The sequence below is a fragment of the Chitinimonas sp. JJ19 genome (assembly GCF_036961565.1).
In the GTDB taxonomy this organism is placed as follows: Bacteria; Pseudomonadota; Gammaproteobacteria; order Burkholderiales; family Chitinimonadaceae; genus Chitinimonas.
This window is the reverse complement of sequence record NZ_JBAMDD010000014.1, coordinates 54,910-111,030: the sequence shown is the minus strand read 5'-3', so window position 1 is coordinate 111,030 and position 56,121 is coordinate 54,910. Positions and strand designations below refer to the sequence as shown.

At 61.0% G+C, this 56,121-nt stretch carries 53 protein-coding genes, 2 tRNA genes and 1 pseudogene (1 of these 56 only partly in view); 29 read left to right on the top strand and 27 right to left on the bottom strand.

The genetic code is table 11. The features are described 5' to 3' along the window. Positions 1 to 466: 466 nt before the first annotated feature. A pseudogene (locus tag V7714_RS16410) lies at positions 467 to 1,036 on the bottom strand (FFLEELY motif protein); the annotation flags it as partial. Positions 1,037 to 1,386: 350 nt separating this feature from the next. Between V7714_RS16410 and V7714_RS16405 the strand changes: the two are divergent. Then, positions 1,387 to 1,827: a phasin family protein gene (locus tag V7714_RS16405; protein WP_284197654.1), complete on the top strand. Its 441-nt coding sequence runs from the start codon at positions 1,387 to 1,389 to the stop codon at positions 1,825 to 1,827. 198 nt (positions 1,828 to 2,025) lie between these two features. Continuing rightward, the gene (locus tag V7714_RS16400) at positions 2,026 to 3,267 is read left to right on the top strand and encodes a patatin-like phospholipase family protein (RefSeq protein ID WP_335710677.1); all 1,242 of its coding nucleotides are present in this window, start codon (positions 2,026 to 2,028) and stop codon (positions 3,265 to 3,267) included. A 63-nt stretch (positions 3,268 to 3,330) separates the two neighbouring features. Here the strand turns inward: V7714_RS16400 and V7714_RS16395 are convergent, their stop codons facing one another. Then, positions 3,331 to 3,966, bottom strand: coding sequence for a GntR family transcriptional regulator (locus V7714_RS16395; RefSeq protein ID WP_335710676.1), 636 nt, complete (start codon positions 3,964 to 3,966; stop codon positions 3,331 to 3,333). 632 nt (positions 3,967 to 4,598) lie between these two features. Here V7714_RS16395 and V7714_RS16390 point away from each other — a divergent pair. Then, positions 4,599 to 4,907, top strand: a complete 309-nt coding sequence (locus V7714_RS16390) for a helix-turn-helix domain-containing protein (RefSeq protein ID WP_290330849.1) — start codon at positions 4,599 to 4,601, stop codon at positions 4,905 to 4,907. A 68-nt stretch (positions 4,908 to 4,975) separates the two neighbouring features. Here V7714_RS16390 and V7714_RS16385 read toward each other — a convergent pair whose 3' ends face one another. Both V7714_RS16385 and V7714_RS16380 read right to left on the bottom strand, forming a co-directional pair. Further along, positions 4,976 to 5,848 (bottom strand): radical SAM protein, encoded by an 873-nt coding sequence (locus V7714_RS16385; RefSeq protein WP_335710675.1) that lies wholly within the window; start codon positions 5,846 to 5,848, stop codon positions 4,976 to 4,978. Continuing rightward, complete coding sequence (locus V7714_RS16380; RefSeq protein WP_335710674.1) at positions 5,849 to 6,301, bottom strand: universal stress protein; 453 nt, start codon at positions 6,299 to 6,301, stop codon at positions 5,849 to 5,851. It lies immediately after the preceding gene. A gap of 122 nt (positions 6,302 to 6,423) precedes the next feature. Between V7714_RS16380 and V7714_RS16375 the strand changes: the two genes are divergently transcribed. The 7 genes from V7714_RS16375 (at position 6,424) to V7714_RS16345 (ending at position 11,386) form a co-directional block, all read left to right on the top strand. Next, positions 6,424 to 6,864, top strand: coding sequence for an acyl-CoA thioesterase (locus tag V7714_RS16375; RefSeq protein WP_335710673.1), 441 nt, complete (start codon positions 6,424 to 6,426; stop codon positions 6,862 to 6,864). Between the two features lie 39 nt (positions 6,865 to 6,903). Beyond that, on the top strand, positions 6,904 to 7,320 hold the full coding sequence (locus V7714_RS16370) for a hypothetical protein (protein ID WP_284197661.1): 417 nt from the start codon (positions 6,904 to 6,906) through the stop codon (positions 7,318 to 7,320). Positions 7,321 to 7,437: 117 nt separating this feature from the next. Then, positions 7,438 to 8,289, top strand: a complete 852-nt coding sequence (locus tag V7714_RS16365; protein WP_335710672.1) for an AAA family ATPase — start codon at positions 7,438 to 7,440, stop codon at positions 8,287 to 8,289. Positions 8,290 to 8,293: 4 nt separating this feature from the next. Then, positions 8,294 to 9,007 (top strand): substrate-binding periplasmic protein, encoded by a 714-nt coding sequence (locus tag V7714_RS16360; RefSeq protein ID WP_335710671.1) that lies wholly within the window; start codon positions 8,294 to 8,296, stop codon positions 9,005 to 9,007. A 125-nt stretch (positions 9,008 to 9,132) separates the two neighbouring features. Next, positions 9,133 to 10,206: a DNA polymerase IV gene (gene dinB / locus V7714_RS16355; RefSeq protein ID WP_335710670.1), complete on the top strand. Its 1,074-nt coding sequence runs from the start codon at positions 9,133 to 9,135 to the stop codon at positions 10,204 to 10,206. Beyond that, positions 10,203 to 10,727: a DNA-deoxyinosine glycosylase gene (locus V7714_RS16350; protein WP_335710669.1), complete on the top strand. Its 525-nt coding sequence runs from the start codon at positions 10,203 to 10,205 to the stop codon at positions 10,725 to 10,727. The genes dinB and V7714_RS16350 overlap by 4 nt, the downstream gene beginning before the upstream one ends. 2 nt (positions 10,728 to 10,729) lie before the next feature. Beyond that, positions 10,730 to 11,386 carry a YdcF family protein gene (locus V7714_RS16345; RefSeq protein ID WP_335710668.1) on the top strand — a complete coding sequence of 219 codons (657 nt, stop codon included), beginning with the start codon at positions 10,730 to 10,732 and terminating at the stop codon, positions 11,384 to 11,386. Between the two features lie 25 nt (positions 11,387 to 11,411). On the opposite strand, the gene V7714_RS16340 is transcribed toward V7714_RS16345, so the two are convergent. Then, complete coding sequence (locus V7714_RS16340) at positions 11,412 to 11,579, bottom strand: hypothetical protein (protein ID WP_335710667.1); 168 nt, start codon at positions 11,577 to 11,579, stop codon at positions 11,412 to 11,414. Positions 11,580 to 11,775: 196 nt separating this feature from the next. Between V7714_RS16340 and V7714_RS16335 the strand changes: the two genes are divergently transcribed. After that, complete coding sequence (locus V7714_RS16335) at positions 11,776 to 13,221, top strand: aminotransferase-like domain-containing protein (protein WP_335710666.1); 1,446 nt, start codon at positions 11,776 to 11,778, stop codon at positions 13,219 to 13,221. Between the two features lie 87 nt (positions 13,222 to 13,308). Then, positions 13,309 to 13,470, top strand: a complete 162-nt coding sequence (locus tag V7714_RS16330) for a DUF3149 domain-containing protein (protein ID WP_335710665.1) — start codon at positions 13,309 to 13,311, stop codon at positions 13,468 to 13,470. Positions 13,471 to 13,558: 88 nt separating this feature from the next. Here V7714_RS16330 and ccoS read toward each other — a convergent pair whose 3' ends face one another. Next, the gene (ccoS, locus tag V7714_RS16325; RefSeq protein ID WP_335710664.1) at positions 13,559 to 13,738 is read right to left on the bottom strand and encodes a cbb3-type cytochrome oxidase assembly protein CcoS; all 180 of its coding nucleotides are present in this window, start codon (positions 13,736 to 13,738) and stop codon (positions 13,559 to 13,561) included. Positions 13,739 to 13,741: 3 nt separating this feature from the next. Further along, positions 13,742 to 16,216: a heavy metal translocating P-type ATPase gene (locus V7714_RS16320; protein WP_335710663.1), complete on the bottom strand. Its 2,475-nt coding sequence runs from the start codon at positions 16,214 to 16,216 to the stop codon at positions 13,742 to 13,744. An 80-nt stretch (positions 16,217 to 16,296) separates the two neighbouring features. Between V7714_RS16320 and V7714_RS16315 the strand changes: the two genes are divergently transcribed. Continuing rightward, on the top strand, positions 16,297 to 17,466 hold the full coding sequence (locus V7714_RS16315; protein WP_335710662.1) for an HD-GYP domain-containing protein: 1,170 nt from the start codon (positions 16,297 to 16,299) through the stop codon (positions 17,464 to 17,466). 236 nt (positions 17,467 to 17,702) lie between these two features. Here V7714_RS16315 and lysA read toward each other — a convergent pair whose 3' ends face one another. Beyond that, on the bottom strand, positions 17,703 to 18,941 hold the full coding sequence (lysA, locus tag V7714_RS16310) for a diaminopimelate decarboxylase (RefSeq protein ID WP_335710661.1): 1,239 nt from the start codon (positions 18,939 to 18,941) through the stop codon (positions 17,703 to 17,705). A 67-nt stretch (positions 18,942 to 19,008) separates the two neighbouring features. Between lysA and V7714_RS16305 the strand changes: the two genes are divergently transcribed. Further along, positions 19,009 to 19,962 carry a LysR family transcriptional regulator gene (locus V7714_RS16305; RefSeq protein ID WP_335710660.1) on the top strand — a complete coding sequence of 318 codons (954 nt, stop codon included), beginning with the start codon at positions 19,009 to 19,011 and terminating at the stop codon, positions 19,960 to 19,962. 15 nt (positions 19,963 to 19,977) lie between these two features. On the opposite strand, the gene V7714_RS16300 is transcribed toward V7714_RS16305, so the two are convergent. The 3 genes from V7714_RS16300 to mltF form a co-directional block, all read right to left on the bottom strand. Then, positions 19,978 to 20,874 (bottom strand): amino acid ABC transporter substrate-binding protein, encoded by an 897-nt coding sequence (locus tag V7714_RS16300; protein ID WP_335710659.1) that lies wholly within the window; start codon positions 20,872 to 20,874, stop codon positions 19,978 to 19,980. Between the two features lie 344 nt (positions 20,875 to 21,218). Further along, a complete protein-coding gene (locus V7714_RS16295; RefSeq protein WP_335710658.1) occupies positions 21,219 to 23,132 on the bottom strand; it encodes a jacalin-like lectin in 1,914 nt (637 codons plus the stop codon). Between the two features lie 450 nt (positions 23,133 to 23,582). Further along, positions 23,583 to 25,010, bottom strand: a complete 1,428-nt coding sequence (gene mltF, locus V7714_RS16290) for a membrane-bound lytic murein transglycosylase MltF (protein ID WP_335710657.1) — start codon at positions 25,008 to 25,010, stop codon at positions 23,583 to 23,585. A gap of 105 nt (positions 25,011 to 25,115) precedes the next feature. Between mltF and V7714_RS16285 the strand changes: the two genes are divergently transcribed. Both V7714_RS16285 and V7714_RS16280 read left to right on the top strand, forming a co-directional pair. After that, positions 25,116 to 25,205: transfer RNA gene (locus V7714_RS16285), tRNA-Ser, on the top strand. Positions 25,206 to 25,573: 368 nt separating this feature from the next. Next, a tRNA-Arg gene (locus tag V7714_RS16280) sits at positions 25,574 to 25,648 on the top strand. Positions 25,649 to 26,184: 536 nt separating this feature from the next. Here V7714_RS16280 and V7714_RS16275 read toward each other — a convergent pair. Beyond that, positions 26,185 to 26,550: a hypothetical protein gene (locus V7714_RS16275; protein WP_335710656.1), complete on the bottom strand. Its 366-nt coding sequence runs from the start codon at positions 26,548 to 26,550 to the stop codon at positions 26,185 to 26,187. 160 nt (positions 26,551 to 26,710) lie between these two features. Here V7714_RS16275 and V7714_RS16270 point away from each other — a divergent pair, with 160 nt between their 5' ends. From V7714_RS16270 to V7714_RS16260, 3 genes are all read left to right on the top strand, one after another. After that, entirely contained in the window at positions 26,711 to 27,355 is a 645-nt protein-coding gene (locus V7714_RS16270; RefSeq protein ID WP_335710655.1) for a YceH family protein, read from the top strand. A 202-nt stretch (positions 27,356 to 27,557) separates the two neighbouring features. Beyond that, positions 27,558 to 28,277, top strand: coding sequence for a GTP cyclohydrolase I (gene folE / locus V7714_RS16265; RefSeq protein WP_335710654.1), 720 nt, complete (start codon positions 27,558 to 27,560; stop codon positions 28,275 to 28,277). A gap of 10 nt (positions 28,278 to 28,287) precedes the next feature. After that, positions 28,288 to 28,710: a BLUF domain-containing protein gene (locus V7714_RS16260; protein WP_335710653.1), complete on the top strand. Its 423-nt coding sequence runs from the start codon at positions 28,288 to 28,290 to the stop codon at positions 28,708 to 28,710. 42 nt (positions 28,711 to 28,752) lie between these two features. Here V7714_RS16260 and V7714_RS16255 read toward each other — a convergent pair whose 3' ends face one another. Both V7714_RS16255 and V7714_RS16250 read right to left on the bottom strand, forming a co-directional pair. Next, positions 28,753 to 29,760, bottom strand: a complete 1,008-nt coding sequence (locus tag V7714_RS16255) for a nucleoid-associated protein (RefSeq protein ID WP_335710652.1) — start codon at positions 29,758 to 29,760, stop codon at positions 28,753 to 28,755. Between the two features lie 78 nt (positions 29,761 to 29,838). After that, on the bottom strand, positions 29,839 to 30,228 hold the full coding sequence (locus V7714_RS16250; RefSeq protein WP_335710651.1) for a DUF2185 domain-containing protein: 390 nt from the start codon (positions 30,226 to 30,228) through the stop codon (positions 29,839 to 29,841). A 128-nt stretch (positions 30,229 to 30,356) separates the two neighbouring features. Between V7714_RS16250 and V7714_RS16245 the strand changes: the two genes are divergently transcribed. After that, positions 30,357 to 30,707 carry a hypothetical protein gene (locus tag V7714_RS16245; protein ID WP_335710650.1) on the top strand — a complete coding sequence of 117 codons (351 nt, stop codon included), beginning with the start codon at positions 30,357 to 30,359 and terminating at the stop codon, positions 30,705 to 30,707. Between the two features lie 67 nt (positions 30,708 to 30,774). On the opposite strand, the gene V7714_RS16240 is transcribed toward V7714_RS16245, so the two are convergent. Beyond that, on the bottom strand, positions 30,775 to 31,185 hold the full coding sequence (locus tag V7714_RS16240) for a hypothetical protein (protein ID WP_284194422.1): 411 nt from the start codon (positions 31,183 to 31,185) through the stop codon (positions 30,775 to 30,777). 413 nt (positions 31,186 to 31,598) lie between these two features. Here V7714_RS16240 and V7714_RS16235 point away from each other — a divergent pair, with 413 nt between their 5' ends. Continuing rightward, positions 31,599 to 33,074: an inorganic phosphate transporter gene (locus V7714_RS16235; RefSeq protein WP_335710649.1), complete on the top strand. Its 1,476-nt coding sequence runs from the start codon at positions 31,599 to 31,601 to the stop codon at positions 33,072 to 33,074. Positions 33,075 to 33,315: 241 nt separating this feature from the next. Beyond that, on the top strand, positions 33,316 to 33,549 hold the full coding sequence (locus tag V7714_RS16230; protein WP_335710648.1) for a hypothetical protein: 234 nt from the start codon (positions 33,316 to 33,318) through the stop codon (positions 33,547 to 33,549). Between the two features lie 416 nt (positions 33,550 to 33,965). Here the strand turns inward: V7714_RS16230 and V7714_RS16225 are convergent, their stop codons facing one another. Together V7714_RS16225 and V7714_RS16220 are read right to left on the bottom strand one after the other, a co-directional pair. Then, on the bottom strand, positions 33,966 to 34,415 hold the full coding sequence (locus V7714_RS16225; protein WP_335710647.1) for a YiiD C-terminal domain-containing protein: 450 nt from the start codon (positions 34,413 to 34,415) through the stop codon (positions 33,966 to 33,968). Between the two features lie 313 nt (positions 34,416 to 34,728). Further along, positions 34,729 to 36,141, bottom strand: coding sequence for a DEAD/DEAH box helicase (locus V7714_RS16220; protein WP_335710646.1), 1,413 nt, complete (start codon positions 36,139 to 36,141; stop codon positions 34,729 to 34,731). 203 nt (positions 36,142 to 36,344) lie between these two features. Here V7714_RS16220 and prmB point away from each other — a divergent pair, with 203 nt between their 5' ends. Then, positions 36,345 to 37,250, top strand: coding sequence for a 50S ribosomal protein L3 N(5)-glutamine methyltransferase (prmB, locus tag V7714_RS16215; RefSeq protein ID WP_335710645.1), 906 nt, complete (start codon positions 36,345 to 36,347; stop codon positions 37,248 to 37,250). Between the two features lie 59 nt (positions 37,251 to 37,309). Here the strand turns inward: prmB and V7714_RS16210 are convergent, their stop codons facing one another. Next, on the bottom strand, positions 37,310 to 38,818 hold the full coding sequence (locus V7714_RS16210; RefSeq protein ID WP_335710644.1) for a mechanosensitive ion channel family protein: 1,509 nt from the start codon (positions 38,816 to 38,818) through the stop codon (positions 37,310 to 37,312). Positions 38,819 to 38,921: 103 nt separating this feature from the next. On the opposite strand from V7714_RS16210, the gene V7714_RS16205 reads away from it, so the two are divergent. After that, positions 38,922 to 40,166 carry an EAL and HDOD domain-containing protein gene (locus V7714_RS16205; RefSeq protein WP_335710643.1) on the top strand — a complete coding sequence of 415 codons (1,245 nt, stop codon included), beginning with the start codon at positions 38,922 to 38,924 and terminating at the stop codon, positions 40,164 to 40,166. A gap of 84 nt (positions 40,167 to 40,250) precedes the next feature. On the opposite strand, the gene V7714_RS16200 is transcribed toward V7714_RS16205, so the two are convergent. Beyond that, complete coding sequence (locus V7714_RS16200) at positions 40,251 to 41,435, bottom strand: branched-chain amino acid ABC transporter substrate-binding protein (protein WP_335710642.1); 1,185 nt, start codon at positions 41,433 to 41,435, stop codon at positions 40,251 to 40,253. Positions 41,436 to 41,636: 201 nt separating this feature from the next. On the opposite strand from V7714_RS16200, the gene V7714_RS16195 reads away from it, so the two are divergent. Continuing rightward, the gene (locus V7714_RS16195; RefSeq protein WP_335710641.1) at positions 41,637 to 42,452 is read left to right on the top strand and encodes a DUF429 domain-containing protein; all 816 of its coding nucleotides are present in this window, start codon (positions 41,637 to 41,639) and stop codon (positions 42,450 to 42,452) included. 77 nt (positions 42,453 to 42,529) lie between these two features. Here V7714_RS16195 and V7714_RS16190 read toward each other — a convergent pair whose 3' ends face one another. From V7714_RS16190 to V7714_RS16175, 4 genes are all read right to left on the bottom strand, one after another. Continuing rightward, entirely contained in the window at positions 42,530 to 42,889 is a 360-nt protein-coding gene (locus tag V7714_RS16190; RefSeq protein WP_335710640.1) for a hypothetical protein, read from the bottom strand. Positions 42,890 to 43,086: 197 nt separating this feature from the next. Beyond that, positions 43,087 to 43,836, bottom strand: a complete 750-nt coding sequence (gene cobA / locus V7714_RS16185; protein ID WP_335710639.1) for a uroporphyrinogen-III C-methyltransferase — start codon at positions 43,834 to 43,836, stop codon at positions 43,087 to 43,089. 3 nt (positions 43,837 to 43,839) lie between these two features. Then, the gene (locus tag V7714_RS16180) at positions 43,840 to 44,355 is read right to left on the bottom strand and encodes a DUF934 domain-containing protein (RefSeq protein WP_335710638.1); all 516 of its coding nucleotides are present in this window, start codon (positions 44,353 to 44,355) and stop codon (positions 43,840 to 43,842) included. Beyond that, complete coding sequence (locus V7714_RS16175; protein ID WP_335710637.1) at positions 44,348 to 46,015, bottom strand: nitrite/sulfite reductase; 1,668 nt, start codon at positions 46,013 to 46,015, stop codon at positions 44,348 to 44,350. Before V7714_RS16175 ends, V7714_RS16180 begins: the two co-directional genes overlap by 8 nt. Positions 46,016 to 46,291: 276 nt before the next feature. On the opposite strand from V7714_RS16175, the gene pepN reads away from it, so the two are divergent. From pepN to V7714_RS16160, 3 genes are all read left to right on the top strand, one after another. After that, positions 46,292 to 48,940, top strand: coding sequence for an aminopeptidase N (pepN, locus tag V7714_RS16170; protein WP_335710636.1), 2,649 nt, complete (start codon positions 46,292 to 46,294; stop codon positions 48,938 to 48,940). Positions 48,941 to 49,118: 178 nt separating this feature from the next. Next, the gene (locus V7714_RS16165; RefSeq protein WP_284194436.1) at positions 49,119 to 49,553 is read left to right on the top strand and encodes a response regulator; all 435 of its coding nucleotides are present in this window, start codon (positions 49,119 to 49,121) and stop codon (positions 49,551 to 49,553) included. Between the two features lie 15 nt (positions 49,554 to 49,568). Then, a complete protein-coding gene (locus V7714_RS16160; RefSeq protein WP_335710635.1) occupies positions 49,569 to 51,695 on the top strand; it encodes a putative bifunctional diguanylate cyclase/phosphodiesterase in 2,127 nt (708 codons plus the stop codon). 88 nt (positions 51,696 to 51,783) lie between these two features. On the opposite strand, the gene V7714_RS16155 is transcribed toward V7714_RS16160, so the two are convergent. The 4 genes from V7714_RS16155 to nadA form a co-directional block, all read right to left on the bottom strand. Then, positions 51,784 to 52,206 carry an Mpo1 family 2-hydroxy fatty acid dioxygenase gene (locus tag V7714_RS16155; protein ID WP_335710634.1) on the bottom strand — a complete coding sequence of 141 codons (423 nt, stop codon included), beginning with the start codon at positions 52,204 to 52,206 and terminating at the stop codon, positions 51,784 to 51,786. A gap of 69 nt (positions 52,207 to 52,275) precedes the next feature. Continuing rightward, a complete protein-coding gene (locus tag V7714_RS16150) occupies positions 52,276 to 52,992 on the bottom strand; it encodes a helix-turn-helix domain-containing protein (RefSeq protein ID WP_335710633.1) in 717 nt (238 codons plus the stop codon). Between the two features lie 38 nt (positions 52,993 to 53,030). After that, the gene (locus V7714_RS16145) at positions 53,031 to 54,242 is read right to left on the bottom strand and encodes a bifunctional nicotinamide-nucleotide adenylyltransferase/Nudix hydroxylase (RefSeq protein WP_335710632.1); all 1,212 of its coding nucleotides are present in this window, start codon (positions 54,240 to 54,242) and stop codon (positions 53,031 to 53,033) included. Positions 54,243 to 54,251: 9 nt separating this feature from the next. Then, a complete protein-coding gene (nadA, locus tag V7714_RS16140; protein ID WP_335710631.1) occupies positions 54,252 to 55,202 on the bottom strand; it encodes a quinolinate synthase NadA in 951 nt (316 codons plus the stop codon). Between the two features lie 213 nt (positions 55,203 to 55,415). Here nadA and V7714_RS16135 point away from each other — a divergent pair, with 213 nt between their 5' ends. Then, positions 55,416 to 56,121, top strand: the 5' portion of a protein-coding gene (locus V7714_RS16135) for a molybdopterin molybdotransferase MoeA (RefSeq protein WP_335710630.1). It continues 506 nt past the right edge of the window; only the first 706 of its 1,212 coding nucleotides appear in the window; its start codon is at positions 55,416 to 55,418; the stop codon falls past the right edge of the window.

The following is a 56,121-nucleotide window of genomic DNA, read 5'->3' as shown; positions in this document are numbered from 1 at the left end:
CCGTTTCGCTTCGTTTTTGTCTGCGTCAGCAGCAGAGAAGCGAACTATACGCACCCTCCCCGTACCCGTCAACACCTCCTCCGCAAAATTCCGCGACTTTCTGCGCCATATCGCCTAAGTCGCTGATCTGTAATATCTCCGCAACACCTACTTTTTTAACCCCGCCCCGCAAAACCCGCGCCAACTCGTGCGTGATGCAAGTGGATGGGCCACAAAAAATCAAAAGAAAACCCAAAAACCATGCAAAACGCCCCGCAAGCGGGGCGTTCGGCGGTGTGACGATCGAAATTTGCTATATAAGTTTAGTGAGCGCGCGAATAGCATGGGCAAGGCGTAAATGGCAATCTCAAACCCTGCAATCATCCGCAACAGCATGCCCTCAACAGAAGGGATCCTGATCGCGTGCGGCAATCCGCTCCAGTATTCGCGTTTCCCGCTCGCATATGGTCGCCAGAAATTCATCAGCCCCCTTCATATGCAGGAATGCAGCTACGCCGCGTTCCAGGAAGTCCTGCAGCTCACCTAAACCGGCCATATGCGCCGGCCCATGCGCCAACTTCAGCGCCAGCTGTACCAATGGCTTCTGCACCACCGCATCCAGCTCATGCCCCAGCTTATCCACTAGGTCAATCTGCTCGCGCCTGGCATCCAGGCCGCAGCGGCGGTACGCCTCGGCATAACTGGCGGCGTCAATGGTCGACAAGCCCATTTCGTCGAATAGCTGCACTGCCATTGCCGCATCCAACTCGTGGCTCAGTCGATTGAGGTGCAGCGCACTCTGTATCGCCGCCATCGCCCGCGCAGGCAGCAAGGCCCGCATCTTGCCAACAATGCGCTCGCCATCCTGGTCGCGCTTGGAGAAATCCCTGGGGCCGTAGAGATCGCTCAGGAAAAAAGCCGTCGCCTGAGCATAGCGCTCACTTCCCCGCAGGTCGGCATAGGTCACCGCCAGCCGATCTGCCTGCCAGCGTGCCAGCAGGTAACGAGGACGGCTCAGGCCGCTTTGGACTATCTCTTCATCAGATATGGCAAGCATGCTGTGGCAAAAAAGTGATTGGCAAAAATCCTACAGCGTGGTGCAAACGCATCGGCAGAAAGCCCGTTGCAGCAAGCGATTGCACCCAAAAGGGGCGGAACTACGACGTTGCGATGATACGACAGTGTGGTTTCGACACCAGACGCCAATAGAAAAAACCGATAAAAAACTGGCACTTAGCGCAACTACCTCGCGATAATTCATTCCAACACAGGTCGCCAAGCAAGCATTCTGGTGGTCGATTATAAGAGCCGCCGGCCAGAGCGGTGCTTGGGAGTAACGCAAGTTCGGCGCAACGCGCCCACCATTTCAAGTTTTTTGTTTTCCACTTTTAGAACTAGGAGTCCATCATGGCAAAGTCGCTGAAGAAAGCTACCGAAGAGAAACAATACGCCCACGTCATCCTCGAATCCGCCAACCAGATTTGGCTGGCCGGCTTGGGCGCTTTCGCCAAGGCCCAGGGTGAAGGCGTCAAGGCATTCGACGGCCTGGTCGAAGCCGGCAAGCAAGTTGAAGAAAAGAGCCGTAAGTCGGCTGAGGAGAAAGTTGTGGCCGTAACCAGCAAAGCTACCGAAACCTGGGACAAGCTGGAACAAGTGTTCCAAGACCGCGTTGCCCGCGCCCTGAATGCACTGGGCGTGCCCAGCAACAAGGATCTGGCCGACCTGAACAAGCGCATCGACGAACTGAACAAGAGCGTCAATGAGCTGCTCAAGAAGCAAGCCGCCAAGCCCGCTGCCAAGGCTGAAGAAGCCAAGCCGGAAGCCAAGGCCGCTGCTGCCAAGGCCTAATCTGGTCAATACAGCCTAGACGGGGCGGTGCGTTAAACGCCCGCCCCGTTTTGCTGGATTCTGCTGGAATGGATTTGTGCTCACCGCAGGGGCATTCCACCAGAACCTGGCATAGCGCAATGAGCATTGGTATCTACCCATAGTGGTTAACCAAGCAATTGCTCTACAATCCACGCCCCGCCTCCCCGGAGTAGCACCATGCCACGCGCCACGCGTAAACCCAGCAAGCCACAGATCGGCCTCAACCTGGCCGCAGGCGGCCCCTTAGGCGCCATCTATGAAGTAGGCGCCCTATGCGCCCTCGATGAGGCCCTGGTAGGCATGGACTTCACCGACCTGGATGTCTATGTCGGCGTCAGCGCAGGGGGATTTATCTCGGCAGCGCTGGCCAACGGCATCTCTCCAAGCGAGATGTACCGCATCTTCATCACCAATGATTCGCGTGATATTCCATTCGAGCCAGATCAGTTCCTGCGGCCCGCCTATCGCGAGTACTTCCGCCGGGCGATGGCCATACCCGAGCTGCTGCTGGATTCGTTCTGGGATTTCATCACCCATCCGCGTGAAGTCGGCCTGACCGGCGCATTCATGCAGCTGTCTCACGCCATACCTACCGGCCTGTTCGACAATAGCGAAATTGACCACTTCCTCAATCGCGTCTTTACCAGCGGTGGCCGCACCAACGATTTTCGCGCACTCAAGACCAAGCTCTATATCGTCGCCACCGACCTCGACACGGGCCGCTCGGTCAAATTCGGCGGCCGCGGTCACGATCACGTACCCATCTCCAAGGCTGTACAAGCCTCAGCCGCCCTGCCAGGTCTGTTTCCGCCGGTAGAGATCGACGGTGATCATTATGTAGATGGCGCCCTGAAGAAGACCCTGCACACCTCCATCAGTCTTGATGAAGCCGCCCAGTTGGTCATCTGCATCAACCCCATCGTGCCGTTCGATGCCCGCCTGGCGCCGCATGGGCATCCCAATACCCGAGATCGCCTGATGCGCGGCGGCTTGCCCGTCGTGCTATCGCAAACCTTCCGCTCCATCATCCATTCGCGCATGCGCGTTGGCATGCAGCGTTACGCCAATACCTATGAGGGTGCCGACGTCGTACTGTTCGAACCCAGCCACGGCGATGAAGAAATCTTCTTCTCCAACGTGTTCAGCTACTCCGACCGGGAGAACATGTGCGAGCACGCCTATCAGCACACCCGTGAGGATTTACGCCGCCGTGCCGACGAGCTGGAGCCCATCCTGGCCCGCCACGGTGTCAGCCTGAACCGGGAGGCCCTGGAAGAGGATCGCTGGCTATCGCGCAAGGCGCATACGCGCTACTGGCGCAAGTTCGACGACAAGCCAGAACCCGACACCTCCATCGACAAGCTCTATTACACCCTGGATCAGCTTGATCACTGGCTCAATGCCGAGAACGAGCACTGATCACCAAGTCCACGAAACAACAAAGCCGGCTATGCCGGCTTTGTTGTTCTATGCAGCAACCATTCAGTCTTCGAAGTTCGCCTCGATAAAACTGACATAGGCCGCATGCAGGCGCTGCATGTGCTGCTCCAGCAAGCCCACATCCCCAGCCCTCAACGCAGCGATATAGGTATGGCGCGATGGTGCATCTGCCGGGCGTTGACCATTAGTAATGCGCACGACCTCCGCATAATAGCGGGTAGCGCGCTTGAGGTTGGTCTGTATCATGTCCAGCAACAGCGGTCTGTTGGACTTGGACAGCAACACCGCATAGTAGTGATGCAGACGTTCCATGAAGAAACTGGCATCCAGACCACGCGGCGATTCCAGTTCATTGGTAATGGCTTCCAGGCTGGAAATCAGCGCCTCGTCCATCGTCGGCATGGCAATCTGGAAAGCCAGCGCCTCCAGTGCGTTGCGGATATCCGCAATGTCAGCAGCCTCGCCCTTGCGCATCCGCGCCACAATGGCACCACGGTAAGCGAAATACTCGACCAAGCCTTCCACCTGCAAGCGCTGCAAGGCCTCTCGCAGGGGAATGGGGCTGACACCGTAGCGATTGGCCAGCTCCACCTGCTTCAAGGGCTCGCCCGGAGCCAGGCCACCCCGAAAGATATCATCGCGGATTTCCTGAACTATCTTGTCAACCAGTGTGCTCATACCTTGTCGCTTCTGGCCCGGCAGGCCCGTTGCTGATCCATCAAAACCGTCGAGTCTAACAAACACGCCGGTAGTTGCACCCCGCAAAAACTAGGGGATAACCCTAATAAAGTCAGTCACTAAGGGAATATTAGATATATCATACCGTCGCGCAAAATTTTGCCCTCGTAGACTCGGTGCCGTAGCCCTAGCAGCAGCGGGAAAGCATCATCCTCGCCTCCCGGAACTTGCCTAGACAGGCGGTGTGATTAGTAACAAAAACCCGGGTAGGGCAATTTGCTGCCGAAATCATGCCTTAAGACTACCTTTCGAAAAATTTATCGTCCAATACAAAATTAGCATCACAGTGATAAATTTTACAAATGCTGTTGTTTGTAAAGGACAAACAGGTGGTTTTGATGTCAAAATGGCTGGCATAAGCAGCGTCGCATTGCAACATGCCTCGCGCATAGCGCAGAGTCGCAGTAAAATTGCATTGCGCTAGACTCAGGATGTATGCCGACTGCAGGGGGGCATGAACCAAGCAGCTAGTTTGGCGTCAGACTGGCATTTACAGCCAGCACCGGCATTCGACATATCGGCCAATGTGGCCGGCATGACAGACCGATATAACAGGATTGCGGACGACCGCCATGAAATTATTCGACAAGATGTTCAACCCCCGCGATGTGCGTCGCAAACTGGGCCTGAACCAACAAGAGTTCTGGACCAAGATCGGCGTTACACAAAGCGGTGGCTCCCGCTATGAGAGCGGCCGCAACATGCCCAAGCCCGTCAAGGAGCTGTTGCGTCTGGTACATGTGGAGCAAGTAGATTTGACCCGGGTTCGCCGCGAGGACTTCGAAATTATCGAGTATCTCAAGGAGAACCACCCGGATCTGTACAAAAGCCTGCAAAAAGCCGTCAAAGCGCGCCCAGAGGGTGAGCTCGAAGGCCAGTAAGCCTGACCTAGTATCCGAAAAGTAAAACGCGCACCTTGGGGTGCGCGTTTTGCATTTTCAACCCCAAGCTAGAGACTCAGTTTCACCGCCAGCCCCAAAGCTGCAATGCGGTCAGCGAAAGCCTGCATCCAGGCCTCTGGCAGGCGGCTCAAGCGCGGGGCTTCCGGCTGGGTAGAGGGTCTTGCCAGTCCATACAGCAGCACCCCCTCGGGTTTTGCGCCTTCCGCACATGCTGACTGCACAAGCTCAAGCCACGCCTGCTGCTCACTCTCTGAGGGTGGCAGCCCGTCCGTGGCAAACATGCAGGTCTGCAACCAGGTCGGACAATGCGCCGTGGCCGCCTTCAGATGGCGCACGACCTGTGCCTCGCTCAAGGCAATCTGGTTGACCTCGCTATATCCCGCCACCGGTGCCCGGTCAAACTTGAACCACACTTCTCCCCCCAATGCCGCCATGCGGGCCAGTGCCGCTTGCACAGCAGGCTTGTACATCTGGCTGCCATTGGTAATCAGCACCAGCTTGATCTGCCCCAGCAAACCAAAACGCCGCATGGCATCGCCGAGCAGATCCACCACCTCACCGAACTGTTTGCTGGAGGTCGGCTCACCATTGCCGGAGAGCGCCAGGTCATTCAGTCTGCGCGCCTCTTGCGGCACGCTACGCTGCATGAAATCGCCATGTACGATCTCTTCCAGCATCGCATCCAGCTCATCAGCCAGCTGCGCCAGATCCAGCACCGGTGCATTGCCGCGTACCAGCTCAGGTACCTGGCAATATACACAGCGCCAGTTGCAGGCATTGTTGGGATTAAGGTTGATGCCTACCGAGACGCCACCCGCACGGCGGGAAACCACTGGGTAGATGTACTTGAAGCCCAGTATGTCGCGACGATGATCAGTCACCGCCAGGGGCACGAGGGGTTTGAGGGTAGATTCAGACACTTATTTCTGGCGCTTGATGGGGAAAAGAAGAACCGGTACGGGCGCATGCCTGATCACCCCTTCCGCGACACTGCCCATCAGCAGATGATCGAGGCCAGTCCAGCCATGCGAACCCATGATGATGATATCAGCCTGCCAGCTCCTCGCGTCGCCGATCAGGGCGGTAGCAATCGAACCACCCCAGATTTCTATCATCGCCGTCTCGGTTTCCACGCCATTTTCCTGCAGCAAGGCATGTGCGCTCTCCAGCACCTTGCGGCCGTTCTCCCGCAGGTTGGTCTGCAATTCACCCACATCCACGAACTCAGCCCCTCCCCAGGTGAACTGCGCCAGATCGATCACATGCACCAAGCGGGTCTTGCCATGCTGTTCGCAGCAAAAGCGGGTGGTTTCCACCAAGGCCTGTCTTGACGTCTCACTATCGTCCACCGGTACCAGTATGCGTTGATACATGATGTCACCCCTCCACTCAGATGCAGCGCAGATACATCCATCCACTCACTATAGCCCTGCGGTTGCCGATAGACCGCAGCGAGGCTTACACTCGGCACAAGAACCTAGCAGATGATCGATAGATGGCCCGCGTAAAACTGGATCTGCCCGAGCATTTCCCCTATTCCACCCTGATCGAGATAGGCATAGGCCACATCAACTACGGTGGTCATCTGGGCAACGACTCCGCGCTCACGCTGGCCCACGAGGCAAGGCTGCGGTTTCTGCGATCGCTGGGCTTCAGCGAGTTGGACATAGCCGGTTACGGATTGATTCAAACCGATGCCGTACTGGTCTACAAGAACCAAGCATTCTGGGGCGAAACCCTGGTCGCCGAAGTCACCGCCGACGAATTCAGCAAGTATGGCTGTGACCTCTACTACCGCTTCCGCCAGCAATCCGATGGCCGTGAAGTACTCCATGCCAAGACAGGCGTGGTATTTTTCGATTACCAGAACAAAAAGCTGGCCGCCGTACCGGCCGAATTCCTGAACGCCCTGGGGCATTCCGTCCCGGCTGTTTGATCGCTGTTACAAAACCGAGAACGAGCAGGAGCACATGCGATGATGAAGAAATACCCCGCCAACAGCCCCGAATCCATGGCTCGCCTGCTGGTGATGCTGATGATGAGTGACGGCAATCTCGACCCGCGCGAGATTGATAGCCTGGAAACCCTGCATATCTACGAAGCACTCGATATCAGCCGCACCCGCTTTATCGAAGTGCTGCACGCCTACTGCAACGACCTCAGCGATGAGGCCGACGACGAGGGCCGTATCCAGCTGGTAGACCGCCAACGGGTAGATGATCTGCTCGACACCGTAACCGAACCCAAGAAGCAGCTGCTGGTCGCCACCCTGGCACTGGATATGGCCAAGGCCGACCGCTCGATCTCCGAACCGGAACTGGCCATCTATGCCCATATGCTGGATCGCTGGCACTTGTCGCTGGACGATATCGAAGCCGCTTACGCCAAGTAAGCAGCGCCTTGTAAGCGCGCCATGCAGGCAGAGTTGGCAGCCAGGCCGGCTCTGCCCGTAAAATCGCGGCATCTTACCGAACCTGCCCCGTGGCAGGTGCCCACACAGGATGCACGCATGAGTTCCGCCCCACGCTTTACCGGTACCGACAGCTATATCGCCACGCCAGACCTGATGCTGGCCGTCAATGCCGCCATTACCCTGCAACGCCCCTTGTTGATCAAGGGAGAGCCGGGTACCGGCAAGACCCTGCTGGCCGAAGAAATCGCCCGTAGCCTGAAAGCCCCGCTGATCAGCTGGCATATCAAGTCCACCACCAAGGCCCAACAAGGCCTTTACGAATACGACGCGGTATCGCGCCTGCGCGATGGCCAGCTGGGCGACCCACGGGTCAACGATATTGCCCATTACATTGTGCGCGGCAAACTGTGGGAAGCCTTCGAGAGCGGACAGCAAGCCGTGCTACTGATAGACGAGATCGACAAAGCCGACATCGAATTCCCCAACGATCTGCTGCGCGAGCTGGATCGCATGGCTTTCGATGTCTATGAAACCCGCCAGACCATCACCGCCCGGCATCGCCCCATCATCATCATCACCAGCAACAACGAGAAGGAACTACCAGACGCCTTCCTGCGCCGCTGTTTCTTCCACTACATCCGCTTCCCCGACAAGGACACCATGCGGCAGATCGTGGACGTGCACTTCCCGCAACTGCATCAGGAACTGCTGAGCGAAGCCATGGAACTGTTCTACGCCTTGCGCGACATGCCCGGCCTCAAGAAGAAGCCCTCGACCTCGGAATTGATAGACTGGCTCAAGCTGCTATTGGCAGACCAGGTGCCGCCCACGGCACTACGCGCAGGCAATGGGCTGCCACCGCTCTCCGGCGCCCTGCTCAAGAACGAACAGGACATCGGCCTGTTCGAGCGCCTGGTCAAGATGGTCAAGGCACGCACACAGGCCTGATACCATGCGTGCCTGGATAGCTGGCGCAACCTACCTGATGGCCTGCCAGGCTAGCGCCGCCAGCTATACCGTCGCTGTCGAGGATGTCGACTACTTCCCCATCTACAGTACGGCAAACGGACAGTACCGTGGCTACGCCCGCGAGCTGCTGGACCTGTTTGCACTACACAGCGGCCACCAGTTCACCTACCTGCCACTGCCGATCAAACGCATCACGCCCTACCATGTGCGTGATCGGGTCGATCTGGTGTATCCCGATCATCCGCGCTGGGGCAAGGCACAGAAGCAGGGCCGGCAGATCCACTACTCCGTGCCCACCCTGACCTTCCAGGATGTGATCCTGGTCCAACCTGCACGCCTGGGGCTACCCATGCAGACCTTGGGCATGGTGCGTGGCTTTACACCGTGGAAATACCTGGCCGAGGTCGAAGCCGGCCAGATCAAGGTGGAAGAGGCCCCGGGCCCGGCCAACCTGCTGCGCATGACCCTGCTGGGCCGCGTAGACGGCGCCAACATGGCCCTGCAGGTCGGGCGCTATCATCTGCAGCATATGGGCATCCAGCAGGCCCTGGTACCCGATCCCAAGCTCATGCCCATTCAGGACAGCCAGTACTACCTCTCCAGCATCCGCCACCCCAAACTGATTGCCGAATTCGATCGTTTTATCAAGACCGAGCACGCCACCATCAAGGCCCTGCAGCATAAGTACGGGTTTTGAGGGCCGGCAATGACGTCAAGTCATCGATGAGCGCCTCAGCCGGCACCGCAGCCCTTGGCCGGCAGCGCTGGCTCAGCGAGAATACGAACGTTCTCCAACTCGTCCAGGCAACAGGCACGTCGGCCATGACAGGCACCCAGCGTAAAATCATCCATATCGATTGCGACTGCTTCTACGCATCGGTGGAAACGCGCGACGACCCCAGCCTACGGGGCAAGCCCGTGGCCGTTGGTGGCAGGGCCGAGACGCGCGGGGTGATTGCCACCTGCAATTACGAAGCACGCCGCTTTGGCGTGCGCTCCGCCATGGCGACCAGCCAGGCAATCAAGCGTTGTCCAGGCTTGATATTGTTGCCACCCAGATTCGATGCCTACCGCGCAGCCTCACGCCAGATCCACACCATCTACCGCGATTTCACCGAGCTGATCGAGCCGCTGTCGCTGGATGAGGCCTATCTCGATGTCACCCAGGCTCCGCATTTCCAGAACAGCGCCACCCGCATGGCGCTTGCCATCCGCGATCGCATCCGTACTGAGGTCGGCATCACCGCCTCTGCCGGCATTGCCGCCAACAAGTTTATTGCCAAGGTCGCCAGTGACTGGAACAAGCCGGACGGCCAGTTCGTCGTCCGCCCGCATGAGGCCGACGCCTTCGTCGCCGCCCTGCCGGTAGGCAAGCTGTTCGGCGTCGGCAAGGTCACCGCCGCCAAACTCAATGAACTGGGTGCCCAAAGCTGTGCCGATCTGCGCGACTGGCCACTGGAAAAACTCACCCGCCATTTCGGACGTTTCGGTCAGCGCCTGTATGAACTCTGCCGCGGCCATGATGAGCGTCCCGTCAGCAACGACCAGCCCCGCAAATCCCTGTCGGTCGAAACCACCTACGTCCAGGACTTACGCGACCTTGAGGCCTGCCGCACCGAACTGCAGGCCCTGATTGCCGATTTCCGCGAGCGACTGGCCCGTGCCAAGGACGCTCCCTTGCCCTACAAGGCTTTCGTCAAGATACGCTTTGACGACTTCAGTCACACCACGGTCGAATGCATTTCCACCCACCCAACCGATGAGGTCTGGCAGGCACTGCTGGCAGAGGGTTGGGCACGGCAACGTAGACCGGTACGTTTATTGGGCGTCGGTGTACGCTTTGAAGAAGAAAAAGCCCTGCTGCGCCAGTTGGAATTATTCCAGAGCACACCATGAGCGAACGCAAACGCTGCCTGCCGCCGGTAGTCGATCACCACACCCGCCTGCTGATACTCGGCAGCCTGCCGGGAGAAGCCTCACTCAAGGCCAGCCGCTACTACGCCCATCCACAGAATCAATTCTGGCGCCTGATGGGTGCTGTGCTGGATGCGCCTCTGGCCACCATGCCGTACGATCAACGCTTGGCGACCTTGCTGCAGCACGGTGTGGGCTTATGGGATGTGATAGCCGAAGCCGAGCGCGCCGGCAGCCTGGATGCGGCCATACGCAAACACGCCCAGAACGACCTGACACACTTGCTGGCCAGCCTGCCTGCCGTGACCCAGATTGCCTTCAATGGCGGTACTGCTGCCAGGTTGGGGCAAAAGCAATTGGCCCAGCAAGGCATATCGCTACCCTGCCTGGCCTTGCCTTCCAGCAGTCCGGCCTACACCATGGCCTATGACCTCAAGCTGGCACAGTGGCAACAACTGGTCGGCTACCTGCCTCAGCTAGCCCCCCACCCCATCCCCTCCTAGCCATGCGCCTTTATCGCCAGTCATCCCGACTACGCCGCACTGCGTGGTTTGCCCTGCTACTCCTGCTGGCTTGGCCCATCACGCTCGGCGTCATGATTGCGAGCTATGCGCGTGTCAGCGACCCGCACCCCGCCGACGCCGCCATCGTGCTGGGTGCCGCCACCTGGGGCGAGCAGCCCTCGCCGGTGTTTCGCGAAAGGCTCAACCATGCCATCCACCTTTACCGGACTGGCCAGGTCGGTCTGATCGTCTTCACCGGCGGCCGTGGCAGCCAGGACGAACCACCCGAATCCATCGTTGGCAGCCAGTATGCACTGGCACAAGGCGTACCCTTGCATGCCATGGCCTGCGAGCAGTATTCCACCGTCACGCTGGAGAACCTCCAGGGCGTCAAGCAATGGGTGGCGCGGCGCCAGTTCAAACGGGTACTGCTGGTGAGCGATCCGCTACATATGCGCCGATCCATCAGCATGGCGCGCGATCTGGGGCTACCGGCCTACCCCTCGCCTACGCCAAGCACACGCTACACCAGCTTATCCAGCCAGTCAGGCTTTCTGCTGCGTGAAACCTACTACTACGGCGCCTACCTGCTCTACCGCCAGTTCACCCAGGCAGGTGAGCCTCCGTCTATCCCCGCCGACTCCTGCCTTGCCAGATAGAGGCGACAAGGGGCTACCAGTACGGCTACAGCGCGCCCACCCCCAACGCAGCCCGCCTACAGGCAAGCTGCTCCCCCAAGACAGCCGGCGTGCGCTCATCCGCATCAAACGGCCGCGTCTCGTCCGTCACCGTCGGTGGTGTATCGTCTTCCCTCAAACGGCCCAATGCATTGCCCAATCCACTTTGCTGCATGCTGCGCTCCTTGGCATGATCCAAGGCATCAGTCTAGGGAGGCTGCACTGTATCGGTAAGACGCAGAAGTTTCATTCTGAATAGATACAGAATACCTATATCCAGGCCTGTACCTACCCAGCTTCCCGCCAGCTGTACCGATACCCAGTCGCACATAGAATCTATGATGCGGACAGGCACAATGATGTAGACCTCGATGACCACACGCTACCAGACCCTGGCTGACGACCTGGCCAACCGCATCCACGCCGGTGTACTGCAACCGGGCAGCCGCGTGCCCTCGGTACGGCAACTATGCACCCTGCACACAGTCAGCCCCGCCACCGTCACCCATGCCCTGCATCTGCTGGAAGACGCCGGCCTGATCGAAGCACGCCCGCGCCTGGGCTTTTTCGTGCGCCAGCACAGCCGCCGCTTTGCCCCACCCAGCCAATGCGCCGAACCCGCGCTGCCCACTGCCATACAACTCGAAGGGCACCGCAAGCTGGTGATCGAGTTTACCGACGAGGTCGCCCACCCCTGGCTGGGTATGTCGGCCATTGCGGATGAGCTGTTCCCCCTGGCGCAAGTCAAGAAACTGCTGGTGCAGCAATTACAGCGCGATCCGCAAATACTCAACCGTGCCAGCTATGGCGGCGAGCCCAGCCTGCGCGAACAGCTTGCCCGGCGCTCACTGATACTCGGTTGCAACTTTCAACCCGACGAGATCATCGTCACCCATGGCGATACCGAGGCCACCGACCTCTGCCTGCGCCTGCTGACCAGGCCGGGCGACCTCGTTGCCATACAGACACCCGGCCCGCTGCGGGTGCTGGAGATGCTGGAAGGCCTGGGACTGCACGCGCTCGAGATACCGGCCCACCCCTGCGACGGCCTGTCTGTCGATGCACTGGCCCACGCCCTGCAACACAACAAACCCGCAGCCTGCATCATCAACGCCAACTTTCCCAGCCCCACCGGCAGCCGCATGCCAGAGAGCGAAAAGGCCAGGCTGGTCGAGCTGGCCCAACGTCATGCCATGCCGCTGATCGAAGTCGATACCTTTGGTGACCTCAACCACGGCGAACAGCGGCCCAGGCCCATCAAAGCCTACGATCGCCACGACAACGTGCTGTACTGCGGTGAACTCTCCACCCTGGTCAGCCCCGGTCTGGGCATAGGCTATATCGCCGCCGGCCGCCACCGGCTAACTCTGGCTGCCAGCCAGGTGGTACATGGCGAGCCCGTGCCTGCGCTTATCCAGCACACCATGGCAGCCCTGCTATCCGGTGGGCAGTTCGAACCCCATATGCGGCGCCTGCGCAGCCGGCTGGCCAGCCAGATGCAGGCCTATCGCAAAATGGTCATCGAGCACTTCCCGGGTGGTACGCGCATGGCCTGTGGTGATGGGGGCTTCATGCTGTGGCTGGAGTTGCCCGATAACCTCGATGCCGCCGAGCTGCAGCGCCGCGTGCTTGCCACCGGTCACACCTTCGCCCCAGGCGCCCTGTTCAGCCTGGGCAGCAGTTTTGCCAACTGCCTGCGGCTGAACGCTGGCTACCCGCTCAGCTGCCAGATCGAGGAAGGCATACGCATCATCGGCCGGCTGGCACATGCCATGCAGGCAGAACAGCACGGCGAAAAGACTTTGAACAGGCTCTAAACCGTGCAAGCTTGAGTTAGGTCAAAGCGTCAATTGCTGTGGCAGCGCCTAATAGGGGTGTCATCACGCCCCCTGGAGAGCTGCACCATGAGCAATGCCATCAAAGACCTACTGTCGAGCGACGTCGGCATCATGAGCGTGGCAGTCATCACGGCCATCATCGTCATGGGTAGCTATATCGCTTGGTTTGTCCGCAAACATGTGCGCGAAGAAGAAGCCGCCCAGGCAGCCAAGCAAGGGCGAAACTAAGCGCCATCATAAGCGCAAGTGGTAAGTACTGACGGTCTGCGCCAGGGCAACCCTGGCGCCAGAAGTCAGCGCAGCCAAGCCTGCCCAGCTAGTCGATGGCGTCGCCATCCTTGTCGGCAGAGGGTGGCTTGTCGTCATCATGCAGGATGCGATGGCCCGGCCCTTCCAGGTCGTCGAACTGGCCCGAACGGCTGGCCCACCAGAACAACAGGCCGCCGCCAGCCGCCACCAATACCGAGAGCGGGATAAGTAGATAAAGGCTATCCATGCCCTATTGTCCCCCCGCCTTGCCCTTGGCCGCCAGCCTCAGCGCATTGCACACCACCAGCAGCGAGCTTCCCGCCATACCCAGGCTAGCCAGCCACGGCGTTACCATGCCCGCCAAAGCAAAGGGCAGCGCCACCAGGTTATAACCCAGCGCCCAGGCCAGGTTCTGGCGGATGATGCGGCGGGTCTGCCTGGCCACCCGCAGGCCCTCGCCCAAGGCCGTCAACTTGCCTACCAGCACCAGGTCACCGGCCGCCTGCGCAGCCTCGGCGCCGCCGCCCACCGCCACCGAAACATTGGCGGCAGCCAGCACCGGCGCATCATTTACACCATCGCCCACCATGATCACCCGCCGGCCTTGCGCCTGTAGTGCCTGCACATAGGCCAGCTTGTCGGCAGGCAGTGCCGCCGCCTTCAACTGCGCTATCCCCAGTGTCTGCGCCACGGCTTGCGTCGGCCCCAGTGCGTCGCCACTGAGCACATGGGTGGTCAGCCCCTCGCACTGCGCCAGCAAGGCCGCAGCCTCCGGCCGTATGGCATCACCCATAGCAAAGCCTGCCAGCCACTGCGTGGTGCTTGCCAGCCAGACCACAGTATCCTTGTGGCGCCAGTCCTGCGCCTCCTCGGGCAGTGGCGCGCTGCAAAAGGTCGCCACAAAGTCGGCACGCCCCAGGCGATAGCGCTGGCCGCCCATGCTGGCTTCCACGCCACCACCGGGGTAGTTGGTGTAATCGCTGGCCACCAACCCCGTGGTATCGATGCCCTCACGCAAGGCATGCGCTATAGGGTGCTCCGAAGCGGCCTCCAGCAACGCAGCCAGGGCCCGCAAAGCTGACTCGTTGGACGCACTAGGATCGGCCACCAACAACTTCACCGCCTGCAACGTCGGCCGGCCATGGGTCAGGGTGCCGGTCTTGTCGAATACCACATCAGTCGCACTGGCCAAGGTCTCCAGTGCATGCCCGCGCGTAACCAGCAAGCCTGCCTGCGCCAGCCGCCCGGTGGCCGCCGTCAATGCCGCCGGGGTGGCCAGCGAAAGCGCACAGGGGCAGGAAATCACCAGCACGGCCACGGTAATGGGCAGCGCATGCAAGGGGTCATGCACATGCCACCAGAACCAACCAGCCGCCGCCACCAACAGTAGCGCCGCCACAAACCAGCCCGCCACCCGGTCGGCCAGCAAGGCCAGCTGCGGCTTCTCGGCCAACGCGCGGTCCAGCAGCCGGACTATCCCTGCCAGCTGCGTCTCCTGTCCTATGCGCTCCACCCGCACCACCAGCGGCGTACCGCCATTCACCGCGCCGCCGATAACCATTGCGCCTGGTTGCTTGGGCACCGCCCTCGCCTCGCCGGTCAGCAAGGCCTCGTCCGCCTCGCCCTCGCCCTCCAGTACCTGTGCATCAGCCGGGTAGCGCTCGCCGGGCTTCACCAACAACACATCGCCTACCGCCAGCCGGGCCACCGGCACCGCTTCCACATCGCGCCCTGCCGGCCAGCCGGCCAACCTATGGGCAAATGCCGGCAATAGCTTGATCAACGATTCCGCTGCCTCCCCCGCCTTGCGCCGGGCCATGCCCTCCAGAAAGCGGCCACCCAGCAGCAGGAAGACAAACATGGACACCGAATCGAAATAGACCTCGCCCTGCCGCGTGACCGTGGCCCAGCAACTGGCGATAAAGGCCGCCCAGACCCCCAGCACCACCGGCGCATCCATACCCAGCCGGCCACGCTTCAGATCGCGCCAGGCACCCTGGTGAAACGCCTGGCAGGCATATAGCACCACCGGCAGGGTCAGCAGCAGGCTGGCCCACTGCATCAGGTTCAGCCAGGTCGGGCCTATCTCACCCGGCTCCGCCAGATAGACCGGCACGGCATACATCATCACCTGCATCATCGACAGCCCGGCTATCCACAGCCTGGCTATCGCCCCCTTGCGCTCCTTCTGCCGCAGTGCCTCCTGCCGGCCAGGGTCATAGGGATGGGCGCGGTAACCGATATCTGCCACCGCCAGCAATATCTGCGACAGCTGCACCCGGCTGTTATCCCAGCAAACACGAGCACGATGGGTGGTGTAGTTGACACTGGCCTCCAGCACCCCAGGCAGGCTCAGCAGATGCCGCTCATTCAGCCAGATGCAGGCGGCGCAGCTTATGCCCTCCAGTATCAGCGCCGCCTCGCGCCTGTCGCCCGGTTCAAGCTTCACAAAGCTGGCCTGCAGCTCAGGGCTATCGTATAGCCGCAGCTGCGCCAGCAGCTCGTCGGGCAGGGGCGCGGCCCTGTCGGCTGGCTTCTCACGCTGCTCGTAATAGCTGGCCAGGCCGCTTTGCAATATGGTCTGCGCCACCGCCTGGCAGCCTGTGCAACAGGTTGTACGCTGGAGCTGCCCATACGTCACAGGGTAGCGTGGCGGCAACCGGTCGGCCTCGGCCACGGGTTCGCCACAGTGAAAACAGAATTCAGACTGGTTATCTTGCTGCATAGGCCGATATTCTACCGGCAGGCAGCCACTCGCCCGGCCTATGATTGGTTGAGGCAGGTCAAATAAAACAGGGATCATCGATGGAATTCGAGCGGGTAACCTCCAACGACCTCGTCGCTGGCGACCGAACGCTATGGAATATGTATGAGGAATCAGGCAAGTTGCTGATCCCCAAGGGCAAGATCATCAGCAACGAAAGTCTGCTGAACCGCCTGATCGCCATGGGCCTGTTCGCCGACCGCGAAGAACTGCTCAAAAGCCGCGAGGAATGGCGCGCCGCCAAAATGCGCCAGGTACAGCAGTCGAACAAGCCGCCCTCCACCGTAGGTACGCTCATGGCAGCCCGCCGCAAGCTCGACGCCATGGTGGCACAGCTGGATCGCAGCATTCAGGGCAAATGGCTCAGCGACAAGGTAGGTGAGCTGGCCGACGAGATCGTCGCCGCCTGCGATGCCGATGGCGATGTGGCCATCGCCATGATACTGCTCCGGCAGGAGGGCAAGTACGCCATACGCCATATGGTCAATGTCGCCATCGTCACCGCCCTGGTCTGCCGCTCGCTGGAGAAACCCGCCCCCGCCATGCGCTCCATCGTGGCCGGCGCCTTGACCATGAACATAGGCATGATCGAATTTCAGGATCAGCTCAAGGAACAAACCACCCCGCTCAGCCCAGCACAGCGGGGCAGGCTGGAACGCCACCCTATGATGGGGGCCGACATGCTGCGAGAAGGCGGCGTCAGCGATCCCATCTGGCTCGCCGTGGTGGAGCAACATCATGAATCCATCGACGGCAGCGGCTACCCTGGCGGCCTATGGGAGGACCAGGTCAGCGAAGGCGCCCGCATCGTGGCCCTGGCCGACCTGTTCTGTGCCCGGGTCACTCCCCGCTCCTACCGCCCCGCCGTGGCCTCCAACGTTGCCCTCAAGGGCATTTTGCTGGAGCGCGGCAAATCGCTGGATCAGACCATCGCCTCCCACTTCATCAAAACCCTGGGCATCTTCCCCCCAGGCATGCTGGTGCGCCTGGCCAACGGTGAAATCGGTGTCGTGACCCGTGCCGGCGGCAAGGTCAACACTCCGCAGGTAAAGAGCATACTGAGTGCCGACGGCCACAAGCTGGGGCTGGCCGTCGCCCGTGATACCGGGGTAGACCAGTTCGCCATCAAGGAAACGGTCGATCCCAAGCAGTTGTCGGCCTATGTGAACATGGAAGCCATCTGGGGCAGTGCGGCGGCCTATCGCGGTTGAGAGCCTAGTGCTACTTGCTAGCACCCTTGGGTTCAATAGGTATGGCTCAGGCACCCGGGTAACCCGGGTGCTCACCATCGCGGCATCTCAAGCACCGGCTCTCCCCTGATTGATCCCCACCCCTACCCCCGCCCGCCGGCGGGGAACCTCGCTGCGCTCGAGGCGCCTGGTATTACTTGCAAGCATCCGTGGATTCAATAGGTATGGCTCTTATTACTGCCCGCCCGCTGGCCCGTTTACACCGCTTCCAGCGCCAGCAATTCGTCCAGTGTCTGCCGCCGCCGTATCAGGCGGTCGGTATCGCCGTCCACCAGCACCTCGGCAATCAGGGGCCGTGAGTTGTAGTTGGACGACATGCTGGCGCCGTAGGCACCAGTATCGTGTATGACCAGCAGGTCGCCCACCCTGGCCCGTGGCAGCAAGCGTGGCAGTACCACCCCACCATCGCCCTGGGTAAACACATCGCCCGATTCGCATAGCGGCCCGGCTACCACGCACTCGCCCAGGGGGCGCTCAGCCGCATCTGCCGCGATGACGCTCATGCCGTGATAGCTGCCGTACATGGCCGGCCGCATCAATTCGTTAAAGCCCGCATCCACCAGCACAAAATGGTTGGCCCCCGCCTGCTTGGTGGCGCGCACCTCGGTCAGCAGGCAACCCGACTCCGCCACCAGATAACGGCCAGGCTCGATCTCCAATACCAAACCATGGCCCAGGATGCGTTCGGCCTCGCGCCGGGCAGCATCCCACAGGCCAAAGTAATGCCCGGTATCCACCCTGGGCTCGCCATCCTGATACGGAATCGACAGACCACCACCGGTAGAGATGGCATGCAGATCATACCCAGCTGCCTGGGTTTGCCGCACCAGCCCCACCATGGCCCCGCACACCTCGCTCAGGTGGGCATAATCCACGCCCGAGCCAATATGCATGTGCAAGCCCACCAGTTGCAGGCCATTGCTGCGCACCGCTGCCAGCGCCGTCAGCAGCTCGGTATGCCAGATACCATGCTTGCTCTGCTCGCCGCCGGTATTGGTCTTATTGCTGTGGCCATGGCCAAAGCCAGGATTGATGCGCAGCCAGACCTTGTGTCCCGGCGAGGCGGCGCCCAGTTGGTGCAGCATGTCGATGGAACCTGCATTTACCGTCACGCCATGCTCCACCACCGTGGCCAGGGTCGCCCTATCCAGCAGATCGGCGGTAAACACCACGCCAGGGGTATCGCCACCGGTACTGTAGCCCGCTGCCAGCGCCCGCAATATCTCGCCGCGCGATACCGCATCCACTTGCACACCCTGCTCGCGCATCAGCCGCAGGATATGCGTGTTGGAGCAGGCCTTCTGGGCAAAGCGCACCACATCAAAGCACTTCAGTTCAGCAATGCGCTGGCGTATCAGGGCTGCGTCGTAAACCCACAAAGGGGCGCCATAGGTTTGGGCTAGTGCGGCAAGGCGCTGGGCAGGCAAAGAGGGCATGGCAGGTTACCGGTAAGGGATTGCTGCCATGGTGCGCTCGCGCTAGCATGCCGTCCAATGCACATTTTTGCCGCAATCATTCACCCTGGATATGCCTGAGCCTATCTCCCACCGGCTGATCGAGATTTTCCGCACCGTCATGAGCACCGGTAACGTGACCGAGGCGGCACGGCTCATGCACAGCTCCCAGCCCACGCTCAGCCGCGAGCTGGCCAGGCTGGAAGACATCCTGGGCTATGCCCTGTTCAGCCGCAGCAAAGGCCGCCTGCAAGCCACAGCCCAGGCACTGGCCTTGTATGCCGAGATACAGCGCAGTTACCAGGGTCTGGATCAGGTCATCAGCACGGCCCGGCAACTGGGCCGGGGCGAGCAAGGCCAGCTCAGCATATTGAGCCTGCCGGCACTCACCCATGCCCTGCTACCTGCCGCCTGCGCCCGGTTTCTGGCATCGCATCCCGGCGTGCAGCTCTCCATCACCCCGCAAGAGTCGCCTTTGCTGGAAGCCTGGCTCAGCGGCCAGCGCTTCGACCTGGGACTGACCGAGCACCACGACACCCCGCCAGGCACACATGCCCAGCCCTTGCTGGTGGCTGATGAGGTCTGCGTCCTGCCCGCCGGCCATCCATTGCAGCACAAGCCTGTCCTGACACCGGCCGACTTCGCTGGGCAGGCCTATATCAGTCTGTCGGCCCAAGACCCCTACCGCGTATTGCTGGACCAGGTTTTTTCAGACCAGGGCATCGCCCGCCAGCAAAGGGTGGAAACCCACAGCGCCGTCGCCATCTGCGCCATGGTGAGCGAAGGCATAGGCCTCTCCATCATCAACCCCCTCACCGCCCTGGCCTTTGCCAGCGAACGCCTGCAATTGCGCCGCTTCAGCATCTCCATTCCCTACCGGCTAGGCTTGGTCCTGCCCGAGCACAGGCCGGCCACCCCGCTGCTGCCCCGCTTTGTCGCCGCGTTGGCGCAAAGCGCAGACGATATCCAGACCAAGCTGGCCCAGGCGGTGTGCCCGCAATAAGCGAAACAGCCCGGATTACGGTCGCTCCCGCAGCTCCACCGCCAGATCGTCCCACCACCCCGCCACGCCCAATGGTGTCTCCGGCGACAAAGTGGGGTTGGGTATGCGTATTACCCGCCGCCCATGCAAAGACAGATCGCGCAGCACCAGGCGCTTGTAGTCCTGGTAGCGGCGCTCGAACTGGCCACTCCGTATCAAACGCTCCAGGCCATGTTCTATGCGCCTTGCCACTTTCTCTCCCGCTGGCGTGCGGGGCACAAAGAAGTAACGCGGTAGCGGGTAATACAGCATCAATTCCCGCTCTATCGCCAGGTTGGGCAAGGCTTTACGCTGCACCGCCAGCTCATCGGCAATCTCGTTTACCCCGCGAGAGAACAGATCAAAGCGGCCTACATCGAGCATGCGGAACAAACCCGCATAACCCTCCCCCTCCACCACCTGCAGGCCGGCTGCGCGCAGTATCCGCACATCCACCCAAGTACGGTCCTGCCCTATGCCTAAGCGCGCCAGATCATTCAGGTTGCGTACCCCCGCCACACGCGCCTGGCTATCGCTGCGTATCAGGAACAAACGATAGCCGGTCAACCCCTTGTCCAGCGGTATGCGTATGGGCCTGAGCTGGCTCTCCAACTCGGGCGAGGTGGTACGGACAATGATGTTGACCAGACCATCGGGCGTCGCCACCTCGCGGGCGGCCCGCGAGGCATTCATGCTCTCGGGCGAACTGGTAATCACATAAGGGCCATACTTGCCCGCATTGGTCGCCAAAACAGCGGCCAGCAGCTCCCAATAGTACTCATAGCGCTTGTCACCTGGCGTCTGCCCTGGCGGGTAGACCAGGCGCAGGGGGGCGGCCATCGCATTCATGGCATTAAGGCATAGCAGAGCAATCAGGAGAACACGCCAAAGCATGGAGAAATTCCAACCGGTTTCCACCTGTGTGGCCGGAGATCAGCGGCAGCATCGCTACCGCCAGGAGGCCCTCTCCAGCAGCCTCTGTTCCCAACCCAAGCACAGCGGAAGTGCCAACTACGACGCAGCATGCAACTTGATATGCAAGGAGAAATGCTTCACCAACGAGGTTACTGGAAGCGCCCACGCGTGACGCTGCAAAAAGTCAGACAGCACCCACATCATAGCTGCTGAAAACAGCATGCTGCAGGCCACAGGTGACAACCATGTCAGCGCCACCCAAAAAAATGGCGGGAAACCGCTGCACACGGCCTCCCGCCCACCTCACAGATCACAGCGCAGGCTTACTTGTAGATCACGCCCAGTCTGTCCACAAACTTGCCAGACCGGCCATAGAAGCCCGCAATGTCTTCCACCCGTACTTCCTGGCAACTGCCTTTGCGCTCACCGCCCTCTATGCTGCGGCCCTTGCTGCTGGTGAACTTGACGTAGTCCACATGTTTGCCCTCCGAGCACAACGTAGCCTGGGTCAAGCGCTCGCCTGCACGGATATCCAGCCACAGCGTCTTGCTGCTGCCGCCATCGCCACCGTAGGTCACCATATCGCCATTGTTGTAGACCACGCTGATCTGGTCCAACCGGCGGCCGGTACGGATGAAGATCTGGTTAAGCTGCTTGGGTACATGCACCTCCATATCGAAAGACTCACCGCCATTGCCGCCCACCGCACTGGCATACAGTCCACCACGGCTACGCCAATTGCCTTCCTCCCGCGCATCGTTATAGGCCACCCATGCGGTTCCCCTACCGGCTGCTGCCTTGGCGGCCAGCAAGCGCTGGTAGTCGCGCCAACTGCCGGGATAAGCAAACACATAGCTGCTGTTCATCGCCTGGCAAGCCTCCTGCCCTTGCGTCCACGGCCCGGTCGTTTGCGTCACAAACCATTCACCCGCGCTGTTCTTGCAGGCAAAGGCCTGGTTCTCGGCGCAGCTGGCGTCATTGAGCCTGCCGCTGCCCCAGGAGGCGGCACAGTGCTCGGTGCCACCCATATTGTCCGGCTGGCGCTCATCCCACAGATACAGATCGCGGCTCCACTGCCCTTCCTTGGCCAGATCGCTGTAGCCTAGCCAGACTTCCGTCGCCCCCTTGGCTGCGTTCAAAGACTTGTTCTCTGTCGCATTGGCAGGTGTGCCAAACTTGAAGCCATCACCGAACTCACGCGCACAGGTTTCCGGCCCATAGCGCCAGGCACCAGCGGCCTGGGTGATCTTCCAGTTCTTGCTGTCATCGCGGCAGGCATACCGCGCCGACGCGGTGCACACATAGTCATTCCACCGGCCACTGGCCGCACTGATGGCGCAATGCTCGTTATTGCCGGCATTGTTCGGCTCCCCTTCTGCCCAGCTCCACACCGCAGCGCGTAAACGGCCATCGCTGGGGCTAAGGTAGTCGAGATTCACTGTATTGATGCCCTCGGCCAGATACCGGGCGATATCGCTGCCCGAGTAATACACCCGCTTACCCGCCGCCAGCGAAGCCTTGGTCATGTCCTCCGCCCTGCGGCCTATGCCACCGAGGCCCTTGAAGGCGAACGTATCGTAGCCATAGTCATCGCAGTCGCGGCGCTGGTCGTCGTAAACAATCACCTGCTTACCCGCCGCCAGCACCTGCGCCTTGGTCAAATCGTCCGGAATATTCATGCAGCTCTTGGGCCGGTAAAGATACCCACCGATATAGTGCTTCACCATATCGCGCAATTCATCCTGATGCGTATTCAAATACCCCTCTATATACAGTATCAATACCTGGTCTTTTGCCTCGTCGCTCTTGAGCCACTTCTCAATATCCTGCAAATCTTCCGACAAATATTTATCAAACATGCTGCAGCCTGCATGGTTCGATTCGCCATGGCAAAGCAACAGTTCATCACGATAGGTCGTGGTACTGACCATCTTGGTGGTCCAGTGCACATCCAGCTCAATATAACGTGCGCCCAGGCGCAACTGATCGTAAACCGAATAAGACTGTTGCGGATCCAGATAGCGGTACGCCGTGGTATCCACGCTGGAATTAAAACTATTGTGGGTGCCTATCATGCTGTTTTCTGACAGCGGCGTATCCAAGTCCAGCAAGCGCTGTTGCTTCCAGGCCTTGCCCTCAAAGCTGTTCTGAAAGTCATCCACCGCCCCAGCCTGCGCCGCAAGCGGTGCCAGACAGGCAGCGGCCAATGCCATGGTATTGATTTTCCAATTCCTCATATTTCCTTCTCCCTATTGTGAGTAAAGACAAACCCAGGCAAGCCCTTGGGCAATACAGCCTCAAGGCCGCTGGTTTATCAAAATGCACAATCGATTCCCTAATAAGCGCACAACACCGTCTTGCAACAAAAGCAAAGTGTCTGGCAGCGCCCTAAGAGCCGCTAACAAAACCCAGCGTAGCGGTTCTGGCTAGGCGCGCGCAGCAGACAGTACGTAGGTATTGCAAGCTCGTGCAGCCAGAAGGGCTTTGGTAGTAGCGCTAAAAATGAATGATTCGTGCAGCCACCACTATAAGGATCGGCAACCATAGGCTGAATACGCAAAATTGCGTATTTGGCAGGGCATCCTGCAAACCCACCCAGCAACATATCGTCCCGTCAAAACACCAAGGGCCAGCCATACGGCCAGCCCCTGTCATGCCACACCACGTCACCACAAAACGCAGCCCGGTTATTTCGCCGCCGCATCTATCCCCAGCCGCACCCCTTCCGGGTTGGCCACCGTAACCTGTTCATCAAACGGCGGAAACATCGTCTGTACCGGTTTCTCAAAGCGCACCAAGATGTCGTAATAGCTGCGCACGTTCTCAACGAAGATGACGGTTTCACCACCTCGGGCAAAGCCATACTTCAGCGTGCTGAAATACTCATAGTTGCGCAGCAGCGGTATCACCGTCTTCAGGTCCGTCCAGCTGTTCGGGTTCTTGCCCAGGCGCTGTGCCAGCACCCGGGCATCCTCCAGGTGCGCCACCCCAATGTTGTAGCTGGCCAGCGCCAGCCAGGCCCGGTCGGGTTCCGGTATCCGTGGCGACAAGCGCTCGCGCAGCATATTGATGTACTTGGCCCCCCCCATGATGCTCTGCTTGGCATCCAGCCGGTTTTCCACCCCCAGCCGGTCAGCCGTATCCGTGGTCAGCATCATCATGCCCCGCACGCCATAGGCACTGGTGGCAAACGGGTCCCAGTGCGATTCCTGATAGCTCAGTGCCGCCAGCATCCGCCAATCCAGCCCGTAGCGCGCCTCCGCCTCGATAAACAGAGGGCGGAACTTGGGCAGCACGGTATTGCGCCGGCTCAGAAAGGTGGTCGCATCAATTGGCTGCAAACGGTTCGCATGGCCGTAATAGCGGTCTATCAGGCGCGCCAGCGTGCCATCCTTCTGTATCCTGGCAAAATACACCTTCAAGCGATCCACAAAGGGTGCCGGCGCATCCGCAGGCCAAGCCCAAGCCACTGGCAAGGCATCACCTACCTCGAACGCCACCCCCACCCCAGGGTGGAAGTTCTGCGCCACCTCCGCCCCCTTGCCATCCACGATAGCGTAATCGATCAGGCCGTTCTCCACCTTGTCGATCAACTCCTCCGTGTCCTGATACTGCGCCTCGTTCCAGGCCAGTTGCGGATACTTGAGCTGCAGCTCCCGCATGGTGGGTGCAAACAGGCTGGCCACCATCAAAATACCCTTGCCCAGATCACCCAGACCACGAGGCTTGCGATCCTCGGTGCGATACACCAACACCGGCCGGTGGCCAAAATAGGCCGGGCCAAACCGCACCCCCTCCGCCTGATGCCGCGCCATCCCCACCCCAAGGTGCGCCTCGTGCGCCGCCACCCGCATGGGCATCTCGGCCACCCGGGGCGACACCACGAACTTCACCTTCACCCCCAGCTCATCCGCCAAGCCCTTCACCAGGTCGTAATCCAACCCGGCATACTTGCCCTCGGCATCCACATAAAAGCTGGTCGCACCGTTACGTATCAGCACCACCATCTCGCCCGTCTCGCTCAAAGGCGCCACAGGCTTGATCTCGGTCTCGACCGGCGCAGGGGTACACCCCACCAGCAAGCCCAGTGCTATCCACCACAGTTGGCGCAGCATGCGCATGTCATCCCCTTGTCCATTCCGCGATTGTGCCACGACCAGGCAAAAAACATATGGGTTGACAAGCCGCCAGCGAATAGACACAATGCGCGCCTTCGAGCCGGAGAGGTGGCAGAGTGGTCGAATGTACCTGACTCGAAATCAGGCGATGCGGCAACGTATCCGTGGGTTCGAATCCCACCCTCTCCGCCAAGTACAGCAAGGCCCAGCATGTTCTACATGCTGGGCCTTTTGCTTGGTATGTTCGCGCCGCACACAGAGCGCTGCTTCGCAGATGACCATGCTGCGCCCCGCTTACCCTGCTTGGCCGCAGGACGCCGAGCTTGCTAAGCGTCGCTCACACACCTCTGCCTAGCGATTCTGCTAAGCGCGTGAAAGCAAGCGCGCACAGAAGTGCAGTACACGGATACGGCAAGCTCGCACAACAACGCCAGAGGGGATTTATTGCCGGCGCCTGGCTGCCATCGCGATGCCGCAGAACCCTAATGCTGCCGCCCACAGCCCGCCTCGCACATGCTAGCTGCACCTGACCGCACTTTCCGCTAGAATGCCGCCCGCGCGCTCTTGTAGTTAAATGGATATAACGGCCCCCTCCTAAGGGGCAGTTACAGGTTCGATTCCTGTCGAGAGCGCCAGTCTCGGCAGCACCTCTCTCAGCCCCCTCAATTACACTCGCCATCGTTGCCTAGCATCAGAACCCGCAGCACCAGCGCAATAGTGCCGCACAGTTTGGCAAGCACGTTGTTCTCTTGGCTGGTCGGTTCTCTTGCATGCACGGGGAACACACCAACACTTACTGCATGGGCAACCTGCCCTCCGGTTCATCCCTGCACGCGCTGAGAACATGGTGCCGGTCGCCCAGCAGCACACTAGCCCGAATAATTCACGGGGGGTAGGAGTCGGCGGAGGCCAAAAGGCATGCAGAATAACATTTCCACGCCATGCTCTACGTTACTCCGCCGATGCCAGATTGCACCTCAATTGTTAGCCCGTTTCCAGCGCTTGGCCGCTGCCAAATCGAGGTCAGCTTTGAGGGCGGCGACAAGCTGGCTTCCGATCTGCACGCAAACGCCGAAGTGGCCTATACGGCGACGGGACAGAACATGCGAGCTAGGACCACCAACAAACCCCTACCAAGCGGCCCGTAATCCCCCCAACGCACAATGCGCGCCTAGTAGCGCCAATGGCAGAGAAACAGGTAGGCGACGGTAATCTGCATGGTCACCACCAGCGCACCACTGGCTACCATGCCGGTGAGCCCCGCCAGCAGGCTGGATGCCAGCGGTAGCATCACACCGGTATGGCCCAGTTGCTCGATCAGGAAGATGCCGCCCAGCAACAGGAAAAAGATCACCGACCACTTGATGATATAGGCCGGCAGGTACACCCGGTGCTCGCGGTTATAGCGATAGGCCGCAGCCTGCTCCAGCAGGTTGCCCTTGCTGACATCCTTGAACATCCAGAAGGGCCAGAAGTAGAGATAGAGCAAGGCGCTCAGCGAAGTGCTCTCTTCTGCATCGCAAGTGGTAGTGGCCATGGCCGTGTCCTCAGAAAGGGCGAGGTGTTTTCTATCAACATGGCTCACGCCGGCATGGTTTGCATGGCCGTTCGGCGGAAAGCCGCAATCTGCCAAACGAGCGCTGATATTGCTGCGCCAGCTTGGCATAATGATGGGCTCTGCCTTTACTGGATGCCCCATGCCTGCCCTGACCGAACTGTCGCTACTGGAAACCCGCGTGCTGGGTGTGCTGGTGGAAAAACAGCGTACCGTGCCCGATACCTATCCGCTTTCGCTGAACGCACTCACCGCAGGATGCAACCAGAAGACCAGCCGTGATCCGGTACTGGACGCCAGCGAGGCCGATGTGGCCGAAGCCATCGTCAATCTCAAGCGGCAGAGCCTGGTGATGGAAAGCAGCGGCGGCCGCGTCACCCGCTACGCGCACAACTTCGAGCGGGGAATAGGCGTGCCCACCCAGGCGGCAGCCCTGCTGGCGATACTGATGCTGCGGGGGCCACAAACCGCTGGTGAGTTGCGCATCAATTGCGAGCGCCTGCACAAGTTTGCCGATATCGGCACGGTAGAGGCCTTTCTGCAGGAGCTGGCCGAACGTGCCGAAGGCCCCTTGGTCACCGAGCTCCCCCGTCAGCCGGGTGCCCGCGAAAACCGCTGGGCCCACCTGCTATCGGGCCAGCCCGGTGCAGAGCAGTTGGCAGCCCCTATTGCCAGCGGCAATACTGCAAGCAGCAATGGCTTGGAAGCCCGCGTCAGCCGGCTGGAAGACGAGGTCGCCCAGTTGCGTACAACACTTGCGCAACTGCATGCAGCGCTGGGCAACTGATTAGACCCTTGTTTGTATAGTACAATAGTAGTCACTAACTAAAACCAGCATAGCGGCAATGGCTAGGCGTGTGAGCGATGACCGTACTTGGTTACGGCAAGCTCGCACAACAACGCCAACAGGGTTTTGCTAGTGGCACTAAACAAGAGCAGATTCGCCTAGCGCCACCCAAGTACAGCAGGCAAACCAAGAGGAAAACCGCGTGAGCAAAGACGCCCCCAAGACTCCGGTCTTCACCGAATACACCCCTGTCTCCAGCCGCATACGCGAGCGCCTGCGCAATGCGCAGCAGCGTTTTCACGCCAATGACAATATCGCCGCCTATATCGAGCCTGGCGAACTGGAAGCCCTGCTGGACGAAGTGGCCGGCAAGATGAAGGGGGTGCTGGAGAGCCTGGTGATCGACACCGAGAGCGACCACAACACCCAGGACACCGCCCGCCGGGTCGCCAAGATGTACCTGAACGAGGTCTTCAAGGGACGTTACGTGGCGCAGCCACCGGTGACCGAATTCCCCAATGTGGAGCACCTGAACGAGCTGATGATTGTTGGACCGATCACCGTACGCAGCGCCTGCTCCCACCATTTCTGCCCCATCATCGGCAAGCTGTGGATAGGGGTGATGCCCAACCAGCATTCCAACCTGATCGGCCTGTCCAAATACGCCCGGCTGGCGGAGTGGATCATGACCCGGCCGCAGATACAGGAAGAAGCGGTCACCCAGGTGGCCGACCTGCTACAGGACAAGATGAACCCGGATGGCCTCGCCATCGTGATGGAAGCCGACCACTTCTGCATGACTTGGCGCGGCGTGAAGGACATGGATTCCAAGATGATCAACAGCGTAATGCGTGGCTCCTTCCTCAAGGACCCCAACCTGCGCCGCGAATTCCTGGCCCTGCTCAATAACAAGCGTCCCTGAGGTAACCACCATGCTCGTCCGCCTGCTCTACGCCAGCCGTGCTTCCCAACCGCTTACGCCGGAGATGACTGAATCCATATTGGCCAAATCACGCACCCACAATAACGACAGTGGCGTGACCGGCATACTCTGCTTTAGCGGTGACATTTTCATGCAGGTGCTGGAGGGTGGCCGCCAGCCGGTCTCCGATCTCTACAACGCCATCATCAGGGACAAGCGGCATCATGACGTGGTTCTGCTGGATTTCGAAGAAATCACCGAACGCCGTTTTTCGGGCTGGACCATGGGCCAAGTCAACCTCGCCAAGGTCAACCCTTGCACCCTGCTCAAGTACTCCGAGAAGCCCAGCCTCGACCCCTTCAGCGTCAGCGGCAAGGTTTCGCTGGCCCTGCTGGAAGAGCTGATCGCCACGGCCGCCATCGTCGGGCGCTGAGCGAAGAGCAACCGGAATCAAGGCACTGCCGGCCAGCAGTGCCTATTCCTCCAGCAGCGCGCGCTTGAGCTGCTCGGGAATATCATAGAGCACCAAGGTATCGGTCTTCTTGTCGTAGATCACGGCACCCGAGCGCAGGCTGCTACGGTCGAATTCTATCTTCCACTTGGGTGCATTGGCCTTGAAGCGCACCAGGGGCTTGATGGCCCGTCGATCCGGCACAAAGCCACTGGCCAGCTCCAGCGCCTCGCCACCCAGGGTATCGCGCAAACGTTCGGGGGCGTCTGGCCAAACCTGCTGCGCGATCACATCCAGGCTGACCGGCTCACTCTGCCCACCCAGCTCATCCAGGTAACCGTGGGCCCGCTCCATCAACTGGTCGCGTACCGTAGGTTCAAGCTTCTGCGCATCGGCAAACTGGTTCAGGCCCAGCACCAGCTTCTGGGTCTCCTTCAAGGCGATAACCACATCGTTGCAGCCCAGAAACAGCTTGAAGTACTGGGCCACGTCGCCGCGCCCTTTCAGAAAACTGATATAGCGCTCCGCCCCGCGTAGCCAGGCTGTCATGTCCACCCGCCCTGCCACCCGTACGTTGGCAAGGTCCAGATGGATATTGTCGACAATCTCCAGCCCGTCGGTAATGGCCGAGCCTACCGCCTCAGTGATCAGCACCACCAGCAGGCAGTCCGAGATACTGTTGTTGATGCGGGCAATCAGGACATACCCCCCGCTTGCCAGTTGTTCCTGGTCTGCCCGCACCTGCAGGTGCTGCATCATCAGGTGCGAAAGGCCGACAAAATCGAGGCTGTGCTCCACCACATGCTGGCGCACGAAACGCGCCATGGGGAAGTTGTCTTCATCATCCTCAAAACGCCCATAGCCCTTGCCCGGTCGCTCGGCATAGTGCTGGCAGAGGTGATCAACCAGGCGCTGCACCGATTCCGTCACTGGCACGGTCGCATGGCGCAAGGCCACACTGGCAGGGCCGTGGGGCTCCTTGTTGAGCTTGTGGACGATCAGGTCAGTGATGGTGTGCTGGAGTAGGGTCATGCGGGCGGCTCAGTTCTGTAGCGAGCCGCATTTTCGCATGCGCCGGCCTGGGCCGGCAGCACGATGCGCGTAAGGGGGCTATTCGCTCACATCATAGAAAGTATCGCCCTCATCACCTTTGTCGAAAGCGGCGCCGGCCGGCGAAGCCAGCAAGGGGATGATGGTCTCGTCGTAGTTAGCGATCACGTTGACATCGAGCAGGCTGAAATTCTTGGGATTATCGATATAGGCATCGCTCTCATTGCCGGCAAAAAAACGCCAGCCGCTGTCGTGCTCATCCTCCGGCTCATCACGGTACATATAGCCAACCGGGTATCCCTCTACCGTAATCATGTCCGTCACCATGGCCAGGCCATAGCCCACTGCGAGGTCACGGATTTGGCTCTTGTCCAGCTTGTAGTGCTTCATGGCATAGGCCTTTCCTGTTGTATCCAGGCTCAGGATACGCAAGCGGCGCGACCGCGTCATGCCCCCACAGGCAATCGCGCTAAAGTTTTCCAGCCAGTTTCCGATAAGTCACTCAGCAGGCAGCACTTTATCGCTGCACAGTATGGGCCGGCACAACCGGTTATCAACAGGCAAAGGAGCGCGACGTGTTGGTGGTGCGCAAAATAGGCGAAGGCAGCAATATGCAGGAGCGGGTGCAAAGCCACTATGGCCGCAGCATCGCCGCCAGCGAACTGCCGCCCGCCACGGCCGCAGACCATCCTTCACGCCAACCAGCCCTGCAGGCTGCCACCAACCCAGGCTGGCAGGCCGCCCTGGCCGATGCCATGGCCCGCACCGGCGCCCTGGCCGAAGTGCAGGCCGCCCTGCGTGAGCAGGAGCGCCTGCTGGCCGAGCGCGAACGCCAGCTGGCCCAGCGCGAACAAGCCATGCAGCCACGCCAAGCCCAGGCAGACGAGCTATTCGGCTGGCGCACCATGCTCTACGGCACGGGACGCTGATCGACGCTAGCCCAGCAGCAAAAAGGCCAGTCCATCAAACTGGCCTTTTTGCTGACCACCCATCCCCTCAGCGGCGCGCATTCCAGATCGCAAACATCACCACCGCCACCACCGGCAGCCACAAGGGCGAGAAAGCCAGCAACACTGCCCCCAGCGCAACGGCCACGGCCAGCACCGCCACCACGGTCGCGCCCGCCACCACCACCAGGGCAGCCACAATGGCGAAGGCCACCGCCAGGGCACCCACGATGACACCCAGCACCCCCAGCGAGACCGCAGCCACGCCCCCCAGGGGCTCTCCGTTGATATCCATGCTGAATTGGGTATTGCCGCTCGCCCCCAAGGCCAGTATGGCCGCGCTCAATACCACACACAGCAGCGCCAGCAACATCACCAGGCGCATCTTGCCGCGCTTCTTGGCAGGTGGCACGCTGGCTGCATCGGCATCGTTATCAAACTGCATGGTTGCTGCGCTCATCTTGTTCTCCTGATCTTGTCCCCAGACTGGCCTAGCCGGCCGGTCTCCATGCCCCAGAGATTAGGCCCGGCCGGCAGCCGTAACGAGCGGGTCACGACACGGCGCAGGATTCGCAGGATGAAATACCGCCAGACCGGACAGGCGTAGGGGCCCATGCCACCCAGATGGGCTGCAGCGAGGGCCGCGAGCCCCTCAAACGTACTGATCAGCCAACATGGCGCCACTGCTAGCGGCCGTAGGGATATGGACTAGTCACGCCCCATGCATCAGGAACCGGCCTCCCCCTGCGCCCCAACCAAGCCCGTCGGCGCCCCCTGTCCCACGCTCCCGCGGTGCCCGCTTTGAGTATGCTAAGCGGAACAAGGCCATACCTGCGATAATTCGGCCCGTCATCAAATTGTCACCAAATAGTCATGTTCGATTTCTTTACAGGGCTGGATTTCTGGGTAGCCGCTAGCCTGGTACTCGCCTTCGCCTTCGTGATGGCCTTTGAGTTCATCAATGGCTTCCACGACACAGCCAACGCCGTCGCCACCGTCATCTATACCAAGGCCATGCCGCCCAAGCAGGCGGTGGTCATGTCCGGCATCTTCAACTTCCTTGGCGTGCTGCTGGGCGGTGTGGGCGTGGCCTATGCCATCGTGCACCTGCTGCCGGTAGACCTGCTGATCAATGTGAACACCGGCCAGGGTCTCGCCATGGTGTTCTCGCTGCTGAGCGCCGCCATCATCTGGAACCTGGGCACCTGGTACTTCGGCATCCCGGCATCCAGCTCGCATACACTGATCGGTTCCTTGCTGGGCGTCGGCATGGCCAACGCCCTGATCTCGGGCATCCCCTTGGCCGAGGGCATTAACTGGAAGAAGGCCATAGATATCGCCATCTCGCTGGTGCTGTCACCGACTGCCGGCTTTCTCCTGGCAGCGCTCCTGCTGCTAGGCTTCCTGAAATTCCTGCCTCGATCCAAGATGCACAAGACGCCCGACACCCGCAAGATGGTGGACGGCAAGAAGCATCCTCCGTTCTGGAGCCGCCTCACCCTGGTGCTGTCGGCTATGGGCGTCAGTTTTGTACACGGCTCCAACGATGGCCAGAAAGGCATCGGCCTGATGATGCTGGTACTGATCGGCATCGTCCCGGCACACTTCTCGCTGGACGTGGGCAGTACCAAGTATGAGATAGAACGTACCCGCGAAGCCGCCGTCTACCTGCAGAAGTTCTACCAGGCCAATGAAACCCGGCTGACCCAGCGTATCAGCGCCGGCCAGGTCAATGGCAGCGAAATGCCGGCCAAGTTCAAGTGCGAACCCGCCGCCACCCAGCAGACCATAGGCAGCCTGCTGACCATCATCGGCACAGTGCGCAGCTATGACGAGCTGGCCCCAGAGACCCGTTCGCAGGTTCGCCGCTACCTACTGTGCCTGGACGATACTGCCAAGAAGATCTCCAAGCTGCCCGGCCTCAGCAGTGACGAAAAGAACGATCTGGCCAAGCTGCGCAAGGATCTGACCACCACCACCGAGTACGCCCCTGTCTGGGTTATCGTGGCAGTCGCCCTGGCTCTGGGCATAGGCACCATGGTGGGCTGGAAGCGCGTGGTTGAAACAGTGGGTGAGAAGATCGGTCGCCAGGGCATGACCTATGCCCAGGGTATGAGCGCCCAGATCATCGCCGTGATTGCTATCGGCATGGCCAATGTGTTCAGCCTGCCCGTCTCTACCACCCATGTGCTGTCATCCGGGGTGGCTGGCACCATGGTGGCGAACCGCTCCGGCCTGCAAGGCGGCACGGTGCGCAACATCCTGATCGCCTGGGTGCTGACGCTGCCTGTGTCCATCTGCCTGTCGGCCGGTTTGTTCTGGCTGGCTACCACCTTGTTCGTCAAGTAATACGCACTACCGTGTGACGAAGAGCCCACCGTACGCGGTGGGCTTTTTCTTGGCCTCCGGCACTTCTGGTACCTGGCCATGCAAACCCGTCATGCTCGCTTTCGCGACTAAGCCGGTAGCCTTACCCGCTCCATATTTGCACAGCAACATCAGCAGGGTTTTGCTCGTGGCACACGGTCGGCTATCCTGGGCTCGCTCGCGCCCGTGCGCCCAACTTGATCCCATTCATACGAGTACAACGATGCCACAGGTTATCAATAGACGCAGCGAAGAACTCCCACCGCCCCCGGCTACCAATAGCACGGCGACCGGTGACGGCAGCGATCCGGCCAGCCCAGCGCCGGTAGCCGAGCAACAATTGGATATGCTGATCGGTGCCATGGCAGGATTTGCGCCGATGTCCATGGGCAATCTTGCCGCCTCCAGCGCCGAGCTGGAGCGCGCGGCTATAGTGATGGCGGTCTCGCAGCCCTAAAGTAAGCATGGGCCGCACATCGCAGCCCTTTGAGTAATAGACATACCCCGCAAAGCAGAAAGAAGCAGCGTACTGGGTAACTTTGAACCGTCCCGGCTTAGACCGGGGCTTCACTGATCCTGTATTCCCCACGCATGTGGGGGATGAACCGGTTCACGGGCCATTTCTAGATTTTGCTCAGTTGGCACATGGCGCCGCCATCGATCTTTCGAAAGGGAGTTGGGCAGAAAGCCCACGATGGCGGCGCCAATTCGGGCATCGCTTCCCTTGCAAGCAGTTGCAAGGAGAAAACAAGCCCTAGCCATGAAATAGGACTGTGCTATCTGCTAGAAGTGCCGCTGAAGTTATCTGTACAAGTACCACACCAGACCGGGCTCGCCACGACGCCGGTTATCTTGTTGGCCAGCCCCTGCTCATTACCCAGCCCTGCGTGCCACGTATTCGCCCTCATAGCGGGCCACCAGCGCGCCATTGCAGTGCAGCACCACACCTACTGCCAGGCGTGCCAGCCCCTTGCGGGCGTACATGCGCTGGAAGCGTTCCAGTTCGGCCGTATCGGGCAGTTGCGCTTCGGCAGAAAAATCTGCGGTAATAGGCAATAGGTAGTGGGTTTCGCCCCGCTGCACCATGATATCGACCGGCTCGGTCACGCCTGCCCTATCCAGCTGCCGCTGGGTCTCCACCCAGCCTGCCAGTGTAGCGAGCGCTGCCACGCTGCCGCCAAAGCCGGTGCCCTTGTCGTTGACATTGGGCGCCAGCGGTACGTGCAGTTGCTGGCGGCCATCAGCGAGCGGCGTGACGTTCACCTGCATGGCGGTGGCCAGGGGGATGGAGCTGTGCAGCAGGGCGTGCCAATCTCGAATCATGGGGTGGGGGCCAAGAAGGTCTTTATCCACACGTAGTCTACCCGCTGCCAGCCGCCAGAAAAACCAGGGGCGCCATTTCGGCGCCCCAGTTGGGTACAACAGGCTTAGAGCGTGTTCACGATCTTTTCACCCCGTCGCTGGACCGGAAAAGGGTCAGGTACAAGGCGGGCGACGCAGGCAATAACCGGTTATTACCAAGGAGTCCAACGCAGTACACGACCCTTTTCCGGTCCAGCCCTACGGGTTCCGGTTCGGTTCCGGGCATTGCCGGCAGCGACCGGAACGACGGGGCGAAAAGATCGTGAACAGGCTCTTACTTCTGCACAGCGTAGCGCGGTGGCAACAGCAGTGCCGGCAGTTCGCGCACCACATTGGGCCCGCGATGGAAGTGGGTATGGCCTACGCCACCCACACGTCCACCCAGTGCAGCAGGGGTTTCGCGGTTGCGGCCTTCTACCAGCGGCGTTTCTATCTGCATGATATCGCTGCGGCGCCCCCCTTCGCGCGGCGTGCGCGGCTCGCGCTCGGCCCTGGGCTCGCGGCTTTCGCGGTATTCCCGCGGTGGCCGCTCACGCGTTTCGCTGGCGGAAAACTGGCCGGGAACGGGGGTGACTTCCATGGCCTTGTTGGTCAGCTTGCGTATCAGCACGGCCGATTTTTCTTCGTCCGGCCCGACCAGCGAGATGGCAATGCCGCTGGCGCCCGCACGGCCGGTACGGCCAATACGGTGGACATAGTCTTCCGGGTTGGTCGGCATTTCAAAGTTCACCACAAAGGGCAACTCCGAGATATCCAGGCCACGGGCGGCCACATCGGTCGCCACCAGGACGCGCAGGGTGCCTTCCTTGAAGGCGGCCATGGTTTCCAGCCGCGATTGCTGGGTGCGGTCGCCGTGGATGGCTTCGCAGTTGAAGCCATCGCGCTTCAGCTCGCGTGCCAAACGCTCGGCCATCAACTTGGTGCGGGTAAAGACGATCACCTGCCCCATATTGTGATGGCGTATCAGGTGAGCAAGCACACGGCGCTTCTTCTCGGGCTCGACGGCATGCAGATGCTGCTCTACCGATTCATTGGCGGCATTGCGGCGCGCCACCTCGATGAATTCGGGCTGGCGCATGAAGTCTTCCGACAGCTTCTTGATCTCGGGCGCAAAGGTGGCCGAGAACAGCAGCGTCTGCCGGCGTGCCGGCAGCAAGCTCAGTATGCGGCGGATATCCAGGATAAAGCCCATATCCAGCATGCGGTCGGCTTCGTCCAGCACCAGCATCTCAACCTGCGACAGATCGATGGACTTGCCCTGCACATGATCGAGCAGACGACCGGGCGTGGCCACCACGATCTCGGAACCACGGCGCAGCGATTCGGTCTGTGGCTTCATATCCACGCCGCCGAACACGGCGGTGGCACGCAGCGGCAGATACTTGGCATAGGTGGTGACGCTCTCGAACACCTGGTCGCACAGCTCGCGGGTGGGCGTGAGTATCAAAGCGCGTACCGGGTGCCGGGCCGGCGATGCGCTGGTATTGGCGTAGGGCTGCAGTTTGTGCAGCAGGGGCAGCGTAAAGGCTGCCGTCTTGCCGGTACCCGTCTGGGCGCCCGCCATCACGTCGCGGCCACTCAGCACCACAGGAATGGCACGGGCCTGCACCGGCGTAGGGTCGGTATAGCCGGAATCGAGTACGGCGCGAAGAATCTCGGCATGTAAGCCGAGGGTGTCGAAAGACATTGCGGATAAATCTCCAATGACAAAAGCGGGTGGCCGAATGCTTCGGACGCCCGTGAGGGCTGAACTATACGCCTGTCATGGCCGCAATGAAACCGCTAAGCCACGCATTTCAAAGGAAAATCCGACCTGGGTAGCCGGTTTGCCGCGATCTGTTGCCTGGGCTCGCGTAGAATGCGGCTTTTACGCTACTGCAAAGCCCGCCCATGTACGACGCCGCCCGCGCCCATCTGCACACCGTTAGAGACCTGCTGCGCTTTGCCGTATCGCGCTTTCAGGAGGCCGAGCTGTTCTTTGGTCACGGCAATGCCACGGCCTGGGATGAGGCGGCCTACCTGACCCTGCATACCCTGCACCTGCCCCTGCACCAGCTCGATCCCTATCTGGATGCCCGCCTGCTGCCGACGGAGATAGACGCCGTACTGCAGCAGATCGAGGCACGCGTCACCACCCGCAAACCGGCGGCCTACCTCACCCAGGAGGCTTGGCTGGGCGATTACCGCTTCTATGTGGATGAACGGGTCATCGTGCCACGCTCCTTTATAGCGGAGTTGCTGCCCCACGCGCTGGAACCGTGGATCGAATATCCCGAGCTGGTCCACCGTGCCCTGGATCTCTGCACCGGCTCCGGCTGCCTGGCCATCCTGCTGGCCGAGCACTACCCCGATGCCGAGGTGGATGGCGTGGACCTGTCCACCGAGGCGCTGGAGGTGGCCGCCATCAATGTCGAGCAGTATGGCCTGCAAGACCGCGTGCGCCTGCTTGAATCCGACCTGTTCACGGCCGTCGAGGGCGATACATACGACTTGATCGTCTCCAACCCACCCTATGTCGATGCCCCATCGGTAGCAGCCTTGCCCGATGAATACCTGCATGAGCCCGAGTTGGCGCTGGGCAGCGGCGAAGACGGCCTGGACGCCACCCGCGCCATCATCGAAAACGCCAGCCACCTGCTCAACCCGCACGGCGTGCTGGTGGTGGAGATGGGCCACAATCGCGAAGCGCTGGAGCCGCAGTACCCGGCACTGGCGTTCCACTGGCTGCCCACCAGCAGCGGCGATGGTTTTGTCTTTCTGCTGACGCGCGAGCAACTGGTCGAAGCTGGGTTCTGATTCCGGCCCCAATAGCGCCCTGGCCGTTGGCGTGCAGGTGCAGCAGCACGCCGATACGGCTACAGGCCAAAGAACCGCCGTATCCGGTCCAGCACCTCGGCCTGATGCGGCACCACCGGCACGGTGGCAAGGTCGCGGGCATGTAGCTGGTTCTCTGCCAGTCGCTCCGCCAGTATTCGCGACAAGGCATCGGCCAGTGCTGGCCGCGCAGTCAGTATGGCCTCAAAGCCAGCGCGGTCCAGCCGATAGCATTCCACATAGGTCGCCGCCACCACCGTAGCCGTACGCGGCGCCCCCGTCATCAGGCCCATTTCGCCAAAGAACCCGCCCGCCTTGAGGTGGCCCAGCAAATCCGCTCCCGGCGCCTGGTAGTTGCGCCAGACGTCCACCTCGCCCAGGGTCAGGATATACAGCCAATGCGCCACGGCTCCCTGCCGGCTGATCACGTCGCCACTCTCGAAGGGCGCAAACCGCAGTTGCTCTGCCAGGTGCCGGCGCTCTTCGTCGGTAAAGTCGTTGAACAGCGAAACGCATTCCAACGCCCGCAAACGCCGGCTGATATCAGTCTCCTGCCGCTGCGCCGCCGTCTTGTCGTTGTCCTTGGTCATCAGCACGTTATGGCTGGGGCTGGCCAACGGTATGCCATGGCGCACCAGGGCTGTGATCAGATGCGCCCGGACTTGCGAATCGGTTGGGTCATCCAAGGCAAAATCGGTCATCCAGTAACGCATGGCATAACGTGCAATCCCGTCCCTGGCTTCCATCAGCACTGCGCTGGGCGGCGGCTCGCTCGATACTCCGGCGATATGCGCATCCTGCACCGCCTGCTGCATCAGGGCGATCACCATGCTGGGGGGATGGTCCCAGGCGATATCCAGCCACACCCAACGGCGCCACTCCAGACCATGGCCATTAAAGCGCTTGCCTATCACCTGGAAGCTGTTCTTCATCAGCCAGGCATTGGGTATCACCACCGTCTCGCCATTGCGGGTTTCGATCAGGGTGGAGCGCCATCCCACCTGCAAGACCTTGCCGGAGTAGTCATGCAGCTTTACCCACTGTCCCAGTTGCAGCGAGTCATCCAGTTGCAGGGCGATACCTGACAGGATATTGCCCAGGGTGTCCTGCATGGCAAAGGCCACCACCGCCGTGATCACTGCCGAGGTTGTTACCAGTTGCGACAGGTCCAGCCCGGCATAGCGCAACCGCACCAGCCCCCAGGCCAGGTAGCCCAGCATCACCAGCACGTCTTCCAGTATCCGCGGCGGCTCTACGCCCAGCGCCCTCAGTAGCAGGCGGAACAAGGCCAGGCCGAACAGGCGGATGATGATCATCCCCAGCAGGATGGTGAATATCTCGCGCAGCACCGCCCCGCCCTGCGGAAAACCCATGCCGGCCAGGCCGCTGCTCAGCCACAGGCCCATCGCCCCCAGCATCAGGTAAAGCAGCGTCAATCCCACATTGCGCCGCTCGTCCGGCCGAAAGCGGTACAGCGCCAGGAGCAGGCCCGAGCAGATAACAAAGAGGTAAGGCCATTCCTGGCGGGCGAGTTGTTCGAGCGTAAGCATGTTTGCGACAAGCAGGTGTTCTGTCTTCAGGATAGGCTATGCAATGACCCGGCGAGTACGGCGTAATTTGCTAGGATGAAATGACACCCGCCAAACAGATGCCATGCCAGCCCCCCAATTCTTTCTCGGACGTCAGCCCATAGTCGGTCGCCAGCGCGAACTGGTGGCCTATGAGTTGTTGTTCCGTACCAGCCACGAAAACAGCGCCAGCGTAGAAGATGACGTCGTCGCCAGTGCCGCTGTGATGCAACACGCGTTTTCCGGCCTGGGCCTGCAATCGGTGCTGGAAGACAAACTGGGCTTTATCAACCTGTCCGCCCCCCTGTTGTGCAGCGATGTCATCGAGATACTGCCGCGTGAGCGGGTGGTACTGGAGATACTGGAGACGGTAGAGCTGACCCCCGCCATCATCGAGCGCTGCCGTGCCCTCAAGGCCGCCGGCTACCGGCTGGCGCTGGACGATGTCATACGGTTTGACGAAGCCCAGAAAGCTATCCTGCCGCTGGTCGAAGTAGTGAAACTGGACGTGCTGGCCATGCAGGCGCGCGAGACCGAGCAACTGGTTCGTGCGCTCAAGCCTTATGGCGTCAAGCTGCTGGCCGAGAAAGTGGATTCCACCCTGCAACGCGATTTCTGCCACGAGCTGGGCTGTGATCTGTTCCAGGGCTATTACTTTGCCCGACCCACCATACTTAGCGGCAAACCCGTGCAGCCCTCGGCCATGCTGCTGCTCAAGCTACTGAGCCAGGTGGCAGCCGATGCCGATACGCAGGATCTGGAAGACACCCTCAAGCATGCGCCCGATCTGACCGTACACCTGTTGCGCTTGGTCAACTCGGTGGCATTTGGCCTGCCCCGCAAGATATCCAGCGTGCGCACCGCGCTGACCCTGCTGGGTCGTGCGCAATTGCACCGCTGGGTCCAGATCATGGTGTTCGCCCAGCAATCTACCACCCACACGGCAGCCGACCCACTGGTGCAAACCGCCGCCGTGCGCGGCCACCTGATGGAACGCCTGACCCAGACCCTGCGGCCCGGCGACGAGCTGCTGGCCGACCGCGCCTTCATGGTGGGCATGCTGAGCCTGATCGATGCCCTGTTCGGCAAGCCCATGGAAGACGTGCTCAAGCCACTCAACCTGGAAGACACCGTACACGAAGCCCTGCTCAACCGCAGCGGCTGGATAGGCTATCTGCTGCGGCTGGTCGAGGGTATAGAACTGGCCGACCGCAATGTGACCCTCACCCTGCTGGGCGGGCTGGAAAACCTGAGCCTGGATACCCTCAATCGCCTGCAGGTCGAAGCCATGAGCTGGGCCGCCCGCCTGGGCCGCGACGAAGAAGCCTGACACCACCCCTACCGCCAGCCATGCGCCATGAAAAACGCGAGGTCCGTGCCTCGCGTTTTTCCATGCTGCCGTGGGGCCAAGCGCTTACTTGGCGCCCACCGTCTCCAGCACCGTCCACTTGCCACCAACCACCTTGTAGATGGTGATGCCACCGTCCTTCAGATCGCCCTTGTCGTCAAAGGCAATGGCGGCCGCAGTCACACCGGCATAGCTCTCCTTGGCCAGCACGGGCAGGTAGACCTTGGGGTCCACCGAATTGGCCTTCTTCATGGCGTTGATCAACTGGCGGGTGGAGTCGTAGCCATAGGGCGTATAGATCTCCATTTCCTGGTATTTGGCCTTGTAGCGGGTCTCAAAATCCTTGCCGCCGGGCATCTGCTCCATCGGCAACCCAGCCAGCGAGGCAATGCTGCCTTCCGCGTCCTTGCCTGCCAATTGCACAAAGTTGTCGGTTCGGGTCATCTCGCCCGACACCAGCGGCGCCTTCAGGCCCAGGCGCTTGAGCTGTATGGCCATGGGGCCAGACTGCGCATCGGCACCGCCGTAGAAAATGATGTCCGGATTACTGCCCTTGATGGCGGTCAGAATACTGGCAAAGTCGGTGGCCTTGTCATTGGTGAATTCGCGCTTAACAATCTCGCCGCCAGCCGCCTTGGCAGCCTTCTCGAACTCATCGGCCAGACCCTGGCCATAAGCGGTGCGGTCGTCAATGATGGCGATCTTCTTGGCGCCCAGCTTCTCCACTGCATACTTGCCCACCACACCGCCCTGCTGGGTGTCGTTGGTCAGCGAACGGAAGGTGGTCTTGAAACCCTGCTGGGTATAGGCCGGTGCCGTTGCCATGGCAATCTGTGGAATACCGGCATCGGAATACACCTTGGAGGCCGGGATGGAGGTACCCGAGTTGAAGTGGCCTATCACCCCAGCCACGCCACTATCCACCAGCTTCTGCGCCACCTGCGCACCCGCCTTGGGGTCGGCCTGGTCGTCTTCCGCCAGCAATTCGAACTTCACCTTCTTGCCACCGATTTCGGGGTTGAGGGCGTTCTCGTCGTCTATGCCCATCTGCACACCGTTCTGGTAACCCTTGCCATAATGGGCCTGGGGACCAGTCAAGGGGGCGGCAAAGCCGATCTTGACGACTTGTACTTCAGCACCAGCAGGCGCGCCTGCCTCTGCGGCGGGGGCGTCTTCCTTCTTGCCACAGGCACTCAATGCCATGGCAACAGCAGCGGTAAGGGCAAATACACGGGTCTTGTTCACAGTCATCCTCGTTATGCTTGTGCAGTCCGCCAGGCTGCGTGGGTAGTAGCGGCTGGTGTCGCGTGCCGGATCGCGGCAGTAACGGCCAGGATTGTATGCCTGTGCGGCAGCACTACATCTCGGGGATATCCCTAGCAGCCAGGATATTTTCCTCGTCAAGACAACACCTTAGAGCCTGCTGCGAACTCAAGTCACTGAGAACCAATCATGCAATTGCTAGGCATCGATTTCACGAGCCGCCCCACCAGGCGCAAGCCCATTACCGTCGCCCTGGGCCAGTGTGATGGCGCCGTACTGACGCTGACCGCCATCCAGCGCCTGCCCGACTTCACCGCCTTTGAAGCCCTGCTGGCCCAAGCAGGCCCGTGGCTGGCTGCATGCGACTTTCCTTTCAGCCTGCCCAGGGCGCTGGTAGCCCATCAGGGCTGGCCCACCGATTGGCCAGGCCTGATGGATCACCTTGCCAAGCTAGATAGAGCCGGCCTGCGCGACATCTGCAAAGCCTATTGCGACGCCAGGCCGGCCGGTAGAAAATTTGCCCACCGTGCAACCGATCTGCAGGCACGCTCCAGTCCGTCGATGAAATGGGTCAATCCCCCGGTGCTCTATATGCTGCATGAAGGCGCTGTGCGCCTGCGGCAATCCGGCATTACCATCGCCGGCCTGTACGCGGGCGACCCTGCACGCATCGCCCTGGAGGGCTACCCCGCCCTCGCCGCCCGCACCATCATCGGCAACGCCAGCTACAAGAGCGACAGCAAGCAAAAGCAGACCGCCGAGCGCCGCGCTCGCCGGCTGGATATCGTGCAAGCCTTGCAACAAGGCCACCCCAGCCTAGGGCTACGCCTGACCAGCGCAGACCCCGACCTGCTGACCGCCCTGGTCGAAGACCCCACCGCCGATCTGCTCGATGCCGTGCTGTGCCTGCTGCAAGCAGCCTGGGCCAGCCAACAGGCGCATTACGGCCTGCCGGCGGATATGGACGTATTGGAAGGGTGGATCATCAGCGCGGCGCCTGACTAGTCCGCATCGTCAAGGCTGCATCAAGCTGCCTGGCACCAGGACTGCGCTACTAGGAGGGTCGGGAAAATGCGCGACAACTACGGCTTACCGGCCTGCTCATGGCGGCCTGCCAACCAGCGCTGAATCTCTTGTTGCTGCAACTTGCGCAACCCCTCGGGCATGGTCAGATGCGATGCATCCCACCCCTCCAGCTCTATCACGCTATCCAGGCATGCCTGCAGCAATGCATGCGCCTGGGCCGTGGCCTCAGCAATCAAATGATGCGTTTCGCGCAAGGGGGCATCATCACGGCTCAGGCAGGCTTGCTCGTAGCCATGCACTTCGCGCAATGCCAGCATCAGCCGGGCTACCTGCGCCGGACACGCGCATTGGTAGATCATGGCTTGGTCTATCATGTGCTCGAGTTGCTGGTCCTGATACTTTTCCTGCAGGTTCATGGTGGTTTCCTCCTACACGGCTAGTTATAGACCGGTGAGGACGATCATTGCGGCGTAAGCAACACCCACCCCGCGTGGGCAGATGGGGAGTGCGGAGCACCCAGGCGAAGCAGTGGCCATGACTGGCATGGGCCATCTAGCGCCGCCAGTACAGCGGTTGCTCGCCCACCAGCGGGACGGCTAGGTAGGCTCGCGAATTAGCCCAAGCGCTGCAGCGGTAGCTCATCTGCCAAAGCTTGCTTGGCACGATAGACCTCGCCCACCAGCAAGATAGCCGGCCCGGCCAGTTGCCAATCGGCTGCCTGTGGCAACTCGGCTAGGCTCAAGGCCCACTCGCGGGCGTTGGGCAGGGAGGCATTCTCCACAATCAAGAGGGGGGTATCGGGCCGCATACCGCCAGCCAGCAAGGCGGCTGCAATCTCGGCCGCCTGCTTCACCCCCATGTACAGCACCGTGGTATCCGCAGCCAGCACGGGCTTGACCCAATCGCTACCCGCCTCGCCCTCGCCTACCCGCGCCGTGGCAAACAGCACATTGCGCGCCTGGCCACGGCTGGTCAGCGAGACGCCGGCATCGGCCGACGCCGCCAGGGCTGCGGTAATGCCCGGCACAACCTCGCATGCTATGCCCGCTTGCGCCAGCGCCTGCAACTCCTCCTGAGCACGGCCAAACAGCATGGGGTCGCCGCCCTTGAGCCGCACCACGCGCTGGTACTTGTGGGCGGCATCCAGCAGCATCTTGTTGATGAAACGCTGGGCGGTGGAAGCCTTGTTGCAGCGCTTGCCTACCGGTATCAGCACAGCCTGCGGGCAGTAGTCCAGCATCTCGGGTTGCACCAGGGCGTCATACAGCACGGCATCGGCCTGCTGCAGCAAGCGCATGCCCCGCACGGTAATCAGGTCTGCCGCGCCCGGCCCGGCACCAATCAGATAGACCTTGCCCACCATGGCTCAGCCTCCCCGCCGCCGGAACAAGGGCAAGGGCTGGTCTGCCGCCCCCTGATAGAACTCGCTGAAGTCATCCAGCCCCTTGGCAGCCTCCTCCACATCCTTGTCGGCACGTATCTCGAAAGCATCGAAGCCGCAGCGCTTGAGATACAGCAGGGTATCCTTGAACACATCGCCCACCGCCCGCAGCTCGCCGGCAAAACCATAACGCTCGCGCAGCAAACGGCCTATGGAGAAGCCACGGCCATCGGTAAAGGCGGGGAAATCCACGGCAATGATGCTGAGGCTGGCTGCGTCCTGCCCCAGTGCCTCAGGTTCGTCGTCCGGTGCAAACCAGATGCCCACATCAGCACGCCCCAGCAACTCGTCGCGCCGTTCCAGCCACTCCTTCAAAGGCAGCAGGGTATGGGCCGGAATGGCGTCATCACAGCCCTCAGCCACGCGCAGCCAGTGGTTGGCCACAATCTCGCGCTGGCCGTTGCTGCGATTGAGCTTGATGATGTGCGGGTGCTTACCCATGGGCACGCTCCTTCTGGTAGATACGGGACTTGAAGGGTTCCATACCCACCCGGTCAAACACGTCAAGGAAGCGCTCATCGCCTTGGCGGTGCTCCACAAAGACCTCAATGATCTGCCTTACCACACCCGGTACATCATCCTGGGCGAAACTGGGGCCGATGACCTTGCCCAGGCTGGCATCGTGGCCCTGACGGCCACCCAGCGAAACCTGGTACCACTCCGAGCCGCTCTTATCCACACCCAGGATGCCAATATGGCCCACATGGTGGTGGCCGCAGGAATTCATGCAGCCCGAGATATTCAGGTCGATTTCACCCAGGTCGAACAGGTAATCCTGGTCTGCAAACACCTGCTGTATGCCCTCAGCGATGGGGATAGACTTGGCGTTGGCCAGGTCGCAGAAATCGCCACCAGGGCAGCAGACGATATCGGTGATCAGGCCGATATTGGGGGTCGCAAAGCCAAGTTGCCTGGCGGCTTCCCACACAGCCGGCAGGTCGGCCTGCTTCACGTCGGCCAGTATCAGGTTCTGTTCGTGGCTCACCCGTATCTCGCCAAACGAATAGCGGTCTGCCAACTCTGCCACGCCATCCAGCTGCGCATCGGTCGCATCGCCCGGCGCCACGCCCGTGGCCTTGAGCGATAGCGTTACCGCCGCGTAGCCAGGCTGCTTGTGCTTGAATACATTGCGCTCCACCCAACGGGCAAAGGCCTTGTTCTCGCTACGCAGACGGGCGAATCCTTCGTCCTCGGCCGGCAGGGGCTCGTATGCTGGCGTGGTGAAGAAAGCGGCCACCCGGTCTATCTCGGCCTGGGTCAGGGTCATGGGCCCATCCTTCAGGTGGCTCCATTCGGCTTCCACCTTGGCGGCAAACGCCTCGGGTGTCATGGCCTTGACCAGTATCTTGATACGGGCCTTGTACTTGTTGTCGCGACGGCCATAGCGGTTGTAGACCCGCAGCACGGCATCCAGATAGCTCAACAGATGCAGGCTGGGCAGGAACTCCCGTATCACGGCGCCCACCATGGGGGTGCGGCCCAAGCCACCGCCCACGATCACCTTGAAGCCGACCTCACCCGCCGCATTGCGCACCACATGCACGCCGATGTCGTGCACCCAGGTCGCCGCCCTGTCCTCAACCGAGCCGCATACCGCAATCTTGAACTTGCGCGGCAGGTGGGCGAACTCAGGATGAAAAGTGGACCACTGCCGTATCAGCTCGCACCAGGGGCGCGGATCGATGATCTCGTCGTGCGCCACACCGGCAAACTGGTCGGTGGTGGTATTGCGCACACAATTGCCCGAGGTCTGCACGGCATGCATCTGTACCTTGGCGAGGTCAGCCAGGATATCGGGCACGTCTTCCAGTTTGGGCCAGTTGTACTGGATATTCTGCCGGGTGGTGAAGTGGCCATAGCCGCGATCGTACTTACGGGCTATCTCTGCCAGCGCGCGCACCTGGTCGCTGCGCAGATGGCCATAGGGCACAGCCACCCGCAGCATGGGCGCATGGCGCTGTATATAGAGCCCGTTCTGCAGGCGCAGGGGACGGTACTCCTCACCTGTCAGCTCGCCTGCCAGGAAGCGGCGGGTCTGATCGCGAAACTGATCAACACGCTGGTCAACAATCTGCTGATCGTAGTCGTCGTAGATATACATGTCGGGAAGCCACCTATGCGGAGCATTGCAGAATAACAGCACAGCCTTATGCGAATAACGAACGTTTACATCTATTCATATCGCACGACCTGCATATAAGAGTCCGTTCAAAGTCGTTTCGCCTTGTCGCTGCAGCGAGGGTTTCCCCCACTCGCCTATAGACGGAAATACTGGGCAAGAACAGAAAGCCCGGTCGGGTTTATAATCGAGCGTTTACGTTATTTCCCCTGGCATGATGGCAGTGATCCTGCCGTCATGCCGCAGCCTGAGACCACCATGGCCAAACTCGACGCAACGACTCCCCAGCCCATCCAACTGAAGGATTACACACCGCCCAGCTTCCTGATCGACAAGGTCGACCTGACCTTTGATCTGGAAGAGGACCATACCCGTGTAACCTCGCGCTTGGTGCTGCACCGTAACCCGGCCCACCCCGATGCCCGCGCCGCACTCAAGCTCGACGGCCGCGAGCTGGAGCTGGAATCGGTCAAGCTCGATGGGGAGCTGCTGGACGGCAGCCGCTATGAGCTGGATGCCGATTCGCTGTCGATTGCCGCCATGCCGGACAACGCCATCCTCGAGATCGTGACCGTCATCCACCCCGAGACCAATACCAGTCTCAACGGCCTGTATCGCTCGGGCGCCAATTTTTACAGCCAATGCGAGGCCGAGGGCTTCCGCAAGATCACCTACTACCTGGATCGTCCCGATGTGATGGCGCGCTTCAGCACAACCATCGTGGCCGACAAGCAGAAGTGGCCGGTGTTGCTCTCCAACGGCAACAAGGTGGGTGAAGGCACTCTGGACCGCAACCGCCACTGGGTAAAGTGGGTAGACCCGTTCAAAAAACCAGCCTATCTGTTCGCTCTGGTCGCCGGCAAGCTGTCGCTGCTGGCCGATCGCTACACCACCGCCTCGGGCCGCGAAGTGGCACTGGAAATCTGGGTTGAACCTGCCGACCTCGACAAGTGCGCGCACGCCATGAGCTCGGTCAAGAAATCCATGCAGTGGGACGAGCAGCGCTATGGCCTGGAATACGACCTTGACACCTATATGATCGTCGCCGTGGGCGACTTCAATATGGGCGCCATGGAGAACAAAGGTCTCAACATCTTCAATACCAAGTATGTGCTGGCCCGCGCCGACACCGCCACCGACCTGGATTTCGATGGTATTGAAGCCGTGATCGCCCATGAATACTTCCACAACTGGACCGGCAACCGCGTCACCTGCCGCGACTGGTTCCAGCTGTCGCTGAAGGAAGGCCTCACCGTCTTCCGCGACCAGGAGTTCTCGGCCGACATGGGCAGCGCCGAAGTCTGCCGCATTGACGCTGTGCGTACCCTGCGCACCCATCAGTTTGCCGAGGATGCCGGCCCCATGGCCCACCCCATCCGGCCCGAGAGCTATATCGAGATCAATAATTTCTACACGGTGACAGTGTACGAAAAAGGCGCCGAAGTGGTGCGCATGTACCAGACCCTGCTGGGCCGCGATGGCTTCCGCAAGGGCATGGACCTCTACTTCAAGCGCCACGATGGCCAGGCCGTCACCTGCGACGACTTCCGCGCCGCCATGGCCGATGCCAACGACTACGACCTGGGCCAGTTCGCCCGCTGGTACTCTCAGGCCGGCACCCCAGTACTGCGTGTACGCGGCCAATACGATGCTGCCGCGCAAACCTATACCCTGGAAGTCAGCCAGAGCTGCCCGGCCACGCCAGGCCAGGCCGAAAAGCTGCCCTTCCATATCCCCCTGGCGCTCGGCCTGGTCGGCCCAGATGGCGCCGACCTGCCCTTGCAACTGGCCGGCGAAGCCGAGGCAATTGCCGGTAGCCGCGTGCTGTCGGTCAAGGAGGCCAGCCAGACCTTCCAGTTCATCAACGTCGCGGTGGAACCCGTGCCGTCCTTGTTGCGCAATTTCTCGGCCCCGGTGAAGCTGGACTTCCCCTACAGTCGGCCGCAGCTGGTGCACCTGCTGGCCCACGACAGCGATGCGTTCTGCCGCTGGGAGGCCGGCCAGACCTTGATGTTGCAAGACCTGCAAGGCCTGATCGATGCCGCCCGCAGCGATGGTGAATTGGTGCTGAAGGATGATTTCGTGGCCGCCATGCGCCGCGTACTGGCCGACGAAAGCCTGGACCCGGCCCTGGTCGCCCTGATGCTGACCCTGCCGGCCGAAACCTATCTGGCCGACCAGCAGAGCGAGATCGACCCCGACGCCATCCGGGCGGGCCGCGAAGCCATGAAGCTGGGTCTGGCCCGTGCCTTGCGCAGCGAGTTCAAGGCGGCCTACACCCGCATGCAGGATAGCGGTGCCTACCAGTACGAAGCCGCCGCAGTCGCCCGCCGCTCGCTCAAGAACATCGCCCTGGCCTATCTGTCCGAGCTGGACGAAAGCGGCCTGATGGAACTGGCCGAACGCCAGTTTGCCGAGGCCAACAACATGACCGATGCCCAGGCCGCCCTCGCCTGCCTGGTGAACTGGCCCGAAGGCGATGCCGCCCTGGCCAGCTTTGCCAGCAAGTGGGCCGATGAAGCGCTGGTGATGGACAAGTGGTTCACCCTGCAAGCCGGCAGCCGTCGCCTGGGCGTAGTAGCCAAGATCAAGGCATTGATGCAGCACCCCGCATTTGCCCTGACCAACCCCAACAAGGTGCGTTCCTTGATTGGTGCCTTTGTGCACAACAACCTGGCAGGCTTCCACGCCATTGATGGCAGCGGTTATGAATTTGCCGCCGACACCCTGCTGGCCGTGGACAAGCTCAACCCACAGGTTGCAGCCCGACTGGCAGGCAGCTTCAACCGCTGGAAGAAGCTGGAACCGGTGCGCCGCGCCCATATGCGTGCCGCGCTGGAGCGGGTGGCCGCCCATGCCGGTCTGTCACGCGATGTGTATGAGATTGTTTCGAAGAACCTGCAATAAGGCATGATGGATGGGGGCGCTATAAAGCGCCCCCTCCTTTTGGCGGGATACCTTCCCTGCCCGATGAATAAATATGCCAGCAAGTCCAGCCCGCGCTTGCCCTGCAAGCCTGCTGTGGTCTAGTGTTCAAGCGATTCCCCTTATAACGGCGGCGTAGCGCCGCCAACAGGAAGGCAGCATGCAAACCCCGATATTGCTGGTTGAAGACAACCCGGATGACGAAGCGCTGACCATACGGGCCTTCGGCAAGAACGGCATACAGAATCCCATCGTGGTGGCGCGCGACGGGCAGGAGGCCATCGACTATCTGTATGGGCAGGGTAGCCATACCGGTCGTGATGTCAGTGAACTGCCGGTGCTGATACTGCTGGATATCAAGCTCCCCAAGCTCAACGGCATCGAGGTCCTGCGCCAGATACGCAGCAATGAATCCACCCGCCTGATCCCGGTGGTGGTGCTGACCACCTCGAAGGAAGAAGACGACCTGGTCAAAAGCTACAGCCTGGGGGCCAACAGCTATATCCGCAAGCCGGTTGATTTCATGCAGTTCATGGAAGTCGTCAAACAGGTAGGCATCTACTGGTTGATGCTGAACGAGCCGGTGCAGGGGTAAGCGCTGTTGATCCACATGGACGAATCCAACCTGCTGGATAAAACCCTCTCGGTGCTGGTCGTCGATGATTCGGAAGACGACGCACTGCTGAATGTGCTCGCCCTGCGCCGCCAGGGATTTGCCGTCAATTACCAACGGGTGGATACGCCAGAGGATATGCGTGCCGCCCTGGACAAGGGTAATTGGGATCTGGTCCTGTCCGATTACTCCATGCCGCAGTTTTCCGCCCAGGAAGCCCTCAAGGTCTTCCGTGAGCATGGCCAGATCATCCCCTTTATCGTCGTCACCGGTACCATAGGCGAAGAATCCGCCGTGGCCATGATGAAGGCTGGTGTCAACGACTTCATCCTCAAGACCCACCTCAAGCGGCTGGCCAGCGTGGTGGAGCGTGAACTGCGCGAGACCGGCAACCGCCGCGCCAAGCGTCAGGCCGAGCTGGCCCTGCGCGAAAGCCAGGAGCGCTATGAACTGGCCATACGCGGCGCCAACGATGGCCTGTGGGACTGGAATATCCGCGAAGACAGCATCTATTTCTCGCCACGCTGGAAAGCCATGCTGGGCTATGACGAAGCCGAGCTGCTGGACCCCGTGCCCGAGACCTGGCTGGCGTTGACCCACCCGGACGAAAGCGAAGGCCTGCGCCTGCAACTGATACAGCATCTGAAGGGTGAAACACCGCACTTCGAGGCCGAGCATCGCATGCGCCACAAGGACGGCAGCTGGCGCTGGATGCTGACCCGCGGCATGGCCATGATAGATCCCGATACCGGGCTAGCATTCCGCATGGCCGGTTCGCTGACCGATATCACGGAGCGCAAGCGGGCCGAAGAGCAGATGCTGTACGACGCCCTGCATGACAGCCTTACCGGCCTCGCCAACCGCGCCATGTTTACCGATTTCCTGGGCTTTTCGCTGGGCCACGCCACGCGCGACCCCGATTATCTCTGCGCCGTGCTCTGCCTTAACCTGGAGCGCTTCCGCTATATCAACGACAGCTTTGGCCACGCCACTGGCGACCGCATCCTGCGCGTCACCGCCGAGCGCCTGGGCCAGGTGCAACGACCCGGTGATGTGGTGGCGCGCTTTGGTGGCGATGAATTCGCCATCCTGCTCGATGCCATCGAGGACCCCTCCGAGGCCCTGCGCTTTACCGAGGCCATGCTGACCGAGTTGGCCAAACCCATAGACCTGGAAGGCCACGAGGTCTATCCCGGCGCCCGCGTGGGCATCGCCCTCTCATCGGGTGGTTACTCCCACCCCGAAGAGATGATACGGGACGCAGATACCGCCATGCACCGCGCCAAGCAGCGCGGACGTGGCAAGCTGGAGGTGTTCGACCGGGCCATGCAGGGCACCATGCTGCGCGCGCTCAAGATGGAACAGGAGATGCGCCGGGCCCTGGCCGCGCAGGAGTTCCTGCCCTACTTCCAGCCCATCGTCGATCTCAACAGCGGCAATATCGCGGCATTTGAGGCGCTGGTGCGCTGGCGCCAGCCTGATGGCCGGCTGGTCAGCCCAGCCGAGTTCATTCCGCTGTCTGAGGAAATCGGCCTGATCAACGAAATCGGCCGGCAGATGCTGGAAACCTCGGCCCTGCAGGTGGCCGAATGGCAGCAGGCCTTCCCCGACCTGATGCTGCGGGTCAGTGTCAACCTGTCGGTCAAGCAGTTCAATCAACCCAACCTGGTTGAGCAGATCGATTTCGCCATCAGCAATGCAGGGATAGAAGCCGGCAGGCTGGAGCTGGAGATTACCGAAAGCATCCTGATGGACAATACCGATGCCACCATAGGCATGCTGGAAGCCATCCGGGCGCGCGGCATACAGATACTGATGGATGACTTCGGCACCGGCTATTCCTCACTGTCCTATCTGCACCGCTTCCCTTCCAATGTATTGAAGATAGATGGCTCTTTCGTGCGCCAGATCACCGGTGACCACTTCAGCCGCGAAATCGTACGCGCCATTGTGCTGCTGGCCCGTAACCTGGGCATGGCGGTGATAGCCGAAGGCGTGGAAACCGCCGAGCAGTTGGCCGCCCTACGCGAGATGGCTTGCGATTTCGCCCAGGGCTATTACTTTGCCAAACCCCTACCGGCCGCCGATGCCACAGCCCTGATTGCCCAGCGCAGGCAATGGTAGCCAACCGTAGCAAAGCAAACAGCCCTGCCATTGCAGGGCTGTTTGCTTTGTGTTGCGTGCTACTGTGCTGCGTGCTACGGGCGACCGCTCAATAGGCAATACGGTACTGGCGATAGATGAAACCCAGCAGCCAGGCCGGCCCCACCAGCAGAAACTTGATGTCTTCGAAGAACGATGGTTTCTTGCCCTCTACCTTGTGGCCGATGAACTGACCTATCCAGGCCAGCACAAAGATGGTGAGGCTGACTTCCAGCACATAGGGCAGCCGTGACAGCAGCAGCAGCATGCTGCCGGCCACCAGCAGCATGCCCAGGGCAATGGGTGGCGACAGGCGCAGGTAGTAGGTCAGCGACAGCAGGCTGAAACCGATGGCCAGCCAGGGCGTCACCGCCCACAGCAGGCCCAGCAGGCTGAAGGTGATCAGCGGCACGCACACCCAATGCACACGTTTGTTGAAGGGGTTTTGATGGCTCTCACCATAACGGTCGAACAACTGGTCTATGGCGCTCATGGGCTGCCTCCTCTTGGTATGAAGACACAATGTAGCGCGCCAGCCCCTGGCCGGGCTTGAATGATTCCGCTACGCCGCCACGATGGCGACACGGCTGAGGGTGGAGGGCACCACCCCGAAAGTGGCATGGAATACCCGGCTCATATGGGCCAGATCAGCGAATCCGGCGGCATGCGCCGCCGTGGTGAGGTTGCCGCCACGACCCAACTGCGCCACAGCGGCCAACAGCCGCATCCACAGCACATAGCGGCGAAAAGGCAGGCCGGTATGCTGGCTGAACAGGTGACTGAAGCGGCTTTGCGAAAGCTGCAGTGTGTCGGCCAGGTACTCGGCCGTGAGCTCCCCCTCCTCCGCCAGCAGGGCCAGCGCCTGGGCAATCCGGCTGTCCAGTATGGGTGCGCGGTCGAACCCGGGCAACCAGGCATCCTGCCACTGTGCCACCAGGGGCTCGCAGGCCGTCAGTGCAAGCGGGGTATGCCAGGCTGCCCGCAAGGCCACCAGCAGGTCGGCAGGCAGCGCGGCTGGTATCTCGTCCCGGCGCCAGTCCGCCAGCGAACGCTGACCGGGGTCGATGAACAGGTGGGCCATCAAGGCGCCATTGGCCGCCAGCCTATGCGGCTGCCCCGGCAGGAACAGGGCTGCCGTGGCCATGCGTGAGCTGCTGTCTGGCAAGGTCAGGCGGAAAGCGCCTTCCAGCGCCAGGCTCAGTTGCAGCGCATGGTGGGCATGCGGCGTGGAGTCGCTGTCCACCCCAAGCACCAGCGCCCTGCCGCGCCATAGATACATGCGTCCCGGTTCCATGGCGGCAGTATAGGCAGGGAGCGTCAGACCTGTCCCAGGAACCAGTTCACGATATAGAAGTGGTCCTCATACAGTTGCTCTTCCATCCGATTGAACTCGAACAGCGGCATCCACTTGGCCCGGTCGCTCTCGTCGTCGCCCCTGACCTTGGGCAGGCCCTCCGAGGTTGGCGCCAGTTCGATCAAGAAAGCATGGGTAATGGTGCGCCCTCGCAGGGAGCGCTGGGGATGGTCGAACACCCTGCTGGCGCGGATGGAGCCGGCCAATACCGGCGCTGGCACCTTGAGCCGGGTTTCTTCCTTGAGCTCCCGTATCACTGCATCCTTGATACGCTCATCTGGTGTGACAAAGCCCCCAGGCAAGGCCCACAGGCCCTTGCCCGGTGCAGACCGGCGACGCACCAGCAGCACATGACCGGAGTGGATGACCACCGCATCCACCGTCACGAAGGTAGGTGGATAAGGCGCAGTTGCCCAGCTCTGCCGATAGCGTTTGACGAACAGGTATTCGCCCTGCAGGTTGGCAAAGGTCTCACCCGCGCGGAAGGCATTGAGCCAGTTGAATACCGGTGCCGGCAGCAGCGCCGCACAGCCCGGCCAATCGTCGCCCCGGTCCGGATCGAAAAAGGCATGGCGTATGCGCGAGGCATGCACATCAGGCAACTCAGGCGCCTCCACCCGCTGCCACTGCGGGAACAGGTCCAGATACTCGGCATTGCCCTTCTTGGCCCCCCGTGGCGGCCCGACGATGCCAATGCGGAACTGCGCCTGCCGGCTACCCACGTCGGAGTTATCCACGGCGATCACCCGGTCAACCAGGTTCTGCACCTCGGTCAGCCATTGCTGGTCGTTATACATGCGGTCCGAGATGCCGACGACAAACACCCTGGCCTGCACCTCGTCCGACAGCGACATGCGTATCAACTGCTCGCGGTCATCGACCGTCCACGGATGATTGGGTGTGCGCGCCTGCCGGGCCGAGCCACACAGCACGATCACCTTGTCCGCCAGCTGCAGGGCATGCTGCAAGGTCCACAGATGGCCATTGTGGAAAGGCTGGAAGCGGCCGATGAAGATCAGGTAGTCGAATTCACGCATGGTATGTACGTCGCTTATCTTGCCATGGCAGCGTTGAACCGCATCTCGCCCACCGGTGCCATCGGCAGTAGACCGAGCAGCGAGGGGGCTGAGCAACGCAAAAAAAGGGCAGTTCACACTGCCCTTGGCCTTACTCATTTATCTATATCAGGCAGGCACTACTGCCGGCGCCGTCCTGGCTTGGCGCATCTGCGCCTCGCTGAACGCCAGCATGCGCTCTATCGGCAAGCGTGCGGCATCCATCTGCTCGGGGCTCAGGTAATCGATACGGGTGCCTTCGCCGGCTTGCGCGCGCTGTACCCGCTCGACATTGTTCAGCTTCATATAGGGGCACTGATTGCACTGGCAGCCCGCATAGATGGGGGCCTGCACAATCTTCAGGTCAGGCCGGGCCAGACCCATGTTGTAGAGTATCCCGTCCTCGGTTGCCACAAACAGGGTGGCATCGGGTTCGCGGTCGAACTGCTTCACCCAGTTCAGCATACCGCTGGTGGAGCCCACGTAGTCAGCGCGCTTGAGCACCGGCAGCGGGCTTTCCGGGTGGGCAATCAGATAGCTTGGGCCTGCCACGGCGGCCATGCCCTCGTTCAGTGCGGTTTCGTTGAACTTGTCATGCACCTCGCACACTGCACTCCAGAGCGGCATGTCGTAGCCGTACTGGTAGTTCAGGTAGGCGCCCATATTGCGGTCGGGCGAAAAGATCACCTTCTGGCCCTGGGCATACAGGTGGGCAATGATGTCGTCCACATTACGGCTGGTGACAATCCAGTCGCTCAAGGCCTTGTGTTCGGCCGAGCTGTTGATATAGGACACATGCACATGGTCGGCATGCTTGTCGCGCCAGGCCTTGAGGCGCTTGACATCAGTCTGTGTCACCAGGGAACAGGTAGAACCCGCATCAGGCAGTATGACCTCGGCCTGGGGATTCAGTATCTTGGCGGTCTCTGCCATAAAGCGCACGCCGGCAAAGACGATCACGTCGGCATTGGCATCACGGGCATAGAGCGAGAGTTCGAGAGAGTCGCCGACCTTGTCGGCCATCTGCTGGATTTCCGGCGCAGTATAATAGTGCGCCAGCGTTACGACACGCTTGGACATGGCAGTTCCTTCCATGTTGATACACCGCCTCTCCGGCGGCAGACTGGGCCCGGCAAACCGGGCGGTTCTTGCAGGCTGCACGCGGAATCCCCGCGCCTTGCGACAGCAGCACAATCGCACCATAACAAAATCAAGGGCTTTGCGCCACCACCCTCCCCTTGCATGCCACCTTGGTGTAGGGTTAGGCCGCACCCACGACTCTGAGACGTTGCCATGTCCCTGATGACCTTTGACGAAGCCCTGGCCCGCCTGCTGGCAGCAGCCCAGGCAGATACCCGGCAGCAATCCCTGCCGCTGAACGAATGCGATGGCCGGGTACTGGCACAGGACGTGATCGCCCCTATGGCCGTGCCCGGCTTCGACAACAGCGCCATGGATGGCTATGCCCTCCATATCGCCGACTTTGCGCAGATACCCGCGAGCCTACCGGTGGTGCAACGTATCGCCGCTGGCGCAACCGGCCAGCCCTTGGCGGCCAATAGCGCCGCCCGCATCTTTACCGGCGCGCCCGTGCCGCCAGGCTGCAACGCCGTGGTACCGCAAGAGGAGGTCAACGCTGGCGACGCTGTGATCAGCCTGGAGAACCCCCCTCGGCCTGGCCAGCATATACGCCGGCTGGGAGAAGACATCGCGGCTGGCAGCACGGTATTGCAGGCAGGGCAAAGACTGGCCCCCCAGCATATTGCGCTGGCTGCCTCTCTGGGCATAGCCGAACTGCCGGTACATCCGCGCTTGCGGGTGGGGCTGCTGTGTACTGGCGACGAACTGACCCAGCCGGGCCAGCCCCTGCCGGCAGGTGGCATCTACAACTCCAACCAGTTTGCCATCGGCGGCTTGCTGGGCAGGCTGGGATGCCAGGTCCACGACTACGGCAAGGTGGCCGATAGCCATGACGCCACCCTGGCCGCCTTGCGCCATG

Excerpts from the sequence above, each read along its gene's own strand:
- V7714_RS16405 (WP_284197654.1), top strand. The coding sequence starts at position 1,387 with ATGGCAAAGTCGCTGAAGAAAGCTACCGAAGAGAAACAATACGCCCAC.
- V7714_RS16400 (WP_335710677.1), top strand. The coding sequence starts at position 2,026 with ATGCCACGCGCCACGCGTAAACCCAGCAAGCCACAGATCGGCCTCAAC.
- V7714_RS16395 (WP_335710676.1), bottom strand. The coding sequence starts at position 3,966 with ATGAGCACACTGGTTGACAAGATAGTTCAGGAAATCCGCGATGATATC.
- V7714_RS16390 (WP_290330849.1), top strand. The coding sequence starts at position 4,599 with ATGAAATTATTCGACAAGATGTTCAACCCCCGCGATGTGCGTCGCAAA.
- V7714_RS16380 (WP_335710674.1), bottom strand. The coding sequence starts at position 6,301 with ATGTATCAACGCATACTGGTACCGGTGGACGATAGTGAGACGTCAAGA.
- V7714_RS16375 (WP_335710673.1), top strand. The coding sequence starts at position 6,424 with ATGGCCCGCGTAAAACTGGATCTGCCCGAGCATTTCCCCTATTCCACC.
- V7714_RS16370 (WP_284197661.1), top strand. The coding sequence starts at position 6,904 with ATGATGAAGAAATACCCCGCCAACAGCCCCGAATCCATGGCTCGCCTG.
- V7714_RS16365 (WP_335710672.1), top strand. The coding sequence starts at position 7,438 with ATGAGTTCCGCCCCACGCTTTACCGGTACCGACAGCTATATCGCCACG.
- V7714_RS16360 (WP_335710671.1), top strand. The coding sequence starts at position 8,294 with ATGCGTGCCTGGATAGCTGGCGCAACCTACCTGATGGCCTGCCAGGCT.
- dinB (WP_335710670.1), top strand. The coding sequence starts at position 9,133 with ATGACAGGCACCCAGCGTAAAATCATCCATATCGATTGCGACTGCTTC.
- V7714_RS16350 (WP_335710669.1), top strand. The coding sequence starts at position 10,203 with ATGAGCGAACGCAAACGCTGCCTGCCGCCGGTAGTCGATCACCACACC.
- V7714_RS16345 (WP_335710668.1), top strand. The coding sequence starts at position 10,730 with ATGCGCCTTTATCGCCAGTCATCCCGACTACGCCGCACTGCGTGGTTT.
- V7714_RS16340 (WP_335710667.1), bottom strand. The coding sequence starts at position 11,579 with ATGCAGCAAAGTGGATTGGGCAATGCATTGGGCCGTTTGAGGGAAGAC.
- V7714_RS16335 (WP_335710666.1), top strand. The coding sequence starts at position 11,776 with ATGACCACACGCTACCAGACCCTGGCTGACGACCTGGCCAACCGCATC.
- V7714_RS16330 (WP_335710665.1), top strand. The coding sequence starts at position 13,309 with ATGAGCAATGCCATCAAAGACCTACTGTCGAGCGACGTCGGCATCATG.
- ccoS (WP_335710664.1), bottom strand. The coding sequence starts at position 13,738 with ATGGATAGCCTTTATCTACTTATCCCGCTCTCGGTATTGGTGGCGGCT.
- V7714_RS16320 (WP_335710663.1), bottom strand. The coding sequence starts at position 16,216 with ATGCAGCAAGATAACCAGTCTGAATTCTGTTTTCACTGTGGCGAACCC.
- V7714_RS16315 (WP_335710662.1), top strand. The coding sequence starts at position 16,297 with ATGGAATTCGAGCGGGTAACCTCCAACGACCTCGTCGCTGGCGACCGA.
- lysA (WP_335710661.1), bottom strand. The coding sequence starts at position 18,941 with ATGCCCTCTTTGCCTGCCCAGCGCCTTGCCGCACTAGCCCAAACCTAT.
- V7714_RS16300 (WP_335710659.1), bottom strand. The coding sequence starts at position 20,874 with ATGCTTTGGCGTGTTCTCCTGATTGCTCTGCTATGCCTTAATGCCATG.
- V7714_RS16295 (WP_335710658.1), bottom strand. The coding sequence starts at position 23,132 with ATGAGGAATTGGAAAATCAATACCATGGCATTGGCCGCTGCCTGTCTG.
- mltF (WP_335710657.1), bottom strand. The coding sequence starts at position 25,010 with ATGCTGCGCCAACTGTGGTGGATAGCACTGGGCTTGCTGGTGGGGTGT.
- V7714_RS16275 (WP_335710656.1), bottom strand. The coding sequence starts at position 26,550 with ATGGCCACTACCACTTGCGATGCAGAAGAGAGCACTTCGCTGAGCGCC.
- V7714_RS16270 (WP_335710655.1), top strand. The coding sequence starts at position 26,711 with ATGCCTGCCCTGACCGAACTGTCGCTACTGGAAACCCGCGTGCTGGGT.
- V7714_RS16260 (WP_335710653.1), top strand. The coding sequence starts at position 28,288 with ATGCTCGTCCGCCTGCTCTACGCCAGCCGTGCTTCCCAACCGCTTACG.
- V7714_RS16255 (WP_335710652.1), bottom strand. The coding sequence starts at position 29,760 with ATGACCCTACTCCAGCACACCATCACTGACCTGATCGTCCACAAGCTC.
- V7714_RS16250 (WP_335710651.1), bottom strand. The coding sequence starts at position 30,228 with ATGACGCGGTCGCGCCGCTTGCGTATCCTGAGCCTGGATACAACAGGA.
- V7714_RS16240 (WP_284194422.1), bottom strand. The coding sequence starts at position 31,185 with ATGAGCGCAGCAACCATGCAGTTTGATAACGATGCCGATGCAGCCAGC.
- V7714_RS16235 (WP_335710649.1), top strand. The coding sequence starts at position 31,599 with ATGTTCGATTTCTTTACAGGGCTGGATTTCTGGGTAGCCGCTAGCCTG.
- V7714_RS16230 (WP_335710648.1), top strand. The coding sequence starts at position 33,316 with ATGCCACAGGTTATCAATAGACGCAGCGAAGAACTCCCACCGCCCCCG.
- V7714_RS16225 (WP_335710647.1), bottom strand. The coding sequence starts at position 34,415 with ATGATTCGAGATTGGCACGCCCTGCTGCACAGCTCCATCCCCCTGGCC.
- V7714_RS16220 (WP_335710646.1), bottom strand. The coding sequence starts at position 36,141 with ATGTCTTTCGACACCCTCGGCTTACATGCCGAGATTCTTCGCGCCGTA.
- prmB (WP_335710645.1), top strand. The coding sequence starts at position 36,345 with ATGTACGACGCCGCCCGCGCCCATCTGCACACCGTTAGAGACCTGCTG.
- V7714_RS16210 (WP_335710644.1), bottom strand. The coding sequence starts at position 38,818 with ATGCTTACGCTCGAACAACTCGCCCGCCAGGAATGGCCTTACCTCTTT.
- V7714_RS16205 (WP_335710643.1), top strand. The coding sequence starts at position 38,922 with ATGCCAGCCCCCCAATTCTTTCTCGGACGTCAGCCCATAGTCGGTCGC.
- V7714_RS16200 (WP_335710642.1), bottom strand. The coding sequence starts at position 41,435 with ATGACTGTGAACAAGACCCGTGTATTTGCCCTTACCGCTGCTGTTGCC.
- V7714_RS16195 (WP_335710641.1), top strand. The coding sequence starts at position 41,637 with ATGCAATTGCTAGGCATCGATTTCACGAGCCGCCCCACCAGGCGCAAG.
- V7714_RS16190 (WP_335710640.1), bottom strand. The coding sequence starts at position 42,889 with ATGAACCTGCAGGAAAAGTATCAGGACCAGCAACTCGAGCACATGATA.
- cobA (WP_335710639.1), bottom strand. The coding sequence starts at position 43,836 with ATGGTGGGCAAGGTCTATCTGATTGGTGCCGGGCCGGGCGCGGCAGAC.
- V7714_RS16180 (WP_335710638.1), bottom strand. The coding sequence starts at position 44,355 with ATGGGTAAGCACCCGCACATCATCAAGCTCAATCGCAGCAACGGCCAG.
- V7714_RS16175 (WP_335710637.1), bottom strand. The coding sequence starts at position 46,015 with ATGTATATCTACGACGACTACGATCAGCAGATTGTTGACCAGCGTGTT.
- pepN (WP_335710636.1), top strand. The coding sequence starts at position 46,292 with ATGGCCAAACTCGACGCAACGACTCCCCAGCCCATCCAACTGAAGGAT.
- V7714_RS16165 (WP_284194436.1), top strand. The coding sequence starts at position 49,119 with ATGCAAACCCCGATATTGCTGGTTGAAGACAACCCGGATGACGAAGCG.
- V7714_RS16160 (WP_335710635.1), top strand. The coding sequence starts at position 49,569 with ATGGACGAATCCAACCTGCTGGATAAAACCCTCTCGGTGCTGGTCGTC.
- V7714_RS16155 (WP_335710634.1), bottom strand. The coding sequence starts at position 52,206 with ATGAGCGCCATAGACCAGTTGTTCGACCGTTATGGTGAGAGCCATCAA.
- V7714_RS16150 (WP_335710633.1), bottom strand. The coding sequence starts at position 52,992 with ATGTATCTATGGCGCGGCAGGGCGCTGGTGCTTGGGGTGGACAGCGAC.
- V7714_RS16145 (WP_335710632.1), bottom strand. The coding sequence starts at position 54,242 with ATGAGTAAGGCCAAGGGCAGTGTGAACTGCCCTTTTTTTGCGTTGCTC.
- nadA (WP_335710631.1), bottom strand. The coding sequence starts at position 55,202 with ATGTCCAAGCGTGTCGTAACGCTGGCGCACTATTATACTGCGCCGGAA.